The organism is Enterobacter sp. Tr-810 (assembly GCF_011752765.1).
GTDB classification, from domain to species: Bacteria; Pseudomonadota; Gammaproteobacteria; order Enterobacterales; family Enterobacteriaceae; genus Enterobacter; species Enterobacter soli.
Genome location: NZ_VWWW01000010.1, coordinates 1 through 57,671, shown reverse-complemented (window position 1 = coordinate 57,671; position 57,671 = coordinate 1). Strand labels below are relative to the sequence as shown.

Genomic DNA, 57,671 nt, shown 5'->3' with positions numbered 1-57,671 from the left:
TCAACGTATCAATGCCGTTTTTCTTCGGCATCATGACGTCGAGCAAAAGTAAATCGATGCTGTCGTCAAGGAGACTCAGCGCCTGCTCGCCATCATGGGCAACCAGAACGTTGAAACCTTCCATGTCGAGCAACTCCTTTAAAAGGGATGTGAGCTCTCGGTCATCATCAACTAACAGGATTTTATTCATTGTTTAAATACCTCCGAGGCAGAAATTACGACATCAAGGCTATCTAATCCATGACTTTACGTTGTTTTACACCCCCTGACGCATGTTTGCAGCCTGAATCGTAGACTGTCTCTCGTTGAATCGCGACACGAAAGATTTTGGGAGCAAGTGATGCGCAAAGTTACCGCTGCCGTCATGGCCTCAACGCTGGCGTTCAGTGCGTTTAGCCAGGCTGCCGTAGCTATTATCGGCGACAACGGGCTCTCTGGAGAGAGTGAAGCGCAGCACAGCGGCCAAAGCCATATGTTTGACGGCATAAGTTTAACCGAACATCAGCGTCAACAGATGCGAGATCTGATGCAGAGGGCAAGACAAGATCAGCCCCCTGTTAATGTTAGCGAAATGGAGACAATGCACCGCCTTGTCACCGCAGAAAATTTTGATGAAAGCGCTGTACGCGCTCAGGCAGAAAAAATGGCACAGATACAGGTTGCCCGCCAGGTCGAGATGGCCAGGGTTCGCAACCAAATGTTCCACCTGTTATCGCCTGAGCAGCAAGCGGTTTTGAACGAGAAACATCAGCAACGAATGGACCAGTTGCGTGAGGTTGCACGGATGCAACGAAGCTCAGAAATGACGCTTTTCAGTAGCAATACCCGTAGTAACCAGTAAACCCTGTTTTCCTTGCCATAGACACCATCCCTGTCTTCCCCCACATGATGTGGGGGTTTTTTTTGCCCTTCAATCACCGTTGTTAACCGTTTATTCATCCTTTGACTCCCTAAGCATCCGTTATACTAGCGGCATGGCATGACAGGAGTGTTTATGAATCAATCCTATGGACGGCTGGTTAGCCGGGCGGCGATTGCGGCGACGGTCATGGCGTCGTGTTTGCTGATAATTAAGATTTTCGCGTGGTGGTACACCGGGTCGGTCAGTATCCTGGCGGCGTTGGTGGACTCGCTGGTCGATATTGCCGCCTCGCTGACGAACCTGCTGGTGGTGCGCTATTCGCTGCAACCGGCAGATGAAGAACATACCTTTGGGCACGGTAAAGCGGAATCGCTGGCCGCGCTGGCGCAAAGCATGTTTATTTCAGGCTCTGCGCTGTTTCTGTTTTTAACCGGCATTCAGCATCTGGTTTCCCCCACGCAAATGAACGATCCGGGTGTGGGTGTGGCCGTCACGGTGATTGCGCTTATCAGTACGCTGGTTCTGGTCACATTCCAGCGCTGGGTGGTTCGCAAAACGCAAAGTCAGGCAGTACGGGCAGATATGCTTCATTATCAGTCTGATGTTATGATGAATGGCGCTATTCTTATTGCGCTCGGCCTTGCCTGGTATGGCTGGCATCGTGCCGATGCGTTATTCGCGTTAGGGATTGGGATCTATATTTTATATAGCGCCTTGCGGATGGGGTACGAAGCGGTGCAATCGCTGCTTGATCGCGCACTTCCCGATGCAGAACGTGATGAAATTTTTACTATCGTGACTTCCTGGCCTGGCGTCAGCGGTGCGCACGATCTTCGTACGCGGCAGTCAGGGCCGACCCGCTTTATTCAGATTCATTTGGAAATGGAAGACAACCTGCCGCTGGTTCAGGCTCACGTCATTGCTGAGCAAGTCGAGCAGGCAATTTTGCAGCGTTTTCCTGGTTCAGACGTCATCATTCACCAGGATCCCTGCTCGGTTGTACCCGGACATTTTGAGCTTTCGTAATTCGTTGTAAAAAAGTGAGCCAGACCGGCATTTTGTGTATAAATTACCGCCATTTGGTCTGACCTGAATCAATTCAGCTGGAAGTGATTGATATACTATTTGCAGTATTCGTTGGTCGAACAATTTCTTCCAGCAACAGATTTCAATTTTGCATTCCTAAGTTCAGAGGTAGTCATGATTAAGAAAATCGGTGTGTTGACAAGCGGCGGTGATGCGCCGGGCATGAACGCGGCAATTCGTGGTGTTGTCCGTGCAGCGCTGACGGAAGGTCTGGAAGTTTTTGGCGTCTATGACGGTTATCTGGGTCTGTATGAAGATCGCATGGTACAGCTCGACCGCTACAGCGTGTCAGACATGATTAACCGTGGCGGTACTTTCCTCGGTTCCGCACGCTTCCCGGAATTCCGCGACGAACACGTTCGTGAAGTGGCTATCGAGAACATGAAGAAACGCGGCCTGGACGCACTGGTTGTTATCGGTGGTGACGGCTCCTATATGGGTGCAAAACGTCTGACTGAGATGGGCTTCCCGTGCATCGGTCTGCCAGGCACTATCGACAACGACATCAAAGGCACTGACTACACCATCGGTTACTTCACCGCGCTGGGTACTGTTGTTGAAGCGATTGACCGTCTGCGTGACACCTCTTCTTCCCACCAGCGTATCTCCATCGTTGAAGTGATGGGCCGTTACTGTGGTGACCTGACTCTGGCTGCGGCTATCGCCGGTGGTTGTGAGTTCGTGGTGGTTCCTGAAGTGGAATTCAGCCGTGAAGACCTGGTTAACGAAATCAAAGCCGGTATCGCGAAAGGTAAGAAACACGCGATCGTCGCCATCACCGAGCACATCTGTGACGTTGACGAGCTGGCGAAATACATCGAAACCGAAACCAAACGTGAAACCCGTGCAACTGTACTGGGTCACATTCAGCGTGGTGGTTCCCCAGGCCCGTACGACCGTATCCTGGCATCCCGTATGGGTGCATATGCTATCGAGCTGCTGTTGCAGGGCTTTGGCGGCCGTTGCGTCGGTATTCAGAACGAAAAACTGGTTCACCATGACATCATCGACGCTATTGAGAACATGAAGCGTCCGTTCAAAGGTGACTGGCTGGACTGCGCCAAGAAACTGTACTGATCGGCGTGTGTATCGTGCCGGGTGGCGGCAAGGTAAATGCGAAACGGTAACCTTTGGGTTGCCGTTTTTTTTTTGTTTGCTCCCTCTCCCGTGGGAGAGGGTTGGGGTGAGGGCATCAGGCCGCTCATGCTTCTTTTTATTCCTCTACGTTATAGCCAATCTTTTTTTATTCTTTAATCATTGGTTATCTTTCTGGCACGCTGCATTCATCAAAACACTACACAAGAGAGCTGGGCGATGAATAAATGGGGCGTGGGTTTAACATTATTGCTGGCATCGACCAGCGTTCTGGCTAAGGACATCCAGTTACTGAACGTGTCATACGACCCGACGCGTGAACTATACGAGCAGTACAACAAGGCATTTGCGGCACACTGGAAACAGGAAACCGGCGACAACGTCGTAGTGCGCCAGTCTCACGGCGGATCCGGCAAACAGGCAACCTCGGTTATCAACGGTATTGAAGCCGATGTGGTCACCCTGGCGCTGGCCTATGATGTTGACGCGATTGCTGAACGTGGCCGTATTGATAAAAACTGGATCAAACGCCTGCCGGACAACTCCGCGCCATATACCTCGACCATCGTTTTCCTGGTACGTAAAGGCAACCCGAAACAAATTCATGACTGGAACGACCTGATTAAGCCTGGCGTTTCTGTCATCACCCCAAACCCGAAAAGCTCTGGCGGCGCACGCTGGAACTACCTGGCAGCCTGGGGCTACGCCCTGCACCACAACAACGGTGACCAGGCGAAAGCGCAGGAGTTTGTGAAAGCGCTGTTTAAAAACGTCGAAGTGCTGGACTCCGGCGCGCGTGGCGCAACCAACACCTTCGTTGAGCGCGGTATTGGTGATGTGCTGATTGCGTGGGAAAACGAAGCCCTGCTGGCCACCAACGAACTGGGTAAAGACAAATTCGAAATTGTGACCCCAAGCGAATCTATCCTCGCGGAGCCGACCGTTTCTGTGGTCGACAAAGTGGTTGAGAAGAAAGATACCAAAGCAGTGGCTGAAGCCTACCTGAAGTATCTCTACTCGCCAGAAGGCCAGGAAATTGCGGCGAAAAACTTCTATCGCCCACGTGACCCGGCTGTCGCGAAGAAATACGAAAACGAATTCCCGAAACTGAAGCTCTTCACCATTGATGACGAGTTCGGCGGCTGGACGAAAGCGCAGAAAGAGCACTTCTCTAACGGCGGTACCTTCGATCAGATCAGCAAGCGCTAAGCGTTTCGCAAAGAACGACACGGTGACCCGGTGTGAGAAATCCACCGGGTTTTTTATTTGGTCATCATTTTGCGTTACTCTCTCACTTCATATGGATACAGGGAACGCGTTGTGAAAAAAATCATTCTGTTGGTGCTGATTGTCCTCGCGCTTGCCGCGGGTGGCTGGTTCTGGATGAAGTCCGGTAACCCGGACGCCTTACGCCATATCGTTCTCGATCAGTGTGTGCCTAACCAGATACAACACCGAAACCCGGCGCCCTGTGCGCAGGTGAAGCCGGATGCGGGATACGTGGTGTTTAAAGATCGCAACGGACCGCTGCAATATCTGCTGATGCCAACGTACCGGATCAACGGCACGGAAAGCCCGCTGTTAACTGAGCCTCACACGCCGAATTTCTTCTGGCTGGCGTGGCAGTCGCGTAGCTTTATGACTCTCAGACGTGGTGCTGACGTGCCGGACAGCGCAATTTCGCTGACCATCAACTCCCCAACCGGGCGTACGCAGAACCATTTTCATATCCATATTTCCTGCCTGCGTGCAGACGTACGTGAAAAGCTCAATGCGAATCAGGGGCAGATTGGCACCCAATGGCTGCCGTTCCCCGGCGGACTGGAAGGGCATGAATATCTGGCCCGCAGAGTGACGGAGAACGAACTGGTACAGCGCAGCCCGTTTATGATGCTGGCGGAAGAGCTGCCAGAGGCGCGCGACCATATGGGGCGCTTTGCACTGGCGATGGCGCAACAGTCCGACGGATCTTTCATTCTGCTGGCGACCGAGCGCAATCTGCTCGCCCTTAATCGCGCATCGGCCGAAGAACTCCAGGATCATCAATGCGCTATCCTGAATTGACCCCACCATAAATAGCGTTTACTCGCCCTGCCTGTCGCCGTAGACTTGCTGAAAAAATCTACAGGAGACAGGTATGTCGCTCTGGTTAGCTCACCCTCTGCTTCTTCCCTCATTGATTGTTGGCGTCACCATCGTGCTGTGGGCGACGTCGCTGTTGCCTGAATTTATCACCGCGCTGCTGTTTTTCACGGCGGCGATGACCGCCAAAATTGCCCCGCCGGAGGTGATCTTCGGCGGTTTTGCCTCGTCGGCGTTCTGGCTGGTGTTCAGCGGTTTTGTGCTCGGCGTGGCGATCCGTAAAACCGGTCTGGCTGACAGGGCCGCACGAGCGCTTTCTGCAAAGCTGACCGATTCCTGGGTGCTGATGGTGGCAAGCGTGGTGTTGTTGAGTTATGCGCTGGCGTTTGTCATGCCATCCAATATGGGGCGTATCGCGCTGCTGATGCCCATCGTTGCCGCGATGGCAAAAAGGGCGAGTATCGCTGACGGTTCGCGGGCGTGGTTCGGCCTGGCGCTGGCCGTTGGGTTTGGTACCTTCCAGCTTTCTGCCACCATTTTGCCGGCTAACGTGCCGAACCTGGTGATGAGCGGTGCGGCCGAAGGCTCATACGGTATTCATCTAAACTATGTGCCGTATCTGCTGCTGCATACACCGGTGCTCGGTATTCTGAAAGGGCTAATTCTGATTGCCCTTATCTGTTGGTTATTCCCGGGGAGTCCAAAACACGCACGGGATATGGCGCCGTCTGAACCGATGGGGCGGGATGAAAAGCGTCTCGCCTGGCTGCTGGCGGTGGTGCTGGTCATGTGGGTTACCGAGAGCTGGCACGGTATTGGGCCTGCCTGGACGGGGCTGGCGGCATCGGTGATTGTGCTGCTGCCGCGCGTTGGCTTTATCACCGGGGAAGAGTTTTCGACAGGTGTGAATATGCGCACCTGTATTTATGTGGCGGGCATTCTTGGGCTGGCGATTGTCGTGACGCAGACCGGGATTGGCACCGCCGTTGGCGAAGCCTTGCTGCGGGTCATGCCGCTGGACGCCGATAAACCCTTCACCAGTTTCCTGGCACTGACGGGGATCACCACGGCGCTTAACTTCATCATGACCGCCAACGGCGTGCCGGCGTTGTATACCACGCTGGCGCAGAGTTTCTCGGACGCAACTGGCTTCCCGCTGCTGTCGGTAATTATGATTCAGGTACTGGGCTATTCCACGCCGTTGCTGCCGTATCAGGCATCGCCGATTGTGGTGGCTATGGGGTTAGGGAAGGTGCCTGCAAGGGCGGGGATGATGCTCTGTCTGGCGCTGGCAATTGCAACGTATCTGGTGTTGCTGCCGCTGGATTATCTGTGGTTTAGCTTGCTGGGGAAAGTGTAGTTCGGTGCGAGGTGTTTCCCCTCACCCCAACCCTCTCCCTAAGGGAGAGGGAGGAGAAGAGCGTAGGGCGGGTTAGCGAAGCGCCACCCGCCACAAAACATAAGGGCAATTACGCCTGTTTAGCCGCTTCTGCTGCTTTAACGATCACCGCGAAAGCGTCAGCTTTCAGGGATGCGCCGCCAACCAGCGCGCCATCGATGTCTGGCTGGGTGAACAGCTCAGCAGCGTTAGCCGCGTTTACGGAACCGCCGTACTGGATGATAACTTGTTCAGCCACTTTCGCGTCTGCTTTAGCGATGTGGTCACGAATGAATTTGTGAACAGCCTGAGCCTGTGCAGGGGTTGCTGATTTGCCGGTACCGATAGCCCAGACTGGCTCGTAAGCAATGACTGCGCCTTCGAACGCTGCTGCGCCCTGAGTTTTCAGCACGGCGTCGATCTGACGTGCGCACACTTCTTCAGTTTTGCCTGCTTCGTTTTCTGCTTCGGTTTCACCGATGCACAGAACCGGGATCAGACCCTGTTCTTTCAGCACAGCGAATTTCTTCGCGATGAACTCGTCGGATTCTTTGTGGTAGGTACGACGCTCTGAGTGACCGATGATGATGTATTTCGCGCCGATATCTTTCAGCATTTCAGCGGAAGTTTCACCGGTGAATGCGCCAGACAGGTTAACGTCAACGTTCTGTGCACCCAGAACGATGTGGCTGCCGTCAGCCGCGTGTTTAGCCAGATCCAGGTACATATCAGGCGGAGCGATAGCAACCGCGCAGCCAGTTACGCCAGCCAGCTCTTTACGCAGGTTAGCAACCAGTTCGTTTACCATGTGGCGGCTGCCGTTCAGTTTCCAGTTACCCATCACTAAAGGATGTCGCATTTCAATTCTCCACGCTAAATAAGCGAATTAAGGAATATGGCCACCCTCACGGGCAGCATGGTCTGTGAATCAGTATAGAGATTTTCCCTCGAAAGGCTTTGCTTTTTGTCATTAATTCGCCCCTCCGAGTGAGTCAGATAGTGTCAGCTTAATCGGTTCAACAGCGAAGGTCAGTCCCTTTTCGCCGTTATCTGCGACAACATAGCGAATGGCGCCTTCCGTATCGGCGTAATAGCGCTTGTTTTTACCGGCAGTCAGCAGTTTTTGCAGCTTTTGCTGGCTTTGCGCTTTTGTCAGTGCAGGGGTAAAGGCTTGCAGGATGGCGCTCATGTACTCCAGCGCTTTGGCCTTTGCCGCTTTTTGCTCTGGCCCCTGAATTGGCAGCCAGGTTATCTGCATACTTTTGATTTTCAACGTGCCACGCTCAAGCGCAGTAGAGGCATACAGATTTTCGTTAATTTTACTGGCAGCGCGTGTCAGCGTTGGCGTATCGCGAGCGCTATCAATCGCGCGGAATTCATCCAGTGGCAGCGTTGGGTTGTTATGGTTGAAGGTTTCGCGAAACTCGCTAATCGACTGGTCGAACGACGGTGCCCCCGCCAGAAGATACGGTGCGGTGGCAGGAGCAGTGGTTTCGGCGGCGTGCAGAGAGAGGCTGGCGCCTGGCATGGCTAAACACAATAAAAGGGAGTAAGCCGAAATTTTCATCAATATTGCCCCTGGCCGTAATTGCTCATGATTAAAACGATATCTGGTCGGCTTGTCAAAAGGTCACAACTCCAGGGTAAAATGCGCGCTATATAATAATGAAGGAACCTTACATGACCATACAGCAGTGGCTGTTTTCATTCAAAGGGCGTATTGGACGCCGTGATTTCTGGATCTGGATGGTGACGTGGGTCGTTGCCATGCTGCTTCTGTTTTTCGTTGCCTACAATGCATGGCTGAGCACCCAAACCGCGGCATTTGCCCTGGTCTGTCTGCTGTGGCCAACAGCGGCCGTGGTGGTAAAACGCCTGCACGATCGTGGCCGCTCCGGCGCATGGGCATTTCTGATTATTCTGGCGTGGATGCTGGTGGCCGGTAACTGGGCGATTCTGCCGTCTATCCTCCCCTGGGTTGTGGGGCGGCTGTTGCCATCCATTATCTTTGTCATGATGATTGTCGATCTGGGCGCGTTTATCGGCACCCAGAGCGAGAACAAGTACGGGAAAGACACCCTTGAGGTGAAGTACCGCTGATCACCAGTAGTGTTCGGCAGTCATATGGCCCGGTCGGCGGCGAAGGTGTTTCGTCATCTGCCGGGTATCCTTCAGAAGCTGTTGCGTATCCCGGACCATCTGCGGGTTACCACACAACATCACATGGCTGGTTTCGGTGTTCATCGGCAAACCAACCGCTTCTTCCAGTGCGCCACTTTCGATTAACGCCGGAACACGCCCGGTGAGCGATCCTGCTGCGGTTTCGCGACTGACCACGGTCTGAATTTTCAGCTTCCCGCCATACTGCTGTTCCAGCTCTTGCATCTGTGGCAGATAGCTTAAATCAGCGGCATAACGCGCGGCATGAACCAGCACGATATTTTTAAAGCGTTCCAGATCTTTGCCGTATTGCAGGATAGAAAGATAGGGGCCAATTGCCGTGCCGGTGGCCAGCATCCAAAGAGTGTCGCACTCCGGGATTTCGTCCAGCACGAAGAAGCCCGCCGCTTCGCTCACAATTTGTACATCATCGCCGGGTTTCAGCGCAGCAAGGCGTGGGCTGAGTTTGCCGTCCGGGACGGTGACAAGATAGAACTCAAGATCCGGGTTATCTGGCGCGTTGACGTAAGAGTAAGCGCGCTGCACGCGTTCGCCATCGACATCTAGCCCCAGCTTTGCAAACTGCCCGGCCGTAAACGGGTGGATAGGGGCATGGACGGTGAGACTAAATAGCGCATCGGTCCAGAATTGTATCTTTGTGACTTTACCTGTTACCCAGTCCGCCATGATCTTCTCCTGTGCTGTTTCTCTCTTCTATCTTCCGTACTTGTGGCGAAAATTTCCAGCCCGTTCGGGCCGGAAAGCTCTATCGATCAAACGGTTTTACAGAATGTGGGTCTGCACGTCCGGGTCTTTGCGATCGAGATAATGAATGGACTGAATACGGCGAATGGTGCGTGATTTGCCCCGGATCAGCAGCGTTTCGGTGGTGGCCATATTCCCCTTGCGGGTGATGCCGTCCAGCAGGTCGCCTTTGGTGATCCCGGTTGCGGAGAAGACCACGTTATCACTGCGGGCCATTTCATCCAGCGCCAGGATCTTATTGGCTTCAATACCCATGGCTTCACAGCGAGCCAGTTCTTCTTCGCCAATACGACGGTTTTCCGCATTATCGCCTTTAACGTCATGACGCGGCAGCAGTCGGGCCTGCATATCGCCATCCAGCGCACGGATCACCGCAGCAGACACTACGCCTTCAGGCGCGCCGCCGATGCCATAAAGCACATCCACTTCGCTGTCCGGCATACAGGTAAGAATGGAGGCGGCAACATCGCCGTCCGGAATGGCGAACACGCGCACGCCGAGCTTTTGCATCTGCGCAATGGTGGCGTCGTGGCGTGGTTTCGCCAGAATGGTGACGGTGAGCTCGCTGAGCGGTTTACCCAGAGCGGCAGCGATATTACGCAGGTTCTCGTCCAGCGGCAGGCTGAGGTCGATAGCGCCTTTCGCACCGGGGCCGACAATCAGCTTTTCCATATACATATCGGGCGCGTTAAGGAAGCAGCCTTTATCACCCACCGCCAGTACGGCCAGTGCGTTGGCCTGGCCCATGGCCGTCATGCGGGTGCCTTCAATAGGGTCGACCGCAATATCCACGGCATCGCCTTTGCCGGTCCCGACTTTTTCACCGATGTAGAGCATCGGCGCTTCGTCGATCTCGCCTTCGCCAATCACAATGGTGCCGTCGATATTGACCTGGTTAAGCACAATGCGCATGGCATGGACAGCCGCACCGTCTGCGGTATTTTTGTCGCCACGGCCCAGCCATTTATAGCCCGCCAGCGCGGCGGCTTCGGTTACGCGGGAAAACTCGATAGCAAGTTCACGTTTCATGAGGTACTCGTGCAATCAAAAGGAATTGCACGAAGTTTATCACAGAGTGGGGAGGGGTGAGGGAGGTGCTGTCTGAGCCCCTCTCCACAGGGGAGAGGGGATTAAGGACAATTACTCTTCGTGCTCTTCCCACGCCAGGGCGCGTTTCACCGCTTTCTTCCAGCCGCTGTAGCGGAAGTTACGCTCGGTGGTTTCGATGCCAGGACGGAATTCACGTTCGATTACCGCTTTTTCCTGAAGCTCGTCCAGGTTCTGCCAGAAGCCCACCGCCAGGCCCGCCAGGTATGCCGCACCCAGTGCAGTCACTTCACGGACTTCCGGGCGCTCTACACGGGTACCCAGAATGTCGGACTGGAACTGCATCAGGAAGTTGTTGGCAACCGCACCGCCGTCCACGCGCAGGGCGTGCAGACGAATACCGGAGTCAGCCTGCATTGCTTCCAGAACATCGCGTGTCTGGTAGGCGATGGATTCCAGCGTGGCGCGGATGATGTGGTTGGAGTTCACACCACGCGTCAGGCCGAAAATCGCGCCGCGAGCGTACGGGTCCCAGTATGGTGCACCGAGGCCGGTGAACGCAGGCACCACGTACACGCCGTTGGTGTCCTTCACTTTGGTGGCGAAGTATTCGGAGTCGAACGCATCGCTGATAAGCTTCATCTCGTCACGCAGCCACTGGATTGACGCACCCGCCATGAACACCGCACCTTCCAGCGCATAGTTCACTTCACCGCGTGGGCCGCAGGCGATGGTGGTCAGCAGACCGTTTTCTGATTTCACCGCTTTCTCGCCGGTGTTCATCAGCATGAAGCAGCCTGTTCCGTAGGTGTTCTTCGCCATCCCTTCCTTGACGCACAGCTGGCCGAACAGCGCCGCCTGCTGGTCACCGGCGATACCGGAGATAGGAATACGCGTGCCGCCTTTACCTCCGATGTTGGTCTGGCCGTACACTTCTGAAGACTTACGCACTTCTGGCAGCATGGCGCGGGGGATGTCCAGCGCGTCCAGCATCTTGTCATCCCACTCCAGGGTGTTGATGTTGAAGAGCATGGTACGCGAAGCGTTGGTGTAGTCGGTCACGTGGACACGTCCCTGGGTCATCTTCCAGATAAGCCAGGTATCAACGGTACCGAACAGCAGCTCGCCGCGTTTCGCACGTTCACGTGAGCCTTCCACGTGGTCGAGGATCCATTTCACTTTGGTGCCTGAGAAATACGGGTCAACCACCAGGCCGGTTGCGCTACGCACGTACTCTTCCATGCCGTCGCGCTTGAGCTGTTCGCAGATTTCTGCGGTACGGCGACACTGCCAGACGATCGCGTTGTAAATCGGCTTGCCGGTTTCGCGCTCCCACACCACGGTGGTTTCACGCTGGTTGGTGATACCGATAGCGGCAATTTCGTCGGAGCTGATATCGGCTTTCGCCAGCACTTCTACCAGCGTGGAGCTTTGTGTTGCCCAGATTTCCATTGGGTCGTGCTCTACCCAGCCTGGACGAGGATAGATTTGCTCGAATTCGCGCTGTGACACGCTGACGATATTCGCGTCATGATCCATTACGACAGCGCGGGAGCTGGTAGTGCCCTGGTCGAGCGCAACGATATATTTTTTTTCGGTCATGGTTTGAGTCCCGTAGTCAGATTACAGCGAAGCTTTTTGCTGAGTGGCGGAAGTGGTTTCTTTCTCTTCTTCCACACAGGTGTCGCACGGTAAGTGGCGACCAATTAATTTGCGGTAGCCGAATGCGCCCAGCGCCGCCCCTACGATTGGCCCGAACAGCGGCACCAGGAAGTAAGGAATATCTTTGCCACCGGTGAAGGCCACGTCGCCCCATCCTGCAAAGAAGGCGAAGGTTTTTGGCCCCAGGTCACGCGCCGGGTTCATCGCAAAACCGGTTAGCGGGCCCATAGAAGCACCGATGACGGCGATCAGCAGGCCAATCAGCAGCGGTGCCAGTGGGCCACGCGGAATGCCGTTGCCGTCATCGCCCAGCGCCATGATGACGCCCATCAGAATAGCGGTAATCACCATTTCAACTGCGAACGCCTGCACAAAATTGATATGCGGGTTCGGGTAGGTTGAGAAGATACCAGCCAGATCCAGACTTTCGACGCTGCCGCGCACCATATGATGCGTCTGTTCGAAGTCGATGAAAAGATTGTAATAAAGCCCGTAAACTAATGCTGCTGCGCAAAACGCGCCAGCAAATTGAGAAATGATGAAAGGGACAACTTTGCGTCCATCGAAGCACGCGAACAGCCACAACGCGATAGTCACCGCCGGGTTAAGATGTGCACCAGAAACGCCTGCGGTCAGGTAAATGGCCATCGCCACGCCCAGACCCCAGATGATACTGATTTCCCACTGACCAAAACTGGCACCCGCCACTTTCAGTGCAGCGACACAGCCCACTCCGAAGAATATCAACAACCCGGTACCAAGGAACTCGGCGATGCACTGGCCTTTTAAGGTTGATGTCTGACTCATAATCGGAATCCTGAAGAAAAATGAATGTTTATTGTTAGCATGGCCGCCCGTGACAGCCACGATGTCCTGTAGACATAGTGTTAATTTATCGTTAACGAGCAAAAACGAGAAATATCGAAATCAAAATGTGTGTACTCCGTCAATAAAATGAGCGTTTTCGCGCCACAAAGCGCATTTTTAACGCAACAGCGAAATGAGAGCTGAATCATTTCATTAACTAAAGAGTTAACAATTTAGGGGTATATGCCGCGAACGCACCAGGACGAGGCCGAAAAGTGTTGCAAACCGCGATCTGCGCGGCATGTCGCTGGACAGGGGCGGCGGGGCTTCATACAATCGGCATATATGTTGTGCGCGTTTACGTTAAAGCGTCGCCTTGCAATTCAGGAGAGGTAGGATCATGTCTTTAGAAGTGTTTGAGAAACTGGAATCGAAAGTACAGCAGGCGATTGACACCATCACGCTGCTGCAAATGGAAATTGAAGAGCTGAAAGAGAAGAACAACAGCCTGGCACAGGAAGTTCAGACCGCTCAGCACGGCCGTGAAGAACTGGAACGCGAAAACAACCAGCTGCGCGAACAGCAGAACGGCTGGCAGGATCGCTTACAGGCACTGCTGGGACGTATGGAAGAAGTTTAATTCCTGTCGGGAATGAACTGAACAGGCCGGGTATGGCGTTATCGCTACCCGGCTTTTTTTATGGTTGTTACTCACCGTGGATAAGCCATAAAAAAGGCCGCACGAGGCGGCCTTAACGCTACTTGTCCTGCGCTATCGTAACAAAAGCAACAAACACATTCGGTTCATCACTCTTTACAACGAGCACGCTGGCGACAATGAACGCGATGCATATATAGCGTTTCATTATGCGGTCCCTGCGACTAACCGCTCCACCGTTCACCACCGGTGATAAACCAGTGGACACAAGCCCCGGTGTGGGCTGTTTACGGCGTTGATACACCTTTCCCTGGACCGATGCCCATTTGCGAGATGGCGGAAAGGGACGCAGCATCATAATTAACATCAACCACGCCGTTAAGATGTTCAGAGAAAATTAGGATTTTATAAAGGGTCTAAGGGATTGCCTGGTGTTTATTGAGGGGTATGATAAAAGTCCCTGGTGTGGAGCTGTAAATCCTCCCAACGGACCGCGAATCCCGAGGGACAAAAAAACCGCCACATTGCTGTTGGCGGTTTTTTTATGCTTCACAATTACGATTTTATTACTCGATATCCAGCGGGTCTTCGGAAAGGATAATGCCGGTGTTATCGGCATAGAGATGGTCGCCGGAGAAGAAGGTCACGCCGCCGAAATTGACGCGAACGTCGCTTTCACCGATGCCTTCACCCGCAGCACCCACCGGGATAGCTGCGATGGCCTGAATACCGATATCCAGCTCTTCCAGGTCATCGACCTGGCGCACTGAGCCGTACACCACTATCCCTTCCCACTCGTTTTGCATGGCCAGGCGGGCAAGGTCGGCGTCAATAAGGGCACGGCGCACTGAACCGCCGCCATCGACCAGCAGGATACGACCGCGACCGTTCTGTTCGAGCAGATCGTACAGCAACCCGTTATCCTCGAAACATTTCACCGTGATGATTTGTCCGCCAAACGACGACCGTCCACCAAAGTTGGAAAACAGCGGTTCAACGACGTTGACATCTTCCTGATAGATGTCACAAAGCTCGGAGGTATCGTATTTCATAGGGTTAACGCTCTGTTGCTGCGAATGTGTTCAGTATATCGTGCGAAATGCGTTGTTGGCAAAATCATCAATTGTTAATTGATATTTGTCAGTTAACGGAGCAGCTGGCTCATAATAATACCCACTACGAACAACAGGTTAGTGAGTAACGCCCCTTTGACCGTGCGTTCGAGCATGGGCGGCATTGCGGCCGGGTTATGTTCGCGCATGACAAACCGTGCCTGTTTTACCAGCATCGGTGCGGCCAGAATAAACATCCAGCCCCACAGGCTGTGCAATGAAATCAGGTTAAACAGCGCCAGACACACCAGCGCGCCAATCAGCAGGCAGGCGTGGTAACGACGTGCATTAATCGGCCCCAGACGCACCGCCAGGGTGTTTTTTCCGTTCTCACGGTCACTGTCGATATCGCGCAGATTATTAATATTGAGTACCGCTGTCGCCAGCAGGCCACATGCCGTAGCAGGCAGGAACAGAGCAGGGATGAGCGTATGCGCCTGTAAATACCAGCTTCCCATTACGCTCAGCCAGCCGAAGAAGACCAGCACGGAAATATCACCCAGACCAATATAACCGTAAGGGCGGGTGCCGACGGTGTAGGTGATGGCGGCAATAATGGCGAGCAAACCCAACACCATAAAACCAATGAAATCAGCCGTGGTTTTGCAGGCGACAGACACCAGTGCCAGGCCAGACAAACAAATCAGTACGACGGTAATAATCAGCGCGCGTTTCATCTGTGCCTGAGTGATCACCCCCTTTTGCATCCCGCGCAGCGGCCCAATGCGATCGGGTTTATCGCTGCCTTTTACGGCATCACCATAATCGTTGGCGAGATTAGAGAGGATTTGCAGCAGACCGGCGGTGATGAGTGCCAGACCGGCGACAAGCGGGTCGAAATAACCCTGCCACCAGGCGAGGGCGGAACCCACGACAATCGCGGCAAAGGCCAGAGGAAGCGTTTTAGGGCGCAGACTTTCGAGCCACGCCTGAGTACGGCTGATATCAGTCATAGTTATTTAGCCAATAAAAATGGGGCTTTTCAGCCCCATTAACAGTGATGAGAATGCAGTAACCGCGATTATAGGATAAAACGGCTCAGATCTTCATCTGCCACTAACGCATCCAGATGTTTACTCACATATTCTGCGTCAATGGTAATGCTTTGACCGTTGAGGTCGCTCGCATCGTAAGAGATATCTTCCACCAGGCGTTCCAGCACGGTGTGCAGACGACGCGCACCGATGTTCTCGGTGGTTTCGTTCACCTGCCATGCGGCCTGGGCGATACGCTTGATACCGTCTTCGGTGAACTCAAGGTTCACCCCTTCGGTCGCCATCAGCGCTTTGTACTGTACGGTAGCAGAGGCGTTTGGCTCGGTCAGGATACGTTCGAAATCTTCGGTGGTCAGTGCCTGAAGCTCGACACGAATTGGCAGACGACCCTGTAATTCCGGGATCAGATCGGACGGGCTGGCAACCTGGAACGCGCCTGAGGCGATAAACAGGATATGGTCAGTTTTCACCATACCGTGCTTAGTGGAGACGGTGCAGCCTTCAACCAAAGGCAGCAGGTCGCGCTGAACGCCTTCACGGGACACATCCGGACCGGAGCTGTTGCCGCCACGCTTACAGATTTTGTCGATTTCGTCGATAAACACGATACCGTGCTGCTCAACCGCATCGATAGCATCTTGCTTAAGCTCTTCCGGGTTCACCAGTTTTGCCGCTTCTTCTTCGATAAGCAGCTTCATCGCGTCCTTGATTTTCAGCTTACGCGCTTTCTGCTTCTGGCCGCCCAGGTTCTGGAACATGGACTGCAACTGGCTGGTCATCTCTTCCATACCTGGAGGAGCCATGATTTCAACACCCATCGGCGCGGCAGCAAGATCGATCTCAATCTCTTTGTCGTCCAGCTGGCCTTCACGCAGTTTTTTGCGGAATGCCTGGCGTGCGGCGGATGGCTCAGCCTGCTGTTCAGCCTGGCCCCAGTTGTTTTTAGCCGGTGGGATCAGCACGTCGAGAATGCGCTCTTCGGCCATCTCTTCGGCACGATAGCGGTTTTTCTCAATGGCCTGGACGCGCACCATCTTGATTGCGGAGTCGGTCAGATCGCGGATGATAGAATCCACTTCTTTGCCGACATAGCCCACTTCGGTGAACTTGGTCGCTTCAACTTTGATGAACGGTGCGTTGGCCAGTTTCGCCAGACGGCGGGCGATTTCGGTTTTACCGACACCGGTCGGACCGATCATCAGAATATTTTTTGGGGTCACTTCGTGACGCAGCTCTTCATCGAGCTGCATACGACGCCAGCGGTTACGCAGAGCGATCGCCACGGAACGCTTAGCGTTATCCTGGCCGATAATGTGTTTGTTCAGTTCGCTGACAATTTCGCGTGGGGTCATTTCAGACATGGGAGATCCTTACGCTTTGGAGGTCAATTCTTCGATGGTGTGGTTGTGGTTGGTATAGATGCAGATATCACCTGCAATATCCAACGCCTTCACCGCGATATCGCGTGCGTTCATGTCGGTATTTTCCAACAGCGCGCGGGCAGCTGCCTGGGCGTACGGGCCGCCAGAGCCGATAGCAATCAGGTCATTTTCGGGCTGAATAACGTCACCGTTACCGGTGATAATCAGCGAAGCGGTTTCATCGGCCACAGCCAGCAGGGCTTCGAGCTTGCGCAGCATCCGGTCGGTACGCCAGTCTTTCGCCAGCTCAACGGCGGCTTTCACCAGATGGCCCTGGTGCATTTCCAGTTTGCGTTCAAACAGTTCAAACAGCGTGAAGGCATCAGCGGTGCCGCCTGCAAAACCGGCGATCACTTTGTCGTTGTACAAACGACGGACTTTCTTCACGTTGCCTTTCATGACGGTATTACCCAGCGTGGCCTGGCCATCACCGGCGATTACCACTTGGCCGTTACGGCGTACACTTACTATTGTTGTCACGAGCAGACCCCCTGGTTACAGATTCGGGAAACAGTAGCCCTGAGCCTGTGCTCAGGGCTGAATAGAATGATAGATGGGGGGGAATTTGGGGGTTTCAACCCCCGGAAGCGAGTCGAATGCAGTTTGTGTGACCGGCAACCTTCAATCGGGAGATAGTGCCATCGGCATTTTCTTTGCCTTTGACCGGGCCAATCACCACGCGATTCCAGCCATTGTTGGTGGTGATGCGTGAATCAAATCCTTCAAATGCCAGCTGAGCACGTACCGTTTCGGCCTGCTCTGCACCTTTAAACGAACCGCACTGAACCATCCAGCGGCGCTCGTCTTTTTTCTCAGCCGTTTGCTTAGGTGCTTCCGTCTCTTTCGTGACCGGGGCCGCCTGTTGCGCCTTCGGCTGCTGTGCCGTGGTGTGCGCAGGCGTCTGCAACAGATCCTGATACGCCTGGGCTTGCGTCGCCTGCTTCTGCGTTTGAGCTTTAGGCGCCTGAACAGGTTGCGTCTGCGCGGTGCGCGTTTGCTGCTGCGGCTGCTGGTAAGGCTGCTCGGTCACACGCGGTTGCGTGCGAGGCTGCTGCACCGGCTGAGTCTGTGTCCACTGCTGTTGTGGTTGCTGCTGCTGTTGCTGTTGGCTCAGCAGCTGTGCCTGGCGCTGACGTTGCAGCGTTTGCTGGCGTTGCGCTGGCGTTTGTTCATTCCACGGCACTTCGTTCAGCTGTGTCGGCTGCTGGCGCATGTCGGCCTGCATCTGAGCCAATAGTTGACGCTGCTCGTCAGTCAGCTGATTCGCGTTCACGACTTCACCACCGGCAGAAGGCTCAGTCGGTGCGCGTACGCCCGGCTGGCGACTTTCCAGTTCTTTGATATAACGCCAACGCTCTTCAGGTTTTGGCGGTAAGCCATTACCGGCAACCTTGTTGCCCTGAAGCGCCTCGGAATCTTCTTTCTTATGGTGAGTAATAAAGTACAGGCCACCGATAAAGGCTACCACTACGGCCGCGGCAATAGCGACCATCGCCGGGGAGACAGCAGGCAGGCTACGTTGCTTATTCCTTGAGCTACTCTTTTTGCGTCGCGAAGGTGCCGGCTGGCCGCGACGTACATAATCTCGTTGTGCCACTATCGTTTCGCTGTATTTATTCGTTCGTCAGCCCGCCATGTTACTTAAGCGGCGGGGCTTTGACCAGATAAGGGTGTCCTAAAGGTATTTACTTTAAGTCAATGCCTGGGTTGTGCCGCGCACAATCAGTTCGCAATCCAGCAAACGTGACCCACTGCTAACTGTTTGACCATGCAGCTGATCCAGCAGAAGGAGCATCGCTTCTCGGCCAATCTGGTAGCGGGGTTGCGCGACGGTTGAGAGTGGCGGATCGCAAAATTCTGAAAGAGAAATATTATCGAACCCGATGATCGACAAATCTTTTGGCACGCGCAGACCGCGGCGTTTGGCATAAGAAAGTGCACCCAGCGCCATCACATCGCTGTGGCAGAATACCGCCGTTGGCGGTTCCGGCAGCGCCAGCAGTTTTTCCAGGGCCAGCCCACCGGCTTCAAAGGTGAAATCACCGCGCGCAATATAATGTGGGTCGACCGTTGCGCCGGTACGGCGCAGTGCCTGGACGTAGCCTTGCAAGCGGTAGTGACACAGCGGCATCTCTTCAGGCCCGGCGATACAGCCAATACGTTTGTGCCCCAGCTCCTGAAGATAGTTCACCGCGTTAAAGGCTGCGGTGAGGTTGTCGATATGCACCGTCGGCAGTTCCAGCTCAGGGGCAAATTCGTTCGCCATCACCATCGGCGGTAAATTGCGCTGCTCTTCAATGCTGGCATCAAAAGGCAGGCGCGAGCCGAGCAGTAACATACCGTCGATCTGCTTGGTGATAATGAGGTCGATAAAGGTTTTTTCCTGCTGATTCTGGTGAGCGCAGTCGCCAATCAGCACCAGATAGCCTTGTTCGGCAGCGGTGACTTCAATGCCGCGGATGATTTCGCTAAAGAAGGGATCGCAGATGTCCGGCACTATCACCAGTATCGTGCGCGATTCATTGCGCTTAACGTTACGTCCCATTGCCTGCGGGAAATAGCCGACCTCCAGCGCCGCCTGCTCTACCCGATTGCGGGTCGCCTGGGAGACTTTATCCGGGTTCATTAATGCGCGGGACACGGTTGCCGTCGATACCTGAGCTTTCTGGGCAACGTCTTTCATGGTCGCCGTGGCAACCTCTTTCCTGGACTTCACGTCTTCTCCTCGCATGAACACCGAACTTCTGACACCTCATTTTTACAGATAGTTTATGAGAGCGGTTACAGAATTTTCATAAAAAGTGTGAGGAAGGTTGAATTTTTTCGATCCGTCTCGCAACAGAGGCTTAGCCTTCAATGGGATCAACATCCAGGACCCACTTCACCTTACGCGCTTCCGGCAGGGTATTTATCAATGCCAGCGTGCCGCTGACAATATGTTGTAAGCGTATACGCGAGGGGTGCTGCAATAAAATTTGCCAGCGGAAACGCCCGCCCCGCTTGGGTGCCAGCGCAGGAACAGGCCCTAAAATCCACAGCTGGTTATCCACCAGGGGGCTGGCTTGCAGCAGATTGCGGAGCTGCTGGAGGAACAGCGGCGCCTGCTGATTATTATGATCTTCCGCGCGGATGATCACGTGGCTAGTCCACGGCGGCAGCTGCATAGTCTGACGCTCAGCCAACGCTTGTTCGGCAAACGCGTCATACCCTTTATGCAGTAAGGTTTGCAGCAAAGGATGTTCCGGGTGGTGAGTTTGTAGCACCACTTCTCCCTGCTTCCCGGCGCGACCGGCGCGGCCCGCCACCTGGGTATAGAGCTGAGCAAAACGTTCGGCGGAGCGGAAATCGGCAGAGAACAACGCGCCATCCACATCCAGCAGGGCGACCAGCGTGACATCCGGGAAGTGGTGCCCTTTGGCCAGCATCTGAGTCCCAATTAATATACGCGCGCCGCCGCGATGCACTTCCGCGAGCTGTTGCTCCAGTGCGCCTTTACGACTGGTAGTGTCCCGGTCGATACGCGAAATAGGTACGTCGGGGAAGAACGGTGTCAGCGCTTGCTCCAGCTGTTCCGTCCCCAGACCGACCGGCACCATGTGCGTCGAACCGCATGACGGGCACTGGCGTGGGATAGGCCTTTGGCTGTCGCAGTGGTGGCAGCGTAAATGACGTTGTGCCTGATGAAGCGTGTAGTAGTGGTCACAGCGCGGGCATTCCGCAATCCATCCGCAGTCGTGGCACAGCAGCGCCGGGGCGAATCCGCGTCGGTTCAGGAACAGGATCACCTGATTTCCGGCCTGCAAATGCTGGCGCATCCGGGTGATCAACGCCGGTGCTAATCCGGCCTGCACCTGCTGACCTTTCAAATCCAGCACATGCTGAATGGCCGGACGTGCATTCCCCGCGCGGCGCGTCAGGCGTAGCATGTGGTATTTACGCTGCCGAACGTTGTGCAGCGTTTCCAGCGCAGGCGTGGCGGAGCCGAGAATAATCGGGATCTGCTCGCTGTGGGCGCGATAAACGGCCAGGTCGCGGGCATGGTAGCGCCAGCCTTCCTGCTGTTTATAGGAACTGTCATGTTCTTCATCTATGACAATGACGCCCAGATTTTTAAACGGGGTGAACAGCGACGAGCGCGTGCCAATGACAATGGCAGCTTCACCGTTTTTCGCTTTGAGCCACGCGCTGAGTCGCTCGCTGTCGTTCAGACCGGAGTGCAGCACTTCCACCGGCGCGTTAAAACGTTCACGAAACCGGGCGATGGTTTGCGGCGTCAGGCCAATTTCCGGCACCATGACCAGCGCCTGCTTGCCCTGGGAGAGCACATTTTCCAGCACGCTAAGATAGACTTCAGTTTTGCCGGAGCCCGTCACACCCGCCAGCAGCCAGGCGGAGAAATGGTCAGCGGCGCTGTGAATCGCCCCCACCGCGGTCGCCTGTTCGGTATTCAGGCGTAAGCGATCCCCGGAAACGGAAAAACTGTCGCGCCAGTCATAAAGGGCGGGCGCTTCGCTTGCCAGCTCGCACAACCCTTTTTTACGCAGCGCCTGAAGTGCCGCGTCATTAAAGTCCAGCTCTTCAACCTGATGACGCCAGATACGCCCTTGGCGCAGGGCGGCCAGCGCCTGTTGCTGTTTAGGAGAACGCTTCAGGCTGTTAATGTCTACCGCTTGTCCCTGTTCGGTGGCGAACCAGTACCACATCGGCGCGTGGCTGGCGCTCTTCCCCTGGCGCAGTAAAATCGGCAGGGCATGAAACAGCACATCACCTATCGGGTGGTGATAGTATTCTGCCGCCCACAGTAACAGCCGCCAGGTGCTCGTTGAGAAGACCGGCTCGGTATCCAGCACTTCGGCAACGGCTTTCAGCTCATTAACGGGAAGCTCACTTTTATCACTGATGGACACCACAATCCCCACGCGCTGCTGCTTGCCAAAGGGCACGGTCACGCGACAGCCGGCTTTGGCATTCATGCTGTCGGGCAGCAGATAGTCAAAGGTACGGGGAAGCGGAACGGGCAGGGCAACGTGAGCGACGGGCATCGAATCTTCCTGACTTGAAAAGTGGCGCGTTAGTATACACATTAGTAAAAGCGGCGTGCGGATCAGTTTGCATACACAGGTCAAATTCTGTATGATTCGCCGCCTTTGATGCGCTTTATGCAGCGTCAAAACTATACTATTAACATCGCGTGGTGTCTGGCGTTAGGGCTGGAAGAGCGACGCGGCCTTAACTGAGGTTCTCCCATGAAAAAAGATATTCACCCGAAATACGAAATGATTACTGCAAACTGCTCTTGCGGTAACTCTATCCAGATCCGCTCCACCGTGGGTCACGATCTGAACCTGGACGTGTGCGGTAAATGCCACCCGTTCTTCACTGGTAAGCAGCGTGATGTTGCAACCGGTGGCCGTGTTGACCGCTTCAACAAGCGTTTCAGCATCCCGGGCGCTAAATAAGCATCCAGAAGAAACCGCCTTCGGGCGGTTTTTTTGTGCCTGCAATATCCCATCTCAATAAATCTCAATATTATATTTATCGCTGAAATTAGTATTTCAAATTATCTAAAAATAATTAATTACCCGCTGTTGTATTAAATATATTTGTCTGGTCTATTCTTTGGTGGATAGTGAACTGCATCTTCATTATCTTTAATTCTTTGCCACTGTTTTTCTTTGTGTGTCAAAAAATAAAAGGTTTCCCTCTGTTTGTAAAATTACACTTCGCTCGTCTTAAATTCGTATTTGCCATTTTATTCATAATGGCTTTCAGGGCGTGTTTACTTCGAGGGAAATGTTATGAAAATGAAGCAACTTTTATTTGTGCTGCCATTAATATCTTGTGCGGCACAGGCGGGATATGTTGATTATCGACACGAGTATTATGACGATGGGCGTAACTATGATCGTGTGTACATGTCGCACCGCTTTGGCACCGGCTTTGGTGTGGCAGTAGAGGCAGTTTCGCGTTCCGATAATGCGCAATCGAACGATGCGCTTAATAATATGGAAAGTAACAGTAATGAATATACTGCCAGTTACCAATTCACCTGGCAGGGTTTTATCTGGCAGCCAGGTGTTGCCGTGGAAATGGGCGATGATATGGCCATCTATAAGCCGTATTTGCGCGTACAATATAATATTAATGATAGCTGGTGGACGGCGTTCCGTTACCGTACTGAATACACCCGTCGTAATGCGGATGGCAAAGACGACCGTATGGTTTATCGCCCGGAAATGTGGCTGGGTTATAATATTGATAACTGGATGTTCGAGTTAAACGGTATTTATAAGTTTGCCGATAATGAAGATCTGTACAACAATAAAAAAGAAGATTACGAATATAACTTCCGCGTGGCGTATAACATCGACTCGTGGATCCCGTTTGTGGAAGTGGGTAATGTCTCTTCGGGCTATAACACCGCCACCAGTGACGATCGCCAGACGCGTCTGCGTGTCGGGTTAGGTTACAACTTCTAAGAAACCATCCCGCTGAGCACACTCAGCGGGAGTCCGCCGTAGCGTTAGTATTCCCACGTATCCGGGTCGATACCCAGTTCACGCATGATCACCTTCGCCTCTTCCGGGATTTCATCACTGCGCTCTTTGCGCAGATCTTCATCGTTCGGCAACGGTTGACCAGTAAACGCATGCAGGAACGCTTCGCAAAGCAGTTCACTGTTGGTCGCGTGACGCAGGTTGTTCACCTGACGACGCGTACGTTCATCGGTGAGGATCTTCAACACCTTCAGAGGAATGGAAACCGTAATTTTCTTTACTTGCTCACTCTTCTTACCGTGCTCAGCGTATGGGCTGATATATTCGCCGCTCCATTCAGCCATGAGATACCTTTAATCCTCTCAGTCATTTATCTAAAGGTGCAAAACCGATAACTGCCAGTTTCGAACCGTAATCTTGCCTAGTTTACCGTAGAGACGATACCGTGGCACGGATATTGCCGCTGCAGCGTGCACTAAAGCATATAATTTTAACGGCTATTTGCGCATTGCTCAATCTATACGCAAAGAAGTTTAGGTGTCCAGATGTATTGACGTCCATACTTTCAGTGTTTACTCTGATGCCTGACTTTTCACCTAATAAGCCAGGAAGCCTTCACCATGACGCGTAAACAGGCCACCATCGCAGTGCGTAGCGGATTGAATGATGACGAGCAGTACGGCTGTGTTGTCCCGCCAATTCATCTTTCCAGTACTTACAATTTCACCGGATTTAATGAACCCCGTGCGCACGACTACTCGCGTCGTGGTAACCCTACGCGTGATGTTACCCAGCGCGCGTTGGCGGAACTGGAAGGCGGTGCGGGAGCCGTCCTGACCAATACAGGAATGTCTGCCATTCACCTGGTAACCACGGTGTTCCTGAAACCTGGCGACCTGCTGGTTGCGCCGCATGACTGCTACGGCGGTAGCTATCGTTTGTTTGATAGCCTGGCAAAGCGCGGCTGTTATCGCGTGCTGTTTGTCGATCAAAACGACGAACAGGCGCTGAAACAGGCGCTGGCAGAGCAGCCGAAGCTGGTTCTGGTGGAAAGTCCAAGCAATCCATTGTTGCGCGTTGTCGATATTGCGAAAATTTGTCAGCTCGCAAGGGATGCGGGAGCGATAAGTGTAGTGGATAATACATTCCTCAGTCCGGCCCTTCAGAACCCACTGGCACTGGGTGCAGATTTGGTATTGCATTCATGCACTAAATATCTGAACGGCCATTCTGATGTGGTGGCGGGCGTGGTGATAGCAAAAGATCCCGACGTTGTCACTGAACTGGCATGGTGGGCCAATAACATTGGCGTCACCGCGGGCGCCTTTGACAGCTACCTGCTGTTACGCGGCATCCGCACCCTGTCGCCACGCATGGAAGTGGCGCAGCGCAATGCCCAGGCGATTGTTGATTTCCTGCAAACCCAGCCGCTGGTGAAGAAGCTCTACCACCCGTCGCTGCCGGAAAACCAGGGACACGAGATTGCTGCGCGTCAGCAGAAAGGATTTGGCGCGATGTTAAGTTTTGAACTGGACGGTGACGAGCAAACGCTGCGTCGCTTCCTGAGCGGGTTGTCATTGTTTACGCTGGCGGAATCATTAGGTGGGGTTGAAAGCTTAATCTCCCACGCCGCAACCATGACGCACGCAGGTATGGCACCGGAAGCACGTGCCGCTGCCGGGATCTCTGAGACGCTGCTGCGTATCTCAACCGGCATTGAAGATTCTGAAGATTTAATTGCCGATCTGGAAAATGGCTTCCGGGTCGCAGCCAAGGGGTAATCATGAGTGTGATAGCGCAGGCAGGGGCGAAGGGTCGTCAACTGCACAAGTTTGGTGGTAGTAGTCTTGCTGATGTGAAGTGTTACCTGCGCGTTGCAGGGATCATGACCGAGTATTCACAGCCGGGTGACATGATGGTTGTCTCGGCGGCGGGCAGCACCACCAACCAGTTGATTAGCTGGCTGAAACTGAGCCAGACCGATCGCCTTTCTGCGCATCAGGTGCAACAGTCTTTACGTCGTTACCAGAGCGAGCTGATTGCCGGTTTGCTGCCTGCAGACGTGGCGGACGGGCTGATTAGCGCCTTCACTCACGATCTTGAACGTCTGGCTGCACTGCTGGACAGCGGAATTACCGATGCGGTGTATGCCGAAGTGGTGGGTCACGGTGAAGTGTGGTCTGCACGCCTGATGGCTGCGGTACTGCAACATCTGGGAGTTGAAGCAGCCTGGCTCGACGCGCGTGATTTCCTGCGCGCCGAACGTGCTGCCCAGCCGCAGGTAGATGAAGGATTGTCTTATCCGCTGCTGCAACAGCTGCTGGTGCAGCATCCGGGCAAACGCATTGTAGTGACGGGCTTTATCAGCCGCAGCAACGCGGGTGAAACCGTGCTGCTGGGGCGCAATGGCTCTGACTACTCTGCAACGCAAATTGGTGCGCTGGCCGGTGTTTCCCGTGTGACTATCTGGAGTGACGTCGCAGGTGTCTACAGCGCGGACCCGCGCAAAGTGAAAGATGCCTGCTTGCTGCCGTTGCTACGTCTGGATGAAGCCAGCGAGCTGGCACGTCTGGCCGCTCCGGTACTGCACGCCCGTACGCTTCAGCCTGTTTCGGGCAGTGATATTGACCTGCAACTGCGCTGTAGCTACACCCCGGATCAGGGTTCTACCCGCATTGAGCGTGTGCTGGCCTCCGGCACGGGCGCACGTATCGTCACCAGTCATGACGACATTTGCCTGATTGAGTTCCAGGTGCCAGCCGGCCAGGACTTCAAACTGGCACACAAAGACATCGACCTTATTCTGAAACGTGCGCAGGTGCGTCCGTTAGCCGTTGGCGTTCATAACGATCGCCAACTGCTGCAATTCTGCTATACCGCAGAAGTGGCCGATAGCGCACTGAAAATTCTTGATGAAGCTGGCCTGCCGGGTGAACTTCGCCTGCGTCAGGGGCTGGCGCTGGTGGCGATGGTGGGTGCGGGCGTCACCCGTAACCCGCTGCACTGCCACCGTTTCTGGCAGCAGCTGAAAGGCCAGCCGGTTGAGTTTACCTGGCAGTCGGAAGAGGGCATCAGCCTGGTGGCCGTTCTGCGTAAAGGGCCAACGGAAAGCCTGATTCAGGGTCTGCACACCTCCCTGTTCCGCGCGGAAAAGCGTATCGGCCTGGTGCTGTTCGGCAAAGGGAATATCGGTTCTCGCTGGCTGGAGCTGTTCGCGCGTGAACAAGAGACGCTCTCGGCGCGTACCGGATTTGAATTTATTCTCGCGGGCGTGGTGGACAGCCGCCGTAGCCTGCTGAATTACGAAGGCCTGGATGCCAGCCGCGCGCTTGCGTTCTTTAATGATGAAGCGGTTGAACAGGATGAAGAATCACTGTTCCTGTGGATGCGTGCGCACCCGTATGATGACCTGGTGGTGCTGGACGTCACGGCCAGTGAACAGCTTGCCGATCAGTATCTGGATTTCGCCAGCCACGGTTTCCACGTCATCAGTGCCAATAAACTGGCGGGCGCGAGCAGCACGGATAAATACCGTCAAATCCATGACGCGTTTGAGAAAACGGGCCGTCACTGGTTGTATAACGCCACTGTTGGCGCGGGTCTGCCGGTTAACCATACCGTGCGCGATCTCATTGAAAGCGGTGACAGCATTCTGGCGCTGAGCGGTATCTTCTCGGGTACGCTCTCCTGGTTGTTCCTGCAATTTGATGGCACCGTTCCATTTACTGACCTGGTGGATCAGGCGTGGCAACAAGGGCTGACCGAGCCAGACCCGCGTGTTGACCTGTCCGGGAAAGACGTTATGCGTAAGCTGGTGATCCTGGCGCGTGAAGCGGGTTATGACATCGAGCCTGGCGCGGTGCGCGTGGAGTCACTGGTGCCTGCGGGCTGTGAAGAAGGCTCTGTCGATCACTTCTTCGAAAACGGTGACGAGCTGAATGACCAGATGGTGCAACGTCTGGAAGCGGCGCAAGAAATGGGCCTGGTGCTGCGTTATGTAGCGCGATTCGAGGCGAACGGTAAAGCGCGTGTTGGTGTCGAGGCGGTACGCCCTGAGCACCCGCTGGCGGCGCTGTTACCGTGCGACAACGTTTTTGCGATTGAAAGCCGCTGGTATCGCGATAACCCGCTGGTGATCCGTGGCCCGGGTGCTGGGCGCGATGTGACCGCCGGGGCAATCCAGTCTGACATCAACCGTCTGGCTAAGCTGCTGTAACGCCAGTATTTCCCTCTCCCACAGGGAGAGGGAACTTCTCGTCATCATGAACTTCCCTCATCTTCCCTGAGCATTCCTCACCGTTATTGTTGATTATTTCTGTTGACGCCACTCCGCTTTTCCGTCATTTTTACATCTGGACGTCTAAACGTATAGAAGTTCGAATCACAACAAACAACGACACGCGATTGATGAGGTAAGGTATGAGCTTTTTTCACGCCAACCAGCGGGAAGCCCTGAATCAGAGCCTGGCCGAAGTAAACGGCCAGATTAACGTCTCTTTTGAATTTTTCCCGCCGCGCACCAGTGAAATGGAGCAAACCTTGTGGAGCTCTATCGATCGCCTGAGCAGCCTGAAACCGAAATTTGTCTCCGTGACCTACGGAGCAAACTCCGGTGAGCGTGACCGCACGCACAGCATTATCAAGGGTATTAAAGACAGAACCGGTCTGGAAGCGGCTCCGCACCTGACCTGCATCGATGCTACCCGCGATGAGCTGCGCGCCATCGCCCAGGACTACTGGAACAACGGTATTCGGCATATCGTCGCCCTGCGCGGCGACCTGCCTCCGGGCAGCGGCAAACCTGAAATGTATGCAGCAGACCTGGTGACGCTGCTGAAAGAGGTGGCAGACTTTGATATCTCCGTTGCTGCGTACCCGGAAGTTCACCCGGAAGCGAAAAGCGCGCAGGCGGATTTGCTCAACCTGAAACGTAAAGTGGATGCCGGGGCAAACCGTGCCATTACCCAGTTCTTCTTCGACGTAGAAAGTTATCTGCGTTTTCGTGACCGCTGCGTTTCTGCGGGCATCGACGTTGAAATCATTCCAGGCATTTTGCCGGTATCTAACTTCAAACAGGCGAAAAAATTCGCTGACATGACCAACGTGCGCATTCCGCTTTGGATGTCTAAAATGTACGAAGGGCTGGACGATGACCCGGAAACACGCAAGCTGGTGGGCGCAAATATCGCGATGGACATGGTGAAGATCTTAAGTCGTGAAGGGGTGAAGGACTTCCACTTCTATACTCTGAACCGCGCGGAAATGAGTTACGCCATTTGCCACACGCTCGGTGTTCGACCTGGCGTGTAACAAAAAAAAGCCCTCTTCGGAGGGTTTTTTGATTTATAAGGGTTTTATTTTCCTGCCATTTCAGCAATGCTGCCTTTGACGTACAAAAGTCACATATTTTCCATGTGAAATTAAACGGAATTAACTATCGAATCTGTGGGTTATCCCAACTATACCTTATCAATAAGGGCGTATATCGTAACAGTAATACTGTAAAGGGAGCACAACGATGAGCACGTCAGACGATACCAATAAAGCGGCATCAGCCGGTAAGTGTCCGTTCCATCAGGGCGGCGTTGATCTTAGCGCAGGTGCTGGCACCGGCAGTAAAGAGTGGTGGCCTAAGCAACTTCGTGTCGATCTTCTGAATCAACATTCCAGCCGTTCTAACCCACTGGGTGAAGACTTCGACTACCGCAAAGAATTCAGCAAACTCGATTATTCAGCCCTCAAAGGCGATCTCAAAGCACTCTTAACCGACTCTCAACCGTGGTGGCCTGCCGACTGGGGCAGCTATGCGGGCCTGTTTATTCGCATGGCCTGGCACGGTGCTGGTACTTATCGCTCCGTTGACGGACGCGGTGGTGCAGGACGCGGTCAACAGCGCTTTGCGCCGCTGAACTCCTGGCCAGATAACGTGAGCCTGGATAAAGCACGACGCCTGTTGTGGCCTATCAAACAGAAATATGGGCAGAAAATCTCCTGGGCTGACCTCTTTATCCTGGCGGGTAACGTGGCGCTGGAAAACTCGGGCTTCCGTACCTTTGGTTTTGGTGCCGGGCGTGAAGACGTCTGGGAGCCAGATCAGGATGTGAACTGGGGCGATGAAAAAGCCTGGCTGACCCACCGCGATCCTGAAGCGCTGGCAAAACGTCCTTTGGCTGCCACTGAAATGGGCCTGATTTACGTCAACCCGGAAGGGCCAAATGCCAGCGGCGAACCGCTGTCAGCGGCTGCGGCTATTCGCGCAACCTTCGGCAACATGGGAATGGACGACGAAGAGACTGTCGCCCTGATTGCTGGCGGCCATACGCTGGGTAAAACACACGGTGCCGGTGAAGCAACGCACGTAGGCACTGACCCGGAAGCCTCACCAATTGAAGCGCAGGGGCTGGGCTGGGCCAGTACGCACGGCACCGGGGTTGGCGCTGACGCCATCACCTCCGGCCTGGAAGTTATATGGTCGCAAACCCCGACCCAGTGGAGTAATTACTTCTTCGAGAACCTGTTCAAATTCGAGTGGGTGCAGACCCGCAGCCCGGCGGGGGCGATTCAGTTTGAAGCCGTTAACGCGCCAGACATTATGCCTGACCCGTTCGACCCGTCGAAAAAACGCAAACCAACCATGCTGGTCACCGACCTGACCCTGCGTTTTGACCCGGAATTCGAGAAGATCTCTCGTCGCTTCCTCAACGATCCGCAGGCCTTCAATGAAGCCTTTGCCCGTGCATGGTTCAAGCTGACCCACCGCGATATGGGGCCAAAATCACGGTACATTGGTCCGGAAGTTCCGAAAGAAGATCTGATTTGGCAGGATCCACTGCCGCAGGCGGTGTTCAATCCTTCGAAAGAAGACATTGAGAGTCTGAAAGCGGAAATCGCGGCATCCGGGCTGTCCATCAGTGAACTGGTTTCTGTTGCCTGGGCGTCTGCATCGACCTTCCGTGGTGGTGATAAGCGTGGCGGTGCCAACGGTGCACGCCTGGCGCTGGCACCACAGCGCGACTGGGATGTTAACGCCGCTGCTGTTCGTGCCCTGCCAGCGCTGGAAGCTATTCAGCGCACCACCAATAAAGCCTCACTGGCCGACATCATCGTACTGGCGGGCGTGGTAGGTGTTGAGCAGGCGGCGAAAGCTGCAGGGGTTTACGTGACCGTACCGTTTACGCCGGGCCGCGTTGATGCGCGTCAGGACCAGACGGATATCGAGATGTTTACCCTGCTTGAACCGATTGCTGACGGCTTCCGCAACTATCGTGCGCAGGTAGACGCTGCGACAACAGAATCGCTGCTGATTGATAAAGCCCAGCAGCTGACGCTGACCGCGCCTGAACTGACGGTGCTGGTGGGTGGTTTGCGTGTGTTGGGTGCTAACTTTGATGGCAGCAAAAACGGCGTGTTCACTGACCGTGAAGGTGTGCTGAGCAATGACTTCTTCGTGAATCTGCTGGATATGAATACCCAGTGGAAAGCGACGGATGAGTCAAAAGAGCTGTTTGCCGGTAGCGATCGCACCAGCGGTGACGTGAAATACACCGCAACCCGCGCCGACCTGGTCTTCGGCTCTAACGCTGTCCTGCGCGCACTGGCTGAAGTTTACGCCAGCAGCGATGCCAGCGAGAAGTTCGTTCGCGACTTCGTTGCGGCATGGGCGAAAGTGATGGATTTGGATCGTTTTGACCTGAAGTAAATAAAAATCCCCGCCTCGGCGGGGATTTTTTTGCCCGGGGGCTACCTACGCCACCCGGCAATTTTCGTTACTCCCACTCCTGCAAGAACCGCTGTCCGTACTGGTCTGCAACCAGCAGTGCGGCGTAAACCTGATCCGGCGACACACCACCCGGCATGTTGTGAATGGTTTCACCTTCTGCACAGGCCGCCTCAGCGATCAGACGCATTTTCGCCGGAATATTCTCTTTGATATCCAGCTGCGCCAGGGTGATTGGCAGCCCGACGCTGTGGCAAAGTGCGGCAACGGTTTCTATCTCTTCAACCGGTGCGTTTTCCAGAACCAACTGGGTGAGTGTACCGAACGCCACTTTTTCACCGTGATAGAAATGGTGGGCTTCCGGTACTGCCGTCATCCCGTTATGAATGGCGTGTGCAGCTGCCAGCCCGCCGCTTTCAAAACCGACGCCGCTGAGATAGGTGTTGGCTTCGATGATGCGTTCCAGCGCAGGTGTCACGACGTGCTGCTCCGCTGCCAGCATCGCTTTTTCACCCTCTTCAACCAGCGTGTTGTAGCACAGTTCCGCCAGCGCTAAAGCTGCCTGGGTACATTTGCCGCCGGCCATAGTGGTTGCACCACTACGGGAACAGGCACGTGCTTCAAACCAGGTGGCCAGTGCATCGCCAATACCCGCTGCCAGCAGGCGTGCTGGTGCGCCCGCAACCACTTTGGTATCGACAATCACCATGTTCGGGTTGTGTGGCAGCATCAGGTAGCGATCAAACTCACCGCTGTCGGTATATATAACGGAAAGGGCACTACATGGCGCATCGGTGGAGGCAATGGTTGGGGCGATAGCAACCGGCACGTCCATAAAGTGAGCCAGCGCTTTAGCGGTATCCAGCGTTTTACCGCCGCCGATACCCAGTACCGCCATGCAGTCAGCACTGTCAGCGAGTTTTTTCAGGCGGTCGATTTCATTTTGCGAACATTCGCCGCCAAACGGTGCAATTTCGACGTGCAGTTCCGCTTTTTTGAAGCTTTCACGCAGGGTCTCTTCGGCAAAACCCAGCACAAACTTATCGCCAACTACCAGCCAGCGTTTTGCCAGCGGTTTCAGATAGTCGCCCAGACGGGTGAGAACATCAGCGCCCTGGATGTATTTCCCCGGCGATTGAATGATACGGTCCATAACATTTCTCCCTTAGAGGTTGAGGTTACCAAACGCGTTTTTCCAGTCTTGCTCGAACTTCTCTATAGCTGACTCTACCGCCGGAGTGCCGAGCATTTGTTGCGCTACATCTAAAGGAAGTGTGATTGCTTCACATCCGGCCAGCAGGCAGTCCAGCGCTTGTCGTGGTGTTTTAAAGCTGGCGGCCAGCACCATGCTTTCTGGCGCGTGTAGCTCCAGCAGGGTTTGCATCTCCTGGACCATACGAATGCCGTCCCCGCCCTGTGCATCAACACGGTTAACATACGGTGCGACATATTTCGCCCCCGCTATCGCCGCCAGTAAGCCCTGCGCGGCGCTATAAACAGCGGTGCCCAGCGTAGTAATCCCCTCTTTTTTCAGCGCTTTGATCGCGATAAGCCCCTGAGCGGTAACCGGAATTTTTACTACGATGTCCGGTATGGCGTTACTCAGGCGTTTGGCTTCCGCCACCATGCCCTCTGCATCACGGCTCATGGTCTGGGCGAACAGCGTACCTTCCGGTCCGATGGCTTTTTGCAGACGTGGTAGCACGTCCCAGATGGATTCACGGCTGGCGGCCACAATACTTGGGTTGGTTGTCACACCCGCAATCGGGAAGATGTGCGCCAGGCGTTCAACTTCCGCCACGTTGGCGGTATCCAGATACAGTTCCATTACTCTTCCTCGTTAAAGTTCTAATTCGTGTTGTAACAGAGAGGCGATTGCCTCTTCTGAGCGGGCGTTAACCAGGGCGCTGCGGAAATCTTCATGCATGATGCGACGAGCCAGACGGGAGAAAATACGCATATGCTGGTCGCCTGCGGCATGTTTATTAAGGGTGAGCATAATGATGAATTGCGCTTCTTCATCGCCCCAGATAACCGGGGATTTCAGGCGTGCAACGCTGATGGTGGATTGCTCAATATGTTCGGATTTGCTGTGCGGAATGGCGAAACTAAAGCCAAGCCCGGTGGAGAAAACAGCTTCGCGGGCCCACAAATCCGCTTCCAGCTTACGTGGATAGCGGCAACGCCCTGCGAGCAGCAGGTTGTCGGTCATTCCTTTCATGACCTCTTCCTTGCTGTTCCAGTCGTTATGCAGTGAAATGCAGCGCGGCGTCACCAATGGTGTGTCCTGTTGATTCATGCGGAACTGCGCCAACAAATGTTCTACTTCAAGTGAAGTGCGACAAGCCATCGCCTGATTCAGCAGCTGCCGACAGGCACGGCTATCCAGTTGTGCCAGACGGGCTTTGGTGGCAGGGATGGCAGGCGAGCCCATGCTGAGTTCGTCCAGCCCCAGGCCAACCAGCAGTGGCAGCACCGAGCCTTTCGCACCCAATTCACCGCACAGGCCAATCCATTTCCCCTGACGATGAACGGCCTGTACCGCGTAATCCAGCGCCCGAAGAAATGCTGGGTTCAGACTGTTGTAATGGCGTGTCACTTTGGCGTTGTCGCGGTCAACGGCCAGCAGATACTGTGTCAGGTCGTTGCTGCCAATGCTAAAGAAATCAATCTCTTCACAACACTGATCGATAATGAACATAACCGATGGGACTTCCAGCATAATGCCGAGAGGGATTTTCTCATCAAATGGAATATGTTCGGCACGAAGTTGTTGTTTCGCTTCGGCGAGTTTTTCTTTTACCCACAGGATCTCTTCCATGGAGGAGATCATCGGGATCATGATTTTTAATCTGCCATGCGCGGAGGCACGCAGGATTGCCCGCAGCTGGGTAGCGAAAAGCACAGAGTACTCTTCATAAATGCGCACGGCACGGTAGCCGAGGAAGGGGTTGTTCTCTGCCGGAATGTTCAGGTAATCCACCGGCTTGTCACCGCCGATATCCATGGTTCGCACAATAATGCTGCGCCCGTTTGCACATTCAAGCGCCTGACAGAAAATGTTGTATAACTCGTTTTCGCCGGGTGCGCTGGTGCGATCCATATACAGCATTTCGGTGCGGAACAGGCCAACCCCTTCTGCGCCGTTACCGAATGCCGCCTGAGCCTCTGCCGCATGGGCAATGTTGGCAGCAATCTCGATTCGCAGTCCATCGGCTGTTCTGGCCTCACGGTTAAGCCAGAGACTTTGCTGCTCGCTTATCTTTTGTTGCACGCGCTCTTCCTGGCGGTAGTAACGTGCCACTGCATCGCTGGCGTTGACCACAACCGCGCCAGCATTGCCATCCACAAAGACGGGCTGGTTACGCCACTGAAGCAAGCTTTCACTATCAACGCCGACCAGCGTCGGGATATTAAAAGAACGCGCAAGGATCACGGTATGCGAGGTTGTTCCGCCGCTTTTTAAGAGCAGCCCTTTGAGCATGGTTTTATCAAGTTCCAGAAACTGGCCGGGCGTCAGATCATCCGCAAGACAAATGGTCGGCTGAATGAGTTGTCCTGGCGTCGGGAAACGCTGTTCCCCGTAGATCTGCTGTAAAAGCTGATAGCAGACATCGCGGACATCCAGCACACGTTCCTGCAAATAACTGCTGCTGGAACGGGAGAACTCGCCACAGAAATGGTTTGCTGTGGCGATAGTTGCCATCGCACAACTCAGCCCCTGATTCACTCCTGCCAGCAGGTGTTGGCGCAGCGACGTGTCCGTAGCCAGTGAACGATGTGCTTCCAGAATGGCGCTGGCAGTACTGTCGGTGTCCAGCGCACGCAGCTCAATGTTTTTCACCAGCAGAGTCAGGCCGTTATCCAGTGCAGACTGTTCTTCTTCCGGGCTTTTTGCATCGGGTAAATCGGACAGGGCGTTGAGATCCAGCGACGTTAATAATGTCAGGATACCCTGTGCACTGCCGCTGCATACGGGCAGGGCACGGAACAGCGTGGGGTTAAGGCGGGTGAGTGATTCTGGTAATGGGTCAAGTTCGGTATTGATGGCTTCAGCAAGCGGGGCATCACAGTGCGGAAACTCATCCCGCAGCCACTGTGCAAGCCGCTGATGGGCGCTTTGTTCATCTTCGCCGTGGATAATCAGACGACAGGCATCGCCTGCCAGGGTATCGGTGCCAATAAGAGCCAGTGCACTCCTGGCATCGCCTTTACGGTCGTTTCGCAGGTTGTGCCACTCAATTTGCGAGATAAACGTATTGCACAGCGTTTCAACATGACTTGCCGGACGCGCGTGAACGCCGTTAGGCAGTTCACAGGTAAATTCCACTACCAGAGCCATACACACACTCCTGAAACCAATAGTCATTTATTGCAGACAGCATACGAGTGTGGTGATGAAGAGCGCCATGTGACAAATCTGCCAAAAGCTGGACAAATGTAATATCCCTCCGAAAGTGAGATTTGACTCACAGGTTGTGACAGTTTGCGTAATAAGACCTGGGTCTGAAATGTCGAGGCGGATCGCATTTTTATTTCGACATTACAAAAATCCAGTAAATGGCCTTTTTGTCTCCTGTCAGCCTCCTTCCTGATTGCCTATTGTTTGCCACAACATCTTTATGGATATAAGCCTGGAGCAACATATGAAAGAGTTGGTGCATATTCTCAAGAACACGCGGCAGCATCTAATGACAGGCGTGTCACATATGATCCCGTTTGTGGTGGCGGGCGGTATTTTGCTGGCAATTTCGGTCATGTTGTACGGCAAAGGCGCGGTACCGGATGCGGCAACCGACCCCAACCTGAAAAAACTCTTCGACATCGGTGTTGCCGGGTTAACGCTGATGGTGCCTTTCCTGGCTGCCTATATTGGTTATTCCATTGCTGAACGTGCCGCGTTGGCGCCCTGTGCCATTGCCGCGTGGGTAGGCAACAGTTTCGGTGCGGGCTTCTTTGGCGCGATTATTGCCGGAATACTTGGCGGGATTGTTGTCTGGTATTTGAAAAAACTGCCGGTCCCGAAAGTCCTGCGTTCGGTCATGCCTATTTTCATCATTCCTGTCATTGGCACCTTTATCACCGCAGGGATCATGATGTGGGGGCTGGGTGAACCTGTGGGGGCGTTGACGACGGGCCTAACCCAGTGGCTGCAGGGAATGCAGCAGGGAAGCATTGTGGTGCTGGCGGTCATTATGGGGCTCATGCTGGCCTTTGATATGGGTGGCCCAATCAACAAAGTCGCTTATGCCTTCATGCTTATCTGTGTTGCTCAGGGAGTCTATACCGTGGTGGCGATTGCTGCGGTGGGTATCTGCGTGCCACCTCTGGGTTTAGGTCTGGCGACGCTGATTAACCGTAAGAACTTTACCGGTGAAGAGCGCGAAGCGGGTAAAGCCGCGCTGGTGATGGGGTGTGTCGGTGTGACCGAAGGCGCGATTCCATTTGCGGCAGCCGATCCGCTGCGCGTGATTCCTTCCATTATGCTCGGCTCGGCCTGTGGCGCAGTAACGGCTGCGGTGATGGGCGCGCAGTGTTATGCCGGATGGGGTGGGCTGATCGTACTTCCTGTGGTGGAGGGTAAGCTGGGTTATATCGCTGCGGTGGCGGTGGGTTCAGTTGTGACAGCAATCAGCGTCAACGTGCTGAAAAGCATTGCTCGTAAGAACTCGAAACAGGGCGAAGTAAAAGAGGACGACCTGGATCTGGATTTTGAAATTAACTGAGTGAGGAAGAGAACATGGCCCGAATTATTGCAGTAACAGCATGTCCGTCTGGCGTTGCCCATACCTACATGGCTGCTGAAGCGCTGGAAAGCGCAGCTAAAGCCAAAGGCTGGGAGGTGAAGGTTGAAACTCAGGGGTCGATTGGTCTTGAGAACGAGCTGACGAGTGAAGATATTGCCGCGGCGGATATGGTTATCCTGACCAAAGATATCGGCATTAAATTTGAAGAGCGTTTTGCCGGGAAGACTATCGTTCGCGTCAATATCAGTGACGCAGTCAAACGCGCCGACGCCATCATGAACAAAATTGATGCCCATCTGGCACAAACCGCCTGATGATCTCCCGCCCTTCGGGGCGGGCTGGTTTCCCGTTACAGGAGTTCCCTCATGACGAATCGTACCCAGCGTTTAAAAGATGCTCTCTTTGCCAACCCGCGTGAAATCTCACTAGAACGTGCTTTGCTCTACACTGCCAGCCATCAGCAGACGGAAGGTGAGCCAGCGATTATCAGGCGCGCGAAAGCCACGGCGTACATTCTTGACCACGTGAATATCGCGATTCGTGATGAGGAACTGATTGCCGGGAACCGTACCGTCAAACCGCGTGCAGGTATTATGTCGCCTGAGATGGATCCTTACTGGCTCCTTCAGGAACTGGATCAGTTTGCTATCCGGCCACAGGACCGCTTCGACATCAGCGATGAAGATAAGCAGACCTACCGGGAACTGCTCTATCCCTACTGGGAAAAGCGGTCGATGAAAGATTTTATCAACAGCCAGATGACGGATGAGGTAAAAGCTGCGGTGGGGACGCAGATTTTTAGCGTTAACCAGACGGATAAAGGGCAGGGGCATATCATTATTGATTACCCACGCCTGTTGAATAACGGCCTGGATGCACTGGTGGCAGAAATGCGTGATCACTGCACCCGTGATACCAGGAACACCTTCTATGCTGCGGCGCTAATCCTTCTTGAAGCGTCCCAGCGTCATATTTTGCGTTATGCATTACTGGCTGAGGAGTCGGCTGAACTCAGTGAAACCACCCGGCGTGAAGAGTTACTGAAGATTGCCGAAATCTCGCGTCATAACGCACATCATAAGCCGCAGACCTTCTGGCAAGCGTGTCAGCTATTCTGGTACATGAACGTCATTTTACAGTACGAATCCAACGCCAGTTCCCTCTCAATCGGGCGTTTTGACCAGTATATGCTGCCGTTTTATCAGGCATCACTTTCGCAGGGTGAAGAGCCTGTATTCCTTAAAGAACGGCTGGAATCACTGTGGGTGAAGTGCAATGACGTGGTGCTCTTACGTTCGACCAGTAGCGCCCGCTATTTTGCTGGTTTCCCGACTGGCTATACCGCGCTATTGGGCGGGCTGACCGAAAACGGGCGAAGTGCCGTTAACGTACTTTCTTTCCTGTGTCTGGATGCCTACCAGAGCATTCAGCTTCCGCAGCCGAACCTTGGCGTAAGGGTGAATGAGCTTATCGACCGACCTTTCCTGCTTAAAACGGCAGAGACGATTCGCCTGGGAACCGGAATTCCGCAGATTTTTAACGACGAAGTTGTTGTTCCTGCTTTTTTGAATCGTGGAGTGTCGCTTGAGGATGCGCGTGATTATGCAGTTGTCGGCTGCGTTGAGCTGTCCATCCCAGGTAAAACCTACGGCCTGCACGATATTGCCATGTTCAACCTGCTGAAAGTGATGGAAATTGCCATGCAGGACAATGAGGGTAATACCGGGCTGACTTATGAGGAGTTGCTTGAGCACATTCGCGCGAAGATTAATCACTACATTGCGCTGATGGTTGAGGGAAGCAATATCTGTGACATTGGCCATCGTGACTGGGCGCCAGTACCGCTGCTCTCTTCCTTCATAAGTGATTGTCTGGATAAAGGAAAAGACATTACTGAGGGTGGGGCGCGCTACAACTTCTCTGGTGTACAGGGGATCGGGATTGCGAACCTGAGCGATTCGCTTCATGCCCTGAAAGGACTGGTCTTTGAACAGCAACGCTTAAGTTTTGATGAACTTCTGACGGTGTTAAACGCTAACTTTGCCACCCAAGAGGGGGAAAAAGTACGTGCCCGCCTGATCAATCGCTTCGAGAAATACGGTAATGATATCGATGATGTCGATAACATCAGCGCTGAACTGCTGCGCCACTACTGCAAAGAGGTTGAAAAATACCGGAATCCGCGCGGTGGGCAGTTCACACCGGGATCTTATACCGTGTCGGCACATGTACCATTGGGGGCGGTCGTTGGTGCCACGCCGGATGGCCGTTATGCCGGTGAGCAACTGGCAGATGGCGGTCTTTCGCCGATGCTCGGGCAAGATATGCAAGGCCCAACGGCGGTACTGAAATCGGTGAGTAAGCTGGATAACTATCTGTTATCTAACGGTACGTTGTTGAACGTGAAGTTTACCCCTGCGACACTTGAAGGTGATGCCGGGTTGCAAAAGCTGGCTGACTTCCTGCGAGCATTCACTCAGCTTAAGTTGCAGCATATTCAGTTCAACGTGGTGAATGCGGACACATTACGAGAAGCGCAGTCACGCCCGCAGGATTTCGCCGGGCTGGTGGTACGCGTTGCCGGATACAGCGCCTTCTTTGTTGAGTTGTCGAAGGAGATCCAGGATGACATTATCCGTCGTACAGCGCATCAGTTGTAACGTGGTTGAAGCGCGCGCCGATGTGGCGCGTATTTTCAACATCCAACGCTACTCGTTAAATGACGGACGCGGTATCCGCACGGTCGTCTTTTTTAAAGGCTGCCCGCACCGGTGCCCCTGGTGCGCTAATCCGGAATCAATCTCGCCGAAAATCGAGACGGTACGCCGGGAAAGTAAGTGTCTGCATTGTGTTCCCTGTCTGCGTGATGCTGAAGAGTGCCCGTCAGGTGCGTTTGAGCGTATCGGCAGGGATGTGACGCTGGATGAGCTTGAACATGAGGTGATGAAGGACGATGTCTTCTTTCGCTCTTCGGGCGGTGGGGTCACGCTTTCCGGTGGCGAAGTTCTGATGCAGGCCTCTTTTGCGACCCACTTTTTCCAGCGACTGCGTCGCTATGGTGTACATACCGCCATTGAAACCGCAGGTGATGCGCCTTTGTCACGGTTACTGCCTCTGGCCCGACAGTGCGATGAAGTGCTGTTTGATTTGAAGATGATGGACCCCGATCAGGCACATGCCTCGCTGGCAATCAATTTGCCCAGAGTCCTGGATAACTTCTTACAACTGGTGGCAGCTGGTGTGAACGTAATCCCCCGCGTGCCTCTTATTCCAGGGTATACGCTCAACGGCGCCAACATGGCGCGTGTGCTCGCGTTTCTGATACCTTCAGGGATACGGCAACTGCATCTGCTTCCTTTCCATCAGTACGGAGAACCAAAATACCGTCTGCTGGGGCAGGAGTGGGGGATGCGGCAGGTGGTTCCTCCGACAGAAGATGAGGTTGCATCGATGCGTCAAATGGCTGAACGTGAAGGGTTCCAGGTCACCGTAGGAGGTTAGGAATGACAGTGATAACGGGGCGTTATCTGGTGGCGGTGACTGCCTGCGTCAGCGGTGTGGCACATACCTATATGGCCGCAGAACGGCTGGAAAAGTTATGTCAGCAGGAAAAATGGAACGTTCACATTGAGACCCAGGGCGCCCTGGGCGTTGAAAGTGCGCTCACGGAAGACGATATTCGCCGTGCGGATGTGGTGTTACTCATCACTGATATTGAACTGGCGGGAAGCGAACGTTTTGAAGATACCCGCTATGTGAAGTGCGGGATTAACGCTTTTCTGCGCGATCCGCAGAGGGTCATGGTTGCGGTGCGTAAAATGTTATCAGCACCGCAGCATACTCAGGTCATTCTGGACTAGCCACTTTTCCGGTGAGCTGGCTGTGGTACTGGCGGCGATATTCTGACGGCGAGCGCTCCGTATTTTTACGGAATAACCGGCAGAAGTAGTTACTGTCGACAAATCCGCAGGCGTGAGCCACCTCTTTCACTTTTAAATCATACCCTTTCAACAACTGACGTGCGTGCTCCAGCCGGGTGTGTGTCAGGTATTCGTTAAAGCCCACTGCACCTGTTTTCTGAAAAAGATGCGACAGATAATTTGGTGAGATGTAAAACGCCTGGGCGACAGATTCACGGGTGAGCGGTGCGGCGTAATGTTCATCAATATAAATACGAATGGCTTCAAACAGGGCCTGACTGCGGGAGGCTGTCTGGATCTGACTGCCCAGCAGGTCGACACAGTGACTCAGCAGGCTAGCAACAATCAGTCTTGCTGTTTGTTGCTCGTTTGGCTGCATTTGCATTTCATGGAGTGTTTGCAGCAGGAAGGAGCCAATCCGGGGGCCGCGACGGGCAACATGTTGCTTCGCCAGATTACGGATTTCAACGCCGTCCCAGTGCAAAAGGCTAAACCCAAGCTGTTGTTTACCAAAAAGAATGCTCAGCGTTGTCGCGGGTTTTTGCCATTGCGGATCATTCCAGCCTCCTGGCGGAACGTAGAGGACATCACGTGGCTGTAGAACGGAGGCCGCGCAATCTTCAACAGACCCTTCAAGAACAATCTCCAGGCGCGGAAAATCGACCTGTAAGGCAAGTTCGGGTGCACTGGATGCCTGGTTTAAGAAATGCACCTGACCCAGCGGTAATGTACCGTTAATCAGGTCGGTCAGGATCTGAGTGATGTCGTGTTGCATGGTGTGGATACCGAGATATTGCCGGGTGACGCTGCGCTTACCCGGTCTACTTTCGTAGGCCCGTGCAAGCGCAGCGCCGCCTGGTATCAAGCATTAGCCGGTGTTACGCATCCCTGCCGCAACGCCTGCAATTGTTACCATCAACGCCTGCTCAACGCGAGGATCAGGCTCTTTACCTTCCTCTTCGGCCTGGCGGGAACGGTGCAGCAACTCAGCCTGGAGAACGTTCAGCGGGTCAGTGTAGATATTACGCAACTGGATAGACTCGGCAATCCACGGCAGGTCTGCCATCAGGTGCGAGTCGTTGGCGATATCCAGAACCACTTTGATGTCGCCTTCCAGCAGTTCGCGCAACTCTTTGCCCAGCGCCCACAGCTCAGGTTTCACCAGACGCTGATCGTAGTATTCCGCCAGCCACAGGTCGGCTTTGGAGAAGACCATTTCCAGCATCCCAAGACGCGTGGAGAAGAACGGCCAGTCACGGCACATGGCTTCCAGCTCGCTCTGTTTGCCATCTTCCACCACTTTTTGCAGGGCCGCACCGGCACCCAGCCAGGCTGGCAGCATCAGACGGTTTTGCGTCCAGGCGAAGATCCACGGAATAGCACGAAGAGACTCCACGCCACCGGTCGGGCGACGTTTGGCCGGGCGTGAACCCAGAGGCAGTTTACCCAGCTCTTGCTCAGGCGTCGCTGAACGGAAGTAAGGCACGAAGTCTTTGTTTTCACGCACATAGCCGCGGTACAGATCGCAGGAGATATCTGACAGCTCATCCATGATATGACACCAGGACTCTTTCGGCTCTGGCGGTGGCAGCAGGTTGGCTTCCAGAATGGCGCTGGTATAGAGCGACAGGCTGCTGATGGTGACTTCCGGCAGACCGTACTTGAAGCGGATCATCTCACCCTGTTCCGTTACACGCAGGCCACCTTTCAGGCTACCCGGCGGTTGAGAAAGCAGTGCCGCATGAGCTGGCGCACCGCCACGGCCAATGGAACCACCACGACCGTGGAACAGGGTCAGTTCGATACCGGCTTTCTCACAGGTCTTGATCAGTGCGTCTTGCGCCTGGTACTGAGCCCAGGATGCCGCCATCACGCCCGCGTCTTTTGCGGAGTCGGAATAGCCAATCATCACCATCTGTTTGCCCTGAATAAAGCCGCGATACCAGTCGATGTTCAGCAGCTGCGTCATCACATCGTTGGCGTTGTTCAGGTCATCCAGGGTTTCAAACAGCGGTGCTACTGGCAGGGCGTAGTCGATACCGGCTTCTTTCAGCAGGAGGTGAACACCCAGCACATCTGATGGCGTTTTCGCCATCGAGATCACATAGGCCGCCACCGATCCTTTCGGTGCATCAACGATCGCTTTACAGGTGTTGAGTACCTCGCGGGTTTCGTTGCTAGGTTCCCAGTTGCGCGGCAACAGAGGACGTTTGGAATTCAGTTCGCGGATCAGGAAGGCTTGTTTGTCGGCCTCGGACCAGCTTTCGTAGTCGCCAATTCCCAGGTAGCGGGTCAGTTCACCCAGCGCTTCGGTGTGACGGGTACTTTCCTGACGAACATCGATACGCACCAGCGGCACGCCGAAACACTTCACGCGGCGCAAGGTGTCGAGCAGTTCACCGTTGGCGATGATGCCCATACCGCACGCTTGCAGGGATTTATAGCAGGCATACAGCGGATCCCAGAGCTGTTCGTTCTGGCTCAGCAGACCTTCCGGCTTCGGCAGGCGCTGGCCTTTGAGGCGCGCTTCCAGCCAGGCCTGAGTTGCCATCAGCTGACCACGCAGCTTTTTCATCAGATAGCGATACGGCTCGCTGGCACCTTCTTCACCGGCCAGTTCGCGCAGTTCTGGTGTCGCTTCAACCATCGACAGCTCGGAGATCAGCACCTGAATATCTTTCAGGAACAGGTCGGTCGCTTTCCAGCGGCTTAGCAGCAGCACGTGGCGGGTGATCTCTGCGGTCACGTTCGGGTTACCGTCGCGGTCGCCGCCCATCCAGGAGGTGAAACGCACCGGCACAAAATCCACCGGCAGGCGGTAGCCCAGGTTCTCTTCCAGCTGTTCGTTCAGTTCGCGCAGGTAGTTAGGAACACCTTCCCACAGGCTGTTTTCCACCACCGCAAAGCCCCATTTGGCCTCATCGACCGGGCTTGGGCGGTTCTTACGAATTTCGTCAGTGTGCCAGGACTGGGCAATCAGCTGGCGCAGACGACGCATCAGCTGGTTACGTTCGTAGTCGGCGATGTCTTTGTTTTCCAGCTGCTTCAGGCAGTTGTTCACTTCCACCATTTTGTGGATGAGCGTACGACGGGTGATCTCGGTTGGGTGAGCGGTCAGTACCAGCTCCAGAGAGAGCGACTCCACCGCTTTTTTGATGGTCGCTTCGTTGAGGTCTGGCTGGTCTTTCAGTTTACGAAGTGTACGGGCAATAACTTCCGGGTTGCTGGCAGCTTCGCCCATTGGCGAAATGCTGTGGTATTGCTCAGCGGTGTTCGCCAGGTTCAGGAACTGGCTGAATGCGCGTGCAACAGGCAGCAGCTCATCGTTAGACAGGTTCTGCAAGGTGGTAAGCAGCTCCTGACGATTGGCCTCGTTACCTGCACGGGAAGATTTGGACAGCTTGCGGATGGTTTCAACGCGGTCGAGGATATTTTCCCCTAACGCATCTTTGATGGTATCTCCAAGCACTTTGCCGAGCATACTGACATTACTACGCAACGCGGAATATTGTTCGTTCATAAAAACCCAGTCACCCCATCATTTTTGTTTATGCCCAATCGAAAATCTTTTGGACAATATTTTGTCATCTCCCTTTATAAAGCCACGTAAAACCCCTGTCGTCAATTGCTGCGAAAACGGTTCAGCAAACGAATAAATGTGGGTAATTTACGAAATTTAATTCGCTTCGCGTCAGATAAGTGATGCTTATGGGAATGTGACGAAGATCGCGAGATTTTCCCCTCTCATTCGAGAGGGGAAAGGTCATTAATGCCAGCAGAAGTGATGCACAACCTGGGTAATCAGTTCGCGGGTAGGTTTGATAAAGCGGGTTTCCAGATACTCATCCGGCTGGTGGGCCTGGTTGATGGAGCCAGGGCCAAGAACCAGCGTTGGGCACAGGGTCTGAATAAACGGCGCTTCGGTGCAGTAGTTCACCACATCGGTTTTCTCGCCAAGCAGTTTTTCCACCACTTCGACCAGCTGGTGATCCGGCGGGCACTCGTAGCCCGGAATCGGTGGATGCAGATCGGAAACCGTCAGGCGGCCAGGCCAGCGTTCGCTTACCGGCGCCAGGGCTTCTGTCAGTAAACCGTTCAGGTCGCTCAGCGTCATACCCGGCAGCGGGCGAATATCCATATGCAGTTCGCAACAGGCGCAGATACGGTTAGAGGCATCCCCGCCGTGCAGGCTACCGAGGTTCAGCGTCGGGTAAGGAACGGTAAACGAATCATGGTGATAGCGCTCTTTCAGGGAATCACGCAGCTGCATGATGTGGCCGATAGCATCGTGCATCAGCTCAATGGCGTTCACGCCGCGCGCCGGATCGCTGGAGTGGCCAGACTGGCCCAGAACACGTACTGCGGTAGAGATATGGCCTTTATGCGCACGAATGGGTTGCAGAGACGTTGGCTCGCCGATGATGGCGCAATCCGGGCGAATAGAGGTGTTTTCAGAGAAATAACGTGCGCCCGCCATGCTGGTTTCTTCATCGGCGGTCGCCAGAATATAGAGCGGTTTTTTCAGTTTTGTCACGTCCACGTCACGCAGCGCGTCGAGGATAAAAGCGAAGAACCCTTTCATGTCGGCAGTGCCCAGACCGTAAAGCTTGTTGTCGTGTTCGGTCAGGGTGAATGGGTCGCGTGTCCAGCGGCCGTCGTCAAATGGAACGGTGTCGGTATGACCTGCGAGCAGCAGCCCACCCGCGCCGTGTCCGGTACTGGCCAGCAGGTTAAATTTATGACGTGTTCCGGGGACAGGCTGAACCTCAACGTTAAACCCAAGATCGCTAAACCAACCCGCCAGCAGATTGATTAAAGACTCATTGCTCTGATCCAGCGCTTCTTCGGTTGCACTGATGGACGGTGTGGCGATCAGGGCGCGGTAAATCTCGATAAATGGCGGTAAGTTCATTTTCATTGTTGACACACCTTAGGTCGTGATAGTATCAATATTCATGCAATAAATGTGAATAAAAATACATTAACGTTGAGCATAAAGGAACCCGATGTTGAATACGCTGATTGTAGGCGCTAGCGGTTATGCGGGCGCAGAGCTTGTAAGCTACGTGAATCGCCATCCACATATGACCATAACCGCTTTGACCGTGTCAGCGCAAAGCAATGATGCAGGAAAGTTAATTTCCGATTTACATCCGCAACTTAAAGGCATTGTCGATATGCCTTTGCAGCCGATGTCTGACATCAGCGAGTTCACCGACGGCGTCGACGTGGTGTTTTTAGCCACGGCGCACGAAGTCAGCCACGACCTGGCGCCGCAATTCCTGGCGGCCGGTTGTGTCGTGTTCGACCTCTCCGGCGCGTTTCGTGTTAATGATGGCGCGTTCTACGAAAAATATTACGGTTTCACCCATCAGCACCCGGATCTGCTTGAAAAAGCGGTCTATGGCCTGGCGGAGTGGAGTGCAGACAAACTGAAAGAAGCGGATTTGATTGCCGTGCCGGGTTGCTACCCAACGGCGGCGCAACTCTCCCTGAAGCCCTTGATCGACGCAGGCCTGCTGGATCTGAATCAGTGGCCGGTGATCAACGCCACCAGTGGCGTGAGCGGTGCAGGGCGTAAGGCGGCCATTTCCAATAGCTTCTGCGAAGTGAGCCTCCAGCCGTACGGCGTGTTTAATCACCGTCATCATCCTGAAATCACCACCCATCTGGGCGCGGATGTCATTTTTACCCCGCACCTGGGCAGCTTCCCGCGTGGGATCCTCGAAACCATTACCTGTCGCCTGAAACCGGGTGTGACCAAAGAACAGGTGAACGAGGTCTTTACTCAGGCATACGCTGGCAAACCGCTGGTGCGTCTGTATGAAAAAGGCGTTCCGGCGCTGAAAAACGTGGTCGGTCTGCCGTTCTGCGATATCGGCTTTGCCGTGCAGGGCGAACACCTGATTGTGGTCGCCGCAGAAGATAACTTACTCAAAGGCGCTGCCGCCCAGGCAATGCAGTGTGCAAACATTCGTTTTGGCTTCGCTGAAACGCAGTCTCTTATTTAAGGTGTGATGATGAACCCATTAATTATCAAGCTCGGTGGTGTACTGCTGGACAGCGAAGAAGCGCTGGAGCGTCTTTTTACCGCACTGGTTAACTATCGTGAATCACACCAACGTCCGCTGGTGATTGTCCACGGCGGCGGCTGCGTGGTAGATGAGCTGATGAAAGGGCTCAACCTGCCGGTGAAAAAGAAAAATGGCCTGCGCGTCACGCCTGCCGATCAGATTGACATCATTACCGGTGCGCTGGCAGGTACGGCGAACAAAACGCTGCTGGCATGGGCGAAGAAACACCATATCGCCTCCGTTGGCCTCTATCTGGGCGATGGCGATAGCGTAAAAGTGACCCAGCTCGATGAAGAGCTCGGCCATGTTGGACTGGCACAGCCAGGTTCGCCTAAGCTGATTAACACGCTGCTGGAAGGGGGGTTCCTGCCGGTGGTGAGCTCAATCGGTGTCACCGAAGAGGGTGAGCTGATGAACGTGAATGCAGACCAGGCGGCAACCGCACTGGCGGCAACCCTGGGTGCAGACCTGATCCTGCTCTCTGACGTGAGCGGTATTCTGGACGGTAAAGGCCAGCGTATTGCGGAAATGACGGCGGCGAAAGCCGAACAGCTGATTGCGCAGGGCATTATTACCGACGGCATGATCGTGAAAGTGAACGCAGCGCTGGATGCTGCCCGCACGCTCGGTCGCCCGGTGGATATCGCCTCCTGGCGTCACGCGGAGCAACTCCCGGCGCTGTTTAACGGCACGCCGATTGGCACGCGTATTCTGGCGTAATCGATTTATTGTTTTGTAGGCCCGGTAAGCGCAGCGCCACCGGGCAATGAAAATCAAAGATATTAAGGAAGCATGTTATGGCACTTTGGGGTGGGCGTTTTACACAGGCAGCGGATCAACGGTTCAAACAGTTTAACGACTCTTTGCGCTTCGACTACCGCCTGGCCGAACAAGATATCGTCGGCTCTGTGGCCTGGTCCAAAGCGCTGGTTACCGTAGGTGTACTGACCGCATATGAGCAACAGCAGCTGGAAGAAGCGCTGAACAACTTGCTGGAAGAGGTACGTCTGGACCCGCAGCAGATCCTGAAAAGCGATGCCGAAGATATCCATAGCTGGGTGGAAGGTAAGCTTATCGATAAAGTCGGTCAGCTGGGTAAAAAGCTGCACACCGGCCGTAGCCGTAACGACCAGGTCGCGACTGACCTGAAACTGTGGTGTAAAGACACCGTGGTGGAGCTGCTGGCAGCAAACCGTCAGTTACAGGCTGCACTGGTGGAAACTGCACAGAACAACCAGGATGCGGTCATGCCGGGTTACACCCACCTGCAACGTGCCCAGCCGGTGACGTTTGCGCACTGGAGCCTGGCCTATGTAGAAATGCTGGCACGAGATGAAAGCCGTCTTCAGGATACCCTGAAACGTCTGGACGTGAGCCCGCTGGGTAGCGGTGCGCTGGCGGGTACAGCGTATGAAATCGATCGTGAACAGCTGGCAGGCTGGCTGGGCTTTGCTTCTGCCACCCGTAACAGCCTGGACAGCGTGTCTGACCGCGATCACGTGCTGGAGCTGCTGTCCAATGCTTCTATCGGCATGGTTCACCTGTCGCGTTTCGCAGAGGATCTGATCTTCTTCAACTCTGGTGAAGCTGGCTTTGTTGAGCTGTCTGACCGTGTAACTTCTGGCTCTTCCCTGATGCCACAGAAGAAAAACCCGGATGCGCTGGAGCTTATCCGCGGTAAGTGTGGCCGTGTGCAGGGTGCGCTGACCGGCATGATGATGACCCTGAAAGGGCTGCCGCTGGCGTATAACAAAGATATGCAGGAAGACAAAGAAGGGCTGTTTGACGCGCTCGACACCTGGCTGGACTGCCTGCATATGGGCGCACTGGTGCTGGATGGTATTCAGGTGAAACGCCCGCGTTGCCAGGAAGCTGCACAGCAGGGTTATGCCAACTCCACCGAACTGGCGGACTACCTGGTAGCGAAAGGTGTTCCGTTCCGTGAAGCGCACCATATTGTGGGTGAGGCGGTAGTGGAAGCGATCCGTCAGGGTAAACCGCTGGAAGATCTGACGCTTACCGACCTGCAAAAATTCAGCGCGGTTATCGGGGATGATGTCTATCCGATTCTGGCGTTGCAGTCTTGCCTGGATAAGCGTGCGGCGAAAGGCGGCGTGTCGCCTAAGCAGGTTGCACAGGCGATTGCGGATGCGAAAAACCGGTTAGTTTAATTTGGTTTGAATAGTGCGGGCTGGTGCCCTCACCCCGGCCCTCTCCCACAGGGAGAGGGAGAAAAACGGAGCCTGGCTTAGCGCCGGGCTTTTTTACGCAAAAAAAATGCGGACCACGGGGTCCGCAAAAGTTCACGTTGGCTTTAGTTGTTCGAGTTTTGAGAGAAACTCGTCAGACGGTGGCGGGGACGTCAAGGGTCAAACACGTGCCGCCCTGTCTATGTGGTGTATTATTCAACAGAATGCTTGATAGGGATAATCGTTCGTTGCTATGCTATCTATCGCCATGAACTATCGTGGCGACGGAGGATGAATAATGAATATTCGTGATCTTGAATACCTGGTAGCGTTAGCCGAGCACCGTCATTTTCGCCGCGCGGCAGATTCCTGCCACGTCAGCCAGCCCACGCTGAGCGGTCAGATCCGCAAGCTGGAGGATGAGCTGGGCGTCATGCTGCTGGAGCGCACCAGTCGTAAGGTACTGTTCACCCAGGCAGGTCTTTTGCTGGTGGATCAGGCGCGTACTGTGCTGCGCGAGGTCAAAGTGCTCAAGGAAATGGCAAGCCAGCAGGGGGAAGCGATGTCGGGCCCACTGCATATTGGCCTGATCCCAACCGTTGGCCCGTACCTGTTACCGCACATCATTCCGATGCTGCACCAGACATTCCCGAAACTCGAAATGTATCTGCATGAAGCGCAAACCCATCAGCTGCTGGCGCAGTTAGATAGCGGTAAGCTCGATTGCGCGATTCTGGCGCTGGTCAAAGAGAGCGAAGCTTTTATTGAGGTGCCGTTGTTTGATGAGCCGATGATGTTGGCGATCTACGAAGATCACCCGTGGGCGAACCGCGATCGCGTGCCGATGGCCGATCTGGCCGGTGAAAAGCTGCTGATGCTGGAAGATGGTCACTGCCTGCGCGATCAGGCGATGGGCTTCTGTTTTGAGGCCGGTGCGGATGAAGATACCCATTTCCGCGCAACCAGTCTGGAAACACTGCGTAACATGGTGGCGGCGGGAAGTGGTATCACACTGCTGCCTGCGCTGGCTGTTCCGCGCGAGCGTAAACGTGATGGTGTGGTCTATCTGCCGTGCATTAAACCAGAGCCGCGTCGTACCATTGGCCTGGTTTATCGCCCGGGATCGCCACTGCGCAGCCGCTATGAGCAGCTGGCTGAGGCCATCCGTGGTTCCATGGATGGCCATTTTGACAGTGCGTTAAAACAGACGGTTCAGACCGTTTAGTGCCGCTACCCGATAGGCTTCCGCCATGGTCGGGTAGTTAAAGGTGGTGTTAACGAAGTACTCGATGGTGTTACCACCACCTTTTTGCTCCATTATTGCCTGGCCGATATGAATGATTTCCGCCGCGCGTTCACCAAAGCAGTGAATACCGAGGATCTCTTTCGTCTCGCGGTGGAACAAAATCTTCAGCGTTCCCACACTCATTCCCACGATTTGCGCGCGCGCCAGATGTTTAAACTGCGCACGACCCACCTCGTAAGGCACTTTCATGGCCGTCAGTTGCTGTTCAGTTTTCCCGACTGAGCTAATTTCCGGGATGGTGTAAATTCCTGTTGGAATATCTTCAATCAGGTGCGCCGTTGCTTCGCCTTTCACCAGCGCCTGAGCCGCAATGCGCCCCTGGTCGTAGGCCGCTGACGCGAGGCTTGGATAACCAATCACGTCACCCACCGCGTAAACGTGCGGCAGCGCAGTCTGGTACATGCTGTTGACCTTCAGCTGGCCACGGCTGTCGGTTTCCAGCCCGATGTTTTCCAGCGCCAGCGAATCAGTGTTACCGGTACGGCCGTTGGCATACAGCAGGCAGTCGGCTTTCAGCTTTTTGCCGGATTTCAGATGCATGATCACACCGTCATCGCAGCCTTCGATTTTCTCGTACTCTTCGTTGTGGCGAATCACCACACCGCTGTTCCAGAAGTGGTACGAGAGGGAATCCGACATCTCCTGGTCGAGGAAGGCCAGCAGGCGATCGCGGGTGTTGATCAGGTCAACTTTGACCTCCATACCCCGGAAGATCGACGCATATTCGCAGCCAATTACCCCTGCGCCATAGATAATGACATGGCGTGGTTCGTGGTGCAGGCTGAGGATGGAATCGCTGTCGTAGATGCGTGGGTGCGAGAAGTCGACATCGGCCGGATGGTACGGGCGCGAACCGCAGGCAATCACGAATTTTTCAGCTGTGATGGTTTCAACCGAACCGTCATGGCATTCGAGCGCCAGGGTGTGCTCATCGACAAAATGCGCGTTGCCCTGCAAAATTTCGCAGTGGTTACGCTCATAAAATCCCTGACGCATACGTGTCTGCTGGTTAATGACGGTATCCGCATGATTCAGGATGTCGGCAAAGGAAGAACGAAGAAGTCGGGAGTGGTCGCTGTAAAGAGGGTTCTGGTTAAATTCAATAATACGGCTAACGGCATGGCGGAGGGCTTTGGAAGGGATGGTGCCCCAGTGGGTGCAACCGCCGCCAACATTATGGTAGCGCTCTATGACCGCTACTCTGGCTCCCTGTTTCACCAGTCCCATAGCAGCGCCTTCGCCGCCGGGGCCGGAACCAATAACTATTGCGTCGTAATCGTAGGTGTGTGGCATGGCAAGGCTTACCTGTTCTTATACATAAAAGCAACAGAATCATAACATCATTGCCAGAGTAACCCAATTATCGTTGTGCTTTTTTCGGGCAGTGGAGCACAAACCGCGCGTAAACAATCATTCACAAAGCCAGGCAAACAGATTAATTTTATTCTCTGGTATAGTGCCATCAGGCCTTTGGAAGGATTCAACTATCGTGATGGGCGTAAGAGCACAACAAAAAGAGAAAACCCGGCGTTCGCTGGTGGAAGCCGCATTCAGTCAACTGAGTGCTGAGCGAAGTTTTGCCAGTTTGAGCCTGCGCGAAGTCGCACGCGAGGCCGGGATTGCGCCAACGTCCTTCTATCGTCATTTCCGTGATGTGGATGAACTGGGCCTGACCATGGTCGATGAGAGTGGTTTGATGCTGCGCCAGCTGATGCGCCAGGCACGTCAGCGTATCGCAAAAGGCGGCAGCGTGATCCGCACGTCCGTATCGACCTTTATGGAATTTATCGGCAATAACCCCAACGCGTTTCGCCTGCTGTTGCGTGAACGCTCCGGGACATCGGCCGCATTTCGTGCCGCAGTCGCGCGTGAAATTCAGCATTTCATCGCGGAACTTGCCGACTATCTTGAACTCGAAAACCATATGCCGCGTGCATTCACCGAAGCGCAGGCCGAGGCGATGGTGACAATTGTCTTCAGTGCGGGTGCCGAAGCACTGGATGTGAGCGTTGAACAGCGCAAGCAGCTCGAAGAGCGACTGGTATTGCAACTCAGGATGATCTCCAAAGGGGCATATTACTGGTATCGCCGTGAACAAGAAAAGTTGGCACATCAAACCGATGAGTGAAGGGTGAGTAATGAAACAGTCAGGTCAGGATAAGGGTACGTTGTTGCTGGCATTGATCGCTGGCTTATCAATTAATGGCACGTTTTCGGCTGTTTTCAGCTCTATCGTTCCATTCTCAATTTTCCCGCTAATTGCACTGGTGCTGACGGTGTACTGTCTGCATCAACGCTATCTGAACCGCACCATGCCTGTGGGGTTGCCGGGTCTTGCCGCTGCCTGCTTTATTTTAGGCGTGTTGTTGTACAGCACTGTGGTACGCGCAGAGTACCCGGATATCGGCTCAAACTTCCTGCCGGCGGTGCTGTCTGTGGCGCTGGTATTCTGGATTGGCTCGCGGATGCGTGGCCGTAAGAGCCAGTTGCCGGAGTAGAGAAGAGTGTTGTAGGCCGGATAAGCGAAGCGTCATCCGGCTTTTTGGCAGGTGGCGCTTCGCTTACCTGCCCTACAGGGACTGGATCATTTTGCCGTGAGCAGTACACCGCACTCCATATGGTGCGTATACGGGAATTGATCGAACAGAGCCAGACGTTCAACATTGTGCGTCTGGCTTAATGTTTCCAGGTTCTTGCACAGGGTTTCCGGGTTGCAGGAGATATACAAAATACGCGGGTATGCCTGCACCATCTTCTCGGTTTCGCTGTCCAGGCCACTGCGCGGCGGATCGACAAAAATCGTCTCACACTGGTAACTCTTCAGGTCGATACCCTGTAATCGATTGAACTCACGCACGCCGTTCATCGCCTGCGTAAATTCTTCTGCTGCCATACGAATGATCTGCACGTTGTCGATATGATTAGCCGCGATGTTGTACTGCGCGGCAGCAACCGATGGTTTGGCGATTTCAGTGGCCAGCACGCGCTCGAAGTTACGCGCCAGCGCCAGTGAGAAGTTGCCGTTACCGCAGTACAGTTCAAGCAGATCGCCCGTTGACCCTTCTGTTGCTTTCAGCGCCCACTCAAGCATCTGCACGTTCATGGCGGCGTTCGGCTGGGTAAAGCTGTTTTCCACCTGGCGATAAATCATCTCTTTACCCGCCACCGGCAGACGCTCATCGATGTAATCCTGGTCGAGCATGATTTTGGTTTTGGTCGCACGGCCAATCAGGTGAACGTTGATATTCTGCGCGCGCAGGGCATCGCGCAGGGCTTCTGCCTGCTCGCGCCACTCGTCGTTAAGCGCTTTGTGATACAGCAGGGAGACAATCGCCTGATTGCTTTGCGTGGTCAGGTAGTCAATCTGGAACAGCTTATTGCGAAGCACCGGGTTGCTGCGCACGCCATCCATAATGAGGGTCATCAGCTGGTTAATCAGCTCGCTTGCCGCCGGAAAACTATCTACGCGGATACGGGATTTTGTCTGCTGATCAAAAATGATGTGGTACAGGTCGTCCCCATCATGCCAGATGCGGAACTCCGCACGCATACGGTAGTGGCTGACTGGCGAGCGGAACACCTCGGGAACGGGCGCGTTGAAAGGCGTCATCATACTTTGCAGGCGGACAACTTTCTCTGCCAGCTGCGCGTCGTACTGTTCTGTCGGGAGGTGTTCGGGGGTCATGATGCGTCCTGAGTGATAAAGAATTACGCGGGGATTGTAGGCATTGTTCAGGGGATGTCCAGATTTAATGGCTAATAGCTATCTGGACATCTATACGTGTCTAATTGTAGCATTCTGTTTCCGGTCTCCTGAGAGTGAAAAGGGAATCCAGTGTAAATCTGGAGCTGACGCGCAGCGGTAAAGACTGGCGGGATGAGAATTGTAGACACTGCTATATACACGCAAGATCATTCAAGTTGCATCAAGGCGGCTTGAAGGATGACGCGAGTGGGAAGTCTTCATCCATTAAACGCCACCTAGCCCGAAGACCTGCCGGGATCACGTCGCATTTGGTTTCATCATCGCGTGCTATAGATGAGGCCTGCGGCATCCTTCTTATATTGTGGATGCTTTTACAATGATTAAAAAAGTATCGCTGTTGACGGCGCTTTTCGTCACGGCATTTTCGGGCTGGGCGCAGGATAGCGCAGACTCGTTGGTGGTGACGGCAAACCGTTTTGAGCAACCAGCAAAAACCGTTCTGGCTCCGACATCTGTTGTGACGCGTGAAGATATTGAACGCTGGCAGGCAAAGAGCGTTGTTGAAATCATGTCACGACTGCCGGGCGTGGATATCGCGCAAAGCGGTGGTATGGGCGCGACCTCTTCTACCTTTATACGCGGGACTGAATCCCGTCATGTTCTGGTGCTGATCGATGGTATCCCTCTGAATAATGCAGGGATCAGCAACGTTCCTGACCTGAGCCAAATCCCGACTTCCCTGATTCAGCGTATTGAATACATTCGTGGCCCACGTTCAGCTCTGTATGGCTCCGACGCGATTGGCGGTGTAATCAACATCATCACCGGGCGCGATAAGCCAGGGGCAGAAATATCTGCGGGTGTGGGGTCTAAGGGCTACCAGACCTATGATGGCTCCTTCCAGCAGGTACTGGATAAAACCAAAATCACCATGGCAGGTAACTATACCTATACCCGCGGTTTTGATATCGGTGCAAAAGATGCTCCGCGCCAGCCGGATCGTGACGGCTTTATGAGTAAGTCACTGTACGGCTCGGTGGAACAGCAAATTACCGACAGCGTAAGCGGTTTTTTCCGTGGTTTTGGCTATGACAACCGCACGGCGTATGACGGCTACGATCATTACGACGCAAACTTTATGGTTGATGGACGCCCGGATACCCGCCAGCTCTACAGCCAAAACTGGGATACAGGCCTGCGTTATAACCAGGGGATTTTCCAGTCGCAGTTGGTGGCAGGTTACGGCCGCAGTAAAGATCAGAACTATGACCCGAAAAAAGGGCGTTACGCTGATTCTGCAACCATGGACGACGTGAAGCAGTACACGACGCAGTGGCTGAACACCGTTGAAGTGGGTCACGGGAATATCGGCGCGGGTCTGGACTGGCAGAAGCAGAAAACCCAGGCGGGCACGGGCTATCTGGATAAAGGCTACGAGCAGCGCAATACTGGCGTGTTCTTGTCTGCAATGCAGCAGTTCAATAGCGTGACGCTTGAAGCAGCAGCGCGTAATGATGATAACTCCAACTTTGGCAACCACGGAACATGGCAAACCAGCGCTGCGTGGGAGTTTGTGGATGGCTATCGCGTGATTGCCTCCTACGGTACTGCGTTTAAAGCACCGACCATGAGTCAGATCCACAGCGCTTCTTACGGTAATCCGGACCTTAAGCCGGAGGAGAGTAAGCAATGGGAAGGTGGCTTTGAAGGTCTGACGGGGCCGGTCAACTGGCGCGTTACTGGTTATCGCAATGACATTGATAATCTGATTAGCAGCGATCCGCATACGTATCGTTACTACAACGTTGACGAAGCGCGCATTAAAGGTGTGGAAGCAACGGCGCAGTTCGATACCGGACCGGTAGGTCATCAGATTTCTTATGATTATGTTGACCCGCGTAATGCGAAAACCAACGAAGTACTGGCTCGCCGCTCTAAGCAGCAGGTTAAGTATCAGATGGACTGGCAGGTATGGGACCTCGACTGGAACGTTGCGTACCGCTACCTGGGAACCCGCTATGACGTTGCTATCGATCCGAATACCTATTCGTCAGAACGTGTGAAAATGGGCGGTGTAAGTCTGTGGGATGTCGCAGTTTCATATCCTGTCACCTCTCACCTGACAGTTCGTGGTAAAATAGCTAACCTGTTCGATAAAGATTACGAGACAGTTTATGGCTATCAAACTGCAGGACGGGAATACACCTTGTCTGGCAGCTACACCTTCTGATCCGCGTCCCACCGTGCTGGTGTTTGATTCCGGCGTCGGTGGGCTTTCGGTCTATGATGAGATTCGGCATCTCCTGCCGAATCTCCATTACATCTATGCTTTCGATAACGTCGCTTTCCCTTATGGTGAAAAGAGCGAAGCGTTTATTGTTGAGCGTGTCCTTGAAATCGTGACTGCCGTTCAAAAGCGCTACCCTCTGGCGCTGGCCGTGATTGCCTGCAATACGGCGAGTACGGTGTCTCTTCCCGCATTACGCGAAAAGTTCCCGTTCCCGGTTGTGGGTGTAGTACCTGCAATTAAACCGGCTGCACGTCTGACGGCAAATGGGATTGTCGGGTTGCTGGCTACGCGCGGCACGGTGAAGCGTCCTTATACACGTGAGCTGATCGACCGCTTTGCTAATGAATGCCAGATTGCGATGCTCGGCTCTGCAGAACTTGTCGAAATGGCGGAAGCGAAGTTGCATGGACACGCGGTTCCGCTGGAAGAGCTGCGCCGCATTTTGCGTCCGTGGCTGCGGATGCCGGAGCCGCCGGACACCGTTGTTCTGGGATGTACCCATTTCCCTCTTTTACAGGAAGAACTTCTGGCGGTTCTGCCAGAGGGGACTCGGCTGGTGGATTCCGGTGCGGCAATTGCGCGTCGTACCGCCTGGCTGCTTGAACATGAAGCGCCAGATGCAAAATCTACCGATGCCAATATCGCTTTTTGTATGGCGATAACAAAAGAGACTGAACAACTTTTACCCGTTTTACGTCGTTACGGCTTTGAAACGCTCGAAAAACTAGCGTTGTAGCACGGTTTTGAGCAAAAAAGAGACGGTTGAAAGTTTTTTTCAAAAGAGGGGTTGTCAACGTCTGAGAACTCCCTATAATGCGCCTCCACTGACACGGAACAACGGCTTACAAGCCGCCGGGTTAGCGGGGTTCAGAGATGAACGCCAACAGAGAAAAGTGAAAATAAACGCTTGACTCTGAATGAGGAAAACGTAATATACGGGACCTCGCAACGGTGAGCTGAAAGCCGCAGTTGCAACTGCTCTTTAACAATTTATCAGACAATCTGTGTGGGCACTCAAAGTGACATGGATTCTTAATGTCTTCGGACAATAAATGAATACCAAGTCTCAACGAGTGAACACGTAATTCATTACGA

50 protein-coding genes and 1 riboswitch (1 of these 51 running past the window's edge) are annotated in these 57,671 nt (G+C 54.1%); of the genes, 27 read left to right on the top strand and 23 right to left on the bottom strand.

What is annotated here, in order from left to right:
- On the bottom strand, positions 1 to 190 hold the start of the coding sequence (cpxR, locus tag F3J30_RS21400) for an envelope stress response regulator transcription factor CpxR (protein WP_006179159.1). 509 nt of this gene lie to the left of the window's left edge; the window shows 190 of its 699 coding nt (coding positions 1–190); it begins with the start codon at positions 188 to 190; its stop codon lies off the left edge, out of view.
- Between the two features lie 150 nt (positions 191 to 340).
- Here cpxR and cpxP point away from each other — a divergent pair, with 150 nt between their 5' ends.
- From cpxP to F3J30_RS21370, 6 genes are all read left to right on the top strand, one after another.
- Entirely contained in the window at positions 341 to 841 is a 501-nt protein-coding gene (gene cpxP, locus F3J30_RS21395) for a cell-envelope stress modulator CpxP (protein WP_014072362.1), read from the top strand.
- A gap of 153 nt (positions 842 to 994) precedes the next feature.
- Complete coding sequence (gene fieF, locus F3J30_RS21390) at positions 995 to 1,888, top strand: CDF family cation-efflux transporter FieF (protein ID WP_166718508.1); 894 nt, start codon at positions 995 to 997, stop codon at positions 1,886 to 1,888.
- Between the two features lie 174 nt (positions 1,889 to 2,062).
- Complete coding sequence (gene pfkA / locus F3J30_RS21385; RefSeq protein WP_014072359.1) at positions 2,063 to 3,025, top strand: 6-phosphofructokinase; 963 nt, start codon at positions 2,063 to 2,065, stop codon at positions 3,023 to 3,025.
- Positions 3,026 to 3,262: 237 nt separating this feature from the next.
- A complete protein-coding gene (locus tag F3J30_RS21380; protein ID WP_014072358.1) occupies positions 3,263 to 4,252 on the top strand; it encodes a sulfate ABC transporter substrate-binding protein in 990 nt (329 codons plus the stop codon).
- Between the two features lie 111 nt (positions 4,253 to 4,363).
- Positions 4,364 to 5,107 (top strand): CDP-diacylglycerol diphosphatase, encoded by a 744-nt coding sequence (locus F3J30_RS21375; protein WP_166718507.1) that lies wholly within the window; start codon positions 4,364 to 4,366, stop codon positions 5,105 to 5,107.
- A gap of 73 nt (positions 5,108 to 5,180) precedes the next feature.
- On the top strand, positions 5,181 to 6,485 hold the full coding sequence (locus tag F3J30_RS21370) for an SLC13 family permease (RefSeq protein WP_166718506.1): 1,305 nt from the start codon (positions 5,181 to 5,183) through the stop codon (positions 6,483 to 6,485).
- A gap of 109 nt (positions 6,486 to 6,594) precedes the next feature.
- Here the strand turns inward: F3J30_RS21370 and tpiA are convergent, their stop codons facing one another.
- Together tpiA and F3J30_RS21360 are read right to left on the bottom strand one after the other, a co-directional pair.
- Positions 6,595 to 7,362: a triose-phosphate isomerase gene (gene tpiA, locus F3J30_RS21365; RefSeq protein ID WP_010436926.1), complete on the bottom strand. Its 768-nt coding sequence runs from the start codon at positions 7,360 to 7,362 to the stop codon at positions 6,595 to 6,597.
- A gap of 111 nt (positions 7,363 to 7,473) precedes the next feature.
- Positions 7,474 to 8,031 (bottom strand): DUF1454 family protein, encoded by a 558-nt coding sequence (locus F3J30_RS21360; RefSeq protein WP_245551579.1) that lies wholly within the window; start codon positions 8,029 to 8,031, stop codon positions 7,474 to 7,476.
- 152 nt (positions 8,032 to 8,183) lie between these two features.
- On the opposite strand from F3J30_RS21360, the gene F3J30_RS21355 reads away from it, so the two are divergent.
- Positions 8,184 to 8,603, top strand: coding sequence for a DUF805 domain-containing protein (locus F3J30_RS21355; RefSeq protein WP_014072354.1), 420 nt, complete (start codon positions 8,184 to 8,186; stop codon positions 8,601 to 8,603).
- Here F3J30_RS21355 and fpr read toward each other — a convergent pair whose 3' ends face one another.
- From fpr to F3J30_RS21335, 4 genes are all read right to left on the bottom strand, one after another.
- A complete protein-coding gene (gene fpr / locus F3J30_RS21350) occupies positions 8,604 to 9,350 on the bottom strand; it encodes a ferredoxin--NADP(+) reductase (RefSeq protein WP_014072353.1) in 747 nt (248 codons plus the stop codon).
- Between the two features lie 96 nt (positions 9,351 to 9,446).
- Positions 9,447 to 10,457, bottom strand: coding sequence for a class II fructose-bisphosphatase (gene glpX, locus F3J30_RS21345; RefSeq protein WP_166718505.1), 1,011 nt, complete (start codon positions 10,455 to 10,457; stop codon positions 9,447 to 9,449).
- 111 nt (positions 10,458 to 10,568) lie between these two features.
- Complete coding sequence (glpK, locus tag F3J30_RS21340) at positions 10,569 to 12,077, bottom strand: glycerol kinase GlpK (RefSeq protein WP_014072351.1); 1,509 nt, start codon at positions 12,075 to 12,077, stop codon at positions 10,569 to 10,571.
- Positions 12,078 to 12,098: 21 nt separating this feature from the next.
- Positions 12,099 to 12,944: an MIP/aquaporin family protein gene (locus tag F3J30_RS21335; protein WP_014072350.1), complete on the bottom strand. Its 846-nt coding sequence runs from the start codon at positions 12,942 to 12,944 to the stop codon at positions 12,099 to 12,101.
- A gap of 400 nt (positions 12,945 to 13,344) precedes the next feature.
- Here F3J30_RS21335 and zapB point away from each other — a divergent pair, with 400 nt between their 5' ends.
- Positions 13,345 to 13,584, top strand: a complete 240-nt coding sequence (gene zapB, locus F3J30_RS21330) for a septal ring assembly protein ZapB (RefSeq protein ID WP_014072349.1) — start codon at positions 13,345 to 13,347, stop codon at positions 13,582 to 13,584.
- 584 nt (positions 13,585 to 14,168) lie between these two features.
- Here the strand turns inward: zapB and rraA are convergent.
- From rraA to priA, 7 genes are all read right to left on the bottom strand, one after another.
- Positions 14,169 to 14,654, bottom strand: a complete 486-nt coding sequence (rraA, locus tag F3J30_RS21325; RefSeq protein ID WP_014072348.1) for a ribonuclease E activity regulator RraA — start codon at positions 14,652 to 14,654, stop codon at positions 14,169 to 14,171.
- A gap of 92 nt (positions 14,655 to 14,746) precedes the next feature.
- On the bottom strand, positions 14,747 to 15,673 hold the full coding sequence (menA, locus tag F3J30_RS21320; RefSeq protein ID WP_166718539.1) for a 1,4-dihydroxy-2-naphthoate polyprenyltransferase: 927 nt from the start codon (positions 15,671 to 15,673) through the stop codon (positions 14,747 to 14,749).
- 62 nt (positions 15,674 to 15,735) lie between these two features.
- Positions 15,736 to 17,070, bottom strand: coding sequence for an HslU--HslV peptidase ATPase subunit (gene hslU / locus F3J30_RS21315; RefSeq protein ID WP_166718504.1), 1,335 nt, complete (start codon positions 17,068 to 17,070; stop codon positions 15,736 to 15,738).
- Positions 17,071 to 17,079: 9 nt separating this feature from the next.
- Positions 17,080 to 17,610, bottom strand: a complete 531-nt coding sequence (gene hslV / locus F3J30_RS21310) for an ATP-dependent protease subunit HslV (protein WP_014072345.1) — start codon at positions 17,608 to 17,610, stop codon at positions 17,080 to 17,082.
- A gap of 94 nt (positions 17,611 to 17,704) precedes the next feature.
- Entirely contained in the window at positions 17,705 to 18,727 is a 1,023-nt protein-coding gene (ftsN, locus tag F3J30_RS21305; protein WP_014072344.1) for a cell division protein FtsN, read from the bottom strand.
- 93 nt (positions 18,728 to 18,820) lie between these two features.
- Positions 18,821 to 19,846 (bottom strand): DNA-binding transcriptional regulator CytR, encoded by a 1,026-nt coding sequence (gene cytR / locus F3J30_RS21300; protein WP_014072343.1) that lies wholly within the window; start codon positions 19,844 to 19,846, stop codon positions 18,821 to 18,823.
- A gap of 130 nt (positions 19,847 to 19,976) precedes the next feature.
- The gene (gene priA / locus F3J30_RS21295) at positions 19,977 to 22,172 is read right to left on the bottom strand and encodes a primosomal protein N' (RefSeq protein WP_014072342.1); all 2,196 of its coding nucleotides are present in this window, start codon (positions 22,170 to 22,172) and stop codon (positions 19,977 to 19,979) included.
- Between the two features lie 204 nt (positions 22,173 to 22,376).
- Here priA and rpmE point away from each other — a divergent pair, with 204 nt between their 5' ends.
- Positions 22,377 to 22,589, top strand: coding sequence for a 50S ribosomal protein L31 (gene rpmE, locus F3J30_RS21290; RefSeq protein WP_014072341.1), 213 nt, complete (start codon positions 22,377 to 22,379; stop codon positions 22,587 to 22,589).
- Positions 22,590 to 22,928: 339 nt separating this feature from the next.
- Complete coding sequence (locus F3J30_RS21285) at positions 22,929 to 23,609, top strand: oligogalacturonate-specific porin KdgM family protein (protein WP_166718503.1); 681 nt, start codon at positions 22,929 to 22,931, stop codon at positions 23,607 to 23,609.
- 44 nt (positions 23,610 to 23,653) lie between these two features.
- Here F3J30_RS21285 and metJ read toward each other — a convergent pair whose 3' ends face one another.
- A complete protein-coding gene (gene metJ / locus F3J30_RS21280) occupies positions 23,654 to 23,971 on the bottom strand; it encodes a met regulon transcriptional regulator MetJ (protein WP_007369220.1) in 318 nt (105 codons plus the stop codon).
- Positions 23,972 to 24,247: 276 nt separating this feature from the next.
- Here metJ and metB point away from each other — a divergent pair, with 276 nt between their 5' ends.
- The 4 genes from metB (at position 24,248) to katG (ending at position 31,326) form a co-directional block, all read left to right on the top strand.
- Positions 24,248 to 25,408: a cystathionine gamma-synthase gene (gene metB, locus F3J30_RS21275; protein WP_058610678.1), complete on the top strand. Its 1,161-nt coding sequence runs from the start codon at positions 24,248 to 24,250 to the stop codon at positions 25,406 to 25,408.
- Positions 25,409 to 25,410: 2 nt separating this feature from the next.
- Positions 25,411 to 27,843 (top strand): bifunctional aspartate kinase/homoserine dehydrogenase II, encoded by a 2,433-nt coding sequence (locus F3J30_RS21270; RefSeq protein ID WP_166718502.1) that lies wholly within the window; start codon positions 25,411 to 25,413, stop codon positions 27,841 to 27,843.
- Positions 27,844 to 28,046: 203 nt separating this feature from the next.
- On the top strand, positions 28,047 to 28,937 hold the full coding sequence (metF, locus tag F3J30_RS21265) for a methylenetetrahydrofolate reductase (protein ID WP_014072337.1): 891 nt from the start codon (positions 28,047 to 28,049) through the stop codon (positions 28,935 to 28,937).
- A gap of 208 nt (positions 28,938 to 29,145) precedes the next feature.
- Positions 29,146 to 31,326 carry a catalase/peroxidase HPI gene (gene katG, locus F3J30_RS21260; protein WP_014072336.1) on the top strand — a complete coding sequence of 727 codons (2,181 nt, stop codon included), beginning with the start codon at positions 29,146 to 29,148 and terminating at the stop codon, positions 31,324 to 31,326.
- A 67-nt stretch (positions 31,327 to 31,393) separates the two neighbouring features.
- Here the strand turns inward: katG and F3J30_RS21255 are convergent, their stop codons facing one another.
- Genes F3J30_RS21255 through ptsP form a run of 3 tightly spaced genes read right to left on the bottom strand, consistent with a single transcriptional unit; the run spans position 31,394 to position 35,686 of the window.
- Positions 31,394 to 32,497 carry a glycerol dehydrogenase gene (locus tag F3J30_RS21255; protein ID WP_166718501.1) on the bottom strand — a complete coding sequence of 368 codons (1,104 nt, stop codon included), beginning with the start codon at positions 32,495 to 32,497 and terminating at the stop codon, positions 31,394 to 31,396.
- 12 nt (positions 32,498 to 32,509) lie between these two features.
- Positions 32,510 to 33,172, bottom strand: a complete 663-nt coding sequence (gene fsa, locus F3J30_RS21250) for a fructose-6-phosphate aldolase (RefSeq protein ID WP_166718500.1) — start codon at positions 33,170 to 33,172, stop codon at positions 32,510 to 32,512.
- Between the two features lie 12 nt (positions 33,173 to 33,184).
- On the bottom strand, positions 33,185 to 35,686 hold the full coding sequence (gene ptsP, locus F3J30_RS21245) for a phosphoenolpyruvate--protein phosphotransferase (RefSeq protein WP_166718499.1): 2,502 nt from the start codon (positions 35,684 to 35,686) through the stop codon (positions 33,185 to 33,187).
- 304 nt (positions 35,687 to 35,990) lie between these two features.
- Between ptsP and F3J30_RS21240 the strand changes: the two genes are divergently transcribed.
- From F3J30_RS21240 to F3J30_RS21220, 5 genes are read left to right on the top strand one after another with little or no spacing between them, the layout of a single operon-like run.
- Positions 35,991 to 37,070 (top strand): PTS fructose transporter subunit EIIC, encoded by a 1,080-nt coding sequence (locus tag F3J30_RS21240; protein ID WP_166718498.1) that lies wholly within the window; start codon positions 35,991 to 35,993, stop codon positions 37,068 to 37,070.
- Positions 37,071 to 37,084: 14 nt separating this feature from the next.
- Complete coding sequence (locus F3J30_RS21235) at positions 37,085 to 37,405, top strand: PTS fructose-like transporter subunit IIB (RefSeq protein WP_166718497.1); 321 nt, start codon at positions 37,085 to 37,087, stop codon at positions 37,403 to 37,405.
- 51 nt (positions 37,406 to 37,456) lie between these two features.
- Positions 37,457 to 39,751 carry a formate C-acetyltransferase gene (locus F3J30_RS21230; RefSeq protein ID WP_166718496.1) on the top strand — a complete coding sequence of 765 codons (2,295 nt, stop codon included), beginning with the start codon at positions 37,457 to 37,459 and terminating at the stop codon, positions 39,749 to 39,751.
- Positions 39,717 to 40,592, top strand: a complete 876-nt coding sequence (locus F3J30_RS21225; protein WP_166718495.1) for a [formate-C-acetyltransferase]-activating enzyme — start codon at positions 39,717 to 39,719, stop codon at positions 40,590 to 40,592. Before F3J30_RS21230 ends, F3J30_RS21225 begins: the two co-directional genes overlap by 35 nt.
- Positions 40,593 to 40,594: 2 nt before the next feature.
- The gene (locus F3J30_RS21220) at positions 40,595 to 40,951 is read left to right on the top strand and encodes a PTS fructose-like transporter subunit IIB (RefSeq protein WP_166718494.1); all 357 of its coding nucleotides are present in this window, start codon (positions 40,595 to 40,597) and stop codon (positions 40,949 to 40,951) included.
- On the opposite strand, the gene F3J30_RS21215 is transcribed toward F3J30_RS21220, so the two are convergent.
- From F3J30_RS21215 to argE, 3 genes are all read right to left on the bottom strand, one after another.
- Positions 40,938 to 41,786, bottom strand: a complete 849-nt coding sequence (locus tag F3J30_RS21215; RefSeq protein WP_166718538.1) for an AraC family transcriptional regulator — start codon at positions 41,784 to 41,786, stop codon at positions 40,938 to 40,940. The two genes, F3J30_RS21220 and F3J30_RS21215, sit on opposite strands and share 14 nt — an antisense overlap.
- Before the next feature lie 93 nt (positions 41,787 to 41,879).
- Positions 41,880 to 44,531, bottom strand: a complete 2,652-nt coding sequence (gene ppc / locus F3J30_RS21210) for a phosphoenolpyruvate carboxylase (protein WP_166718493.1) — start codon at positions 44,529 to 44,531, stop codon at positions 41,880 to 41,882.
- A gap of 246 nt (positions 44,532 to 44,777) precedes the next feature.
- Complete coding sequence (argE, locus tag F3J30_RS21205) at positions 44,778 to 45,929, bottom strand: acetylornithine deacetylase (protein WP_014072325.1); 1,152 nt, start codon at positions 45,927 to 45,929, stop codon at positions 44,778 to 44,780.
- Between the two features lie 88 nt (positions 45,930 to 46,017).
- Between argE and argC the strand changes: the two genes are divergently transcribed.
- The 4 genes from argC to oxyR all read left to right on the top strand — a co-directional run bounded on the left by argC (position 46,018) and on the right by oxyR (position 50,499).
- Positions 46,018 to 47,022, top strand: a complete 1,005-nt coding sequence (gene argC, locus F3J30_RS21200; RefSeq protein ID WP_166718492.1) for an N-acetyl-gamma-glutamyl-phosphate reductase — start codon at positions 46,018 to 46,020, stop codon at positions 47,020 to 47,022.
- A gap of 6 nt (positions 47,023 to 47,028) precedes the next feature.
- Positions 47,029 to 47,805 (top strand): acetylglutamate kinase, encoded by a 777-nt coding sequence (gene argB, locus F3J30_RS21195; protein ID WP_098946274.1) that lies wholly within the window; start codon positions 47,029 to 47,031, stop codon positions 47,803 to 47,805.
- A 77-nt stretch (positions 47,806 to 47,882) separates the two neighbouring features.
- A complete protein-coding gene (gene argH, locus F3J30_RS21190; protein ID WP_166718491.1) occupies positions 47,883 to 49,256 on the top strand; it encodes an argininosuccinate lyase in 1,374 nt (457 codons plus the stop codon).
- A gap of 316 nt (positions 49,257 to 49,572) precedes the next feature.
- Entirely contained in the window at positions 49,573 to 50,499 is a 927-nt protein-coding gene (gene oxyR, locus F3J30_RS21185) for a DNA-binding transcriptional regulator OxyR (protein WP_014072321.1), read from the top strand.
- Here oxyR and sthA read toward each other — a convergent pair.
- On the bottom strand, positions 50,473 to 51,873 hold the full coding sequence (gene sthA, locus F3J30_RS21180; RefSeq protein WP_014072320.1) for a Si-specific NAD(P)(+) transhydrogenase: 1,401 nt from the start codon (positions 51,871 to 51,873) through the stop codon (positions 50,473 to 50,475). The genes oxyR and sthA overlap by 27 nt on opposite strands.
- Before the next feature lie 196 nt (positions 51,874 to 52,069).
- On the opposite strand from sthA, the gene fabR reads away from it, so the two are divergent.
- Together fabR and F3J30_RS21170 are read left to right on the top strand one after the other, a co-directional pair.
- Entirely contained in the window at positions 52,070 to 52,708 is a 639-nt protein-coding gene (gene fabR / locus F3J30_RS21175) for an HTH-type transcriptional repressor FabR (protein ID WP_014072319.1), read from the top strand.
- Positions 52,709 to 52,718: 10 nt separating this feature from the next.
- A complete protein-coding gene (locus F3J30_RS21170) occupies positions 52,719 to 53,078 on the top strand; it encodes a YijD family membrane protein (RefSeq protein ID WP_166718490.1) in 360 nt (119 codons plus the stop codon).
- Between the two features lie 86 nt (positions 53,079 to 53,164).
- Here the strand turns inward: F3J30_RS21170 and trmA are convergent, their stop codons facing one another.
- Positions 53,165 to 54,265: a tRNA (uridine(54)-C5)-methyltransferase TrmA gene (gene trmA, locus F3J30_RS21165; RefSeq protein ID WP_166718489.1), complete on the bottom strand. Its 1,101-nt coding sequence runs from the start codon at positions 54,263 to 54,265 to the stop codon at positions 53,165 to 53,167.
- 104 nt (positions 54,266 to 54,369) lie between these two features.
- A riboswitch (cobalamin riboswitch) is annotated at positions 54,370 to 54,597 on the top strand.
- A 65-nt stretch (positions 54,598 to 54,662) separates the two neighbouring features.
- On the opposite strand from trmA, the gene btuB reads away from it, so the two are divergent.
- Both btuB and murI read left to right on the top strand, forming a co-directional pair.
- Positions 54,663 to 56,516, top strand: coding sequence for a TonB-dependent vitamin B12 receptor BtuB (btuB, locus tag F3J30_RS21160; protein ID WP_166718488.1), 1,854 nt, complete (start codon positions 54,663 to 54,665; stop codon positions 56,514 to 56,516).
- Positions 56,461 to 57,312 (top strand): glutamate racemase, encoded by an 852-nt coding sequence (gene murI, locus F3J30_RS21155; protein WP_166718487.1) that lies wholly within the window; start codon positions 56,461 to 56,463, stop codon positions 57,310 to 57,312. Before btuB ends, murI begins: the two co-directional genes overlap by 56 nt.
- Positions 57,313 to 57,671 lie beyond the last annotated feature (359 nt).

Bases quoted from the DNA above. Each gene is read 5' to 3' on its own strand.
- cpxP (WP_014072362.1), top strand. From the start codon at position 341: ATGCGCAAAGTTACCGCTGCCGTCATGGCCTCAACGCTGGCGTTCAGT.
- fieF (WP_166718508.1), top strand. From the start codon at position 995: ATGAATCAATCCTATGGACGGCTGGTTAGCCGGGCGGCGATTGCGGCG.
- pfkA (WP_014072359.1), top strand. From the start codon at position 2,063: ATGATTAAGAAAATCGGTGTGTTGACAAGCGGCGGTGATGCGCCGGGC.
- F3J30_RS21380 (WP_014072358.1), top strand. From the start codon at position 3,263: ATGAATAAATGGGGCGTGGGTTTAACATTATTGCTGGCATCGACCAGC.
- F3J30_RS21370 (WP_166718506.1), top strand. From the start codon at position 5,181: ATGTCGCTCTGGTTAGCTCACCCTCTGCTTCTTCCCTCATTGATTGTT.
- tpiA (WP_010436926.1), bottom strand. From the start codon at position 7,362: ATGCGACATCCTTTAGTGATGGGTAACTGGAAACTGAACGGCAGCCGC.
- F3J30_RS21360 (WP_245551579.1), bottom strand. From the start codon at position 8,031: ATGCCAGGCGCCAGCCTCTCTCTGCACGCCGCCGAAACCACTGCTCCT.
- F3J30_RS21355 (WP_014072354.1), top strand. From the start codon at position 8,184: ATGACCATACAGCAGTGGCTGTTTTCATTCAAAGGGCGTATTGGACGC.
- fpr (WP_014072353.1), bottom strand. From the start codon at position 9,350: ATGGCGGACTGGGTAACAGGTAAAGTCACAAAGATACAATTCTGGACC.
- glpX (WP_166718505.1), bottom strand. From the start codon at position 10,457: ATGAAACGTGAACTTGCTATCGAGTTTTCCCGCGTAACCGAAGCCGCC.
- glpK (WP_014072351.1), bottom strand. From the start codon at position 12,077: ATGACCGAAAAAAAATATATCGTTGCGCTCGACCAGGGCACTACCAGC.
- F3J30_RS21335 (WP_014072350.1), bottom strand. From the start codon at position 12,944: ATGAGTCAGACATCAACCTTAAAAGGCCAGTGCATCGCCGAGTTCCTT.
- zapB (WP_014072349.1), top strand. From the start codon at position 13,345: ATGTCTTTAGAAGTGTTTGAGAAACTGGAATCGAAAGTACAGCAGGCG.
- rraA (WP_014072348.1), bottom strand. From the start codon at position 14,654: ATGAAATACGATACCTCCGAGCTTTGTGACATCTATCAGGAAGATGTC.
- hslU (WP_166718504.1), bottom strand. From the start codon at position 17,070: ATGTCTGAAATGACCCCACGCGAAATTGTCAGCGAACTGAACAAACAC.
- priA (WP_014072342.1), bottom strand. From the start codon at position 22,172: ATGCCCGTCGCTCACGTTGCCCTGCCCGTTCCGCTTCCCCGTACCTTT.
- rpmE (WP_014072341.1), top strand. From the start codon at position 22,377: ATGAAAAAAGATATTCACCCGAAATACGAAATGATTACTGCAAACTGC.
- F3J30_RS21285 (WP_166718503.1), top strand. From the start codon at position 22,929: ATGAAAATGAAGCAACTTTTATTTGTGCTGCCATTAATATCTTGTGCG.
- metJ (WP_007369220.1), bottom strand. From the start codon at position 23,971: ATGGCTGAATGGAGCGGCGAATATATCAGCCCATACGCTGAGCACGGT.
- metB (WP_058610678.1), top strand. From the start codon at position 24,248: ATGACGCGTAAACAGGCCACCATCGCAGTGCGTAGCGGATTGAATGAT.
- F3J30_RS21270 (WP_166718502.1), top strand. From the start codon at position 25,411: ATGAGTGTGATAGCGCAGGCAGGGGCGAAGGGTCGTCAACTGCACAAG.
- metF (WP_014072337.1), top strand. From the start codon at position 28,047: ATGAGCTTTTTTCACGCCAACCAGCGGGAAGCCCTGAATCAGAGCCTG.
- katG (WP_014072336.1), top strand. From the start codon at position 29,146: ATGAGCACGTCAGACGATACCAATAAAGCGGCATCAGCCGGTAAGTGT.
- F3J30_RS21255 (WP_166718501.1), bottom strand. From the start codon at position 32,497: ATGGACCGTATCATTCAATCGCCGGGGAAATACATCCAGGGCGCTGAT.
- fsa (WP_166718500.1), bottom strand. From the start codon at position 33,172: ATGGAACTGTATCTGGATACCGCCAACGTGGCGGAAGTTGAACGCCTG.
- ptsP (WP_166718499.1), bottom strand. From the start codon at position 35,686: ATGGCTCTGGTAGTGGAATTTACCTGTGAACTGCCTAACGGCGTTCAC.
- F3J30_RS21240 (WP_166718498.1), top strand. From the start codon at position 35,991: ATGAAAGAGTTGGTGCATATTCTCAAGAACACGCGGCAGCATCTAATG.
- F3J30_RS21235 (WP_166718497.1), top strand. From the start codon at position 37,085: ATGGCCCGAATTATTGCAGTAACAGCATGTCCGTCTGGCGTTGCCCAT.
- F3J30_RS21230 (WP_166718496.1), top strand. From the start codon at position 37,457: ATGACGAATCGTACCCAGCGTTTAAAAGATGCTCTCTTTGCCAACCCG.
- F3J30_RS21225 (WP_166718495.1), top strand. From the start codon at position 39,717: ATGACATTATCCGTCGTACAGCGCATCAGTTGTAACGTGGTTGAAGCG.
- F3J30_RS21220 (WP_166718494.1), top strand. From the start codon at position 40,595: ATGACAGTGATAACGGGGCGTTATCTGGTGGCGGTGACTGCCTGCGTC.
- F3J30_RS21215 (WP_166718538.1), bottom strand. From the start codon at position 41,786: ATGCAACACGACATCACTCAGATCCTGACCGACCTGATTAACGGTACA.
- ppc (WP_166718493.1), bottom strand. From the start codon at position 44,531: ATGAACGAACAATATTCCGCGTTGCGTAGTAATGTCAGTATGCTCGGC.
- argE (WP_014072325.1), bottom strand. From the start codon at position 45,929: ATGAAAATGAACTTACCGCCATTTATCGAGATTTACCGCGCCCTGATC.
- argC (WP_166718492.1), top strand. From the start codon at position 46,018: ATGTTGAATACGCTGATTGTAGGCGCTAGCGGTTATGCGGGCGCAGAG.
- argB (WP_098946274.1), top strand. From the start codon at position 47,029: ATGATGAACCCATTAATTATCAAGCTCGGTGGTGTACTGCTGGACAGC.
- argH (WP_166718491.1), top strand. From the start codon at position 47,883: ATGGCACTTTGGGGTGGGCGTTTTACACAGGCAGCGGATCAACGGTTC.
- oxyR (WP_014072321.1), top strand. From the start codon at position 49,573: ATGAATATTCGTGATCTTGAATACCTGGTAGCGTTAGCCGAGCACCGT.
- sthA (WP_014072320.1), bottom strand. From the start codon at position 51,873: ATGCCACACACCTACGATTACGACGCAATAGTTATTGGTTCCGGCCCC.
- F3J30_RS21170 (WP_166718490.1), top strand. From the start codon at position 52,719: ATGAAACAGTCAGGTCAGGATAAGGGTACGTTGTTGCTGGCATTGATC.
- trmA (WP_166718489.1), bottom strand. From the start codon at position 54,265: ATGACCCCCGAACACCTCCCGACAGAACAGTACGACGCGCAGCTGGCA.
- btuB (WP_166718488.1), top strand. From the start codon at position 54,663: ATGATTAAAAAAGTATCGCTGTTGACGGCGCTTTTCGTCACGGCATTT.
- murI (WP_166718487.1), top strand. From the start codon at position 56,461: ATGGCTATCAAACTGCAGGACGGGAATACACCTTGTCTGGCAGCTACA.